General features: G+C 40.0%; 38 protein-coding genes (1 of these 38 only partly in view). 34 read left to right on the top strand and 4 right to left on the bottom strand.

The features are described 5' to 3' along the window. Positions 1–103: 103 nt before the first annotated feature. On the bottom strand, positions 104–679 hold the full coding sequence (locus ACIQAA_RS17975; protein ID WP_402621982.1) for a GNAT family N-acetyltransferase: 576 nt from the start codon (positions 677–679) through the stop codon (positions 104–106). A 129-nt stretch (positions 680–808) separates the two neighbouring features. On the opposite strand from ACIQAA_RS17975, the gene ACIQAA_RS17970 reads away from it, so the two are divergent. Beyond that, a complete protein-coding gene (locus ACIQAA_RS17970; RefSeq protein ID WP_402621981.1) occupies positions 809–1,459 on the top strand; it encodes a protein kinase family protein in 651 nt (216 codons plus the stop codon). 27 nt (positions 1,460–1,486) lie between these two features. On the opposite strand, the gene serC is transcribed toward ACIQAA_RS17970, so the two are convergent. Next, positions 1,487–2,584, bottom strand: coding sequence for a 3-phosphoserine/phosphohydroxythreonine transaminase (serC, locus tag ACIQAA_RS17965; RefSeq protein WP_402621979.1), 1,098 nt, complete (start codon positions 2,582–2,584; stop codon positions 1,487–1,489). 508 nt (positions 2,585–3,092) lie between these two features. On the opposite strand from serC, the gene ACIQAA_RS17960 reads away from it, so the two are divergent. The 27 genes from ACIQAA_RS17960 (at position 3,093) to ACIQAA_RS17830 (ending at position 32,831) form a co-directional block, all read left to right on the top strand. After that, positions 3,093–4,283 (top strand): MFS transporter, encoded by a 1,191-nt coding sequence (locus tag ACIQAA_RS17960; RefSeq protein ID WP_402621977.1) that lies wholly within the window; start codon positions 3,093–3,095, stop codon positions 4,281–4,283. A gap of 161 nt (positions 4,284–4,444) precedes the next feature. After that, positions 4,445–6,736, top strand: a complete 2,292-nt coding sequence (locus ACIQAA_RS17955) for a sulfatase family protein (RefSeq protein WP_402621975.1) — start codon at positions 4,445–4,447, stop codon at positions 6,734–6,736. A gap of 93 nt (positions 6,737–6,829) precedes the next feature. Then, positions 6,830–8,086 carry an anaerobic sulfatase maturase gene (locus ACIQAA_RS17950; RefSeq protein ID WP_402621974.1) on the top strand — a complete coding sequence of 419 codons (1,257 nt, stop codon included), beginning with the start codon at positions 6,830–6,832 and terminating at the stop codon, positions 8,084–8,086. A gap of 216 nt (positions 8,087–8,302) precedes the next feature. Next, positions 8,303–9,151, top strand: a complete 849-nt coding sequence (locus tag ACIQAA_RS17945; RefSeq protein WP_402621972.1) for an alpha/beta fold hydrolase — start codon at positions 8,303–8,305, stop codon at positions 9,149–9,151. A 133-nt stretch (positions 9,152–9,284) separates the two neighbouring features. Beyond that, the gene (locus ACIQAA_RS17940; RefSeq protein ID WP_402621971.1) at positions 9,285–9,944 is read left to right on the top strand and encodes a GntR family transcriptional regulator; all 660 of its coding nucleotides are present in this window, start codon (positions 9,285–9,287) and stop codon (positions 9,942–9,944) included. Positions 9,945–9,979: 35 nt separating this feature from the next. Continuing rightward, positions 9,980–11,173, top strand: coding sequence for an acyl-CoA dehydrogenase family protein (locus ACIQAA_RS17935; RefSeq protein ID WP_402621969.1), 1,194 nt, complete (start codon positions 9,980–9,982; stop codon positions 11,171–11,173). 65 nt (positions 11,174–11,238) lie between these two features. Then, the gene (locus tag ACIQAA_RS17930) at positions 11,239–12,192 is read left to right on the top strand and encodes a VOC family protein (RefSeq protein WP_402621968.1); all 954 of its coding nucleotides are present in this window, start codon (positions 11,239–11,241) and stop codon (positions 12,190–12,192) included. A gap of 42 nt (positions 12,193–12,234) precedes the next feature. After that, positions 12,235–12,708: a flavin reductase family protein gene (locus tag ACIQAA_RS17925; RefSeq protein WP_402621966.1), complete on the top strand. Its 474-nt coding sequence runs from the start codon at positions 12,235–12,237 to the stop codon at positions 12,706–12,708. A 31-nt stretch (positions 12,709–12,739) separates the two neighbouring features. Further along, complete coding sequence (locus tag ACIQAA_RS17920) at positions 12,740–13,516, top strand: 2-keto-4-pentenoate hydratase (protein ID WP_402621965.1); 777 nt, start codon at positions 12,740–12,742, stop codon at positions 13,514–13,516. Between the two features lie 123 nt (positions 13,517–13,639). After that, a complete protein-coding gene (locus ACIQAA_RS17915) occupies positions 13,640–15,493 on the top strand; it encodes a V4R domain-containing protein (RefSeq protein ID WP_402621963.1) in 1,854 nt (617 codons plus the stop codon). 199 nt (positions 15,494–15,692) lie between these two features. Then, the gene (locus ACIQAA_RS17910) at positions 15,693–17,015 is read left to right on the top strand and encodes an MFS transporter (protein WP_402621961.1); all 1,323 of its coding nucleotides are present in this window, start codon (positions 15,693–15,695) and stop codon (positions 17,013–17,015) included. Between the two features lie 305 nt (positions 17,016–17,320). Further along, positions 17,321–18,160 (top strand): alpha/beta fold hydrolase, encoded by an 840-nt coding sequence (locus tag ACIQAA_RS17905; RefSeq protein WP_402621959.1) that lies wholly within the window; start codon positions 17,321–17,323, stop codon positions 18,158–18,160. Between the two features lie 22 nt (positions 18,161–18,182). Then, positions 18,183–19,136, top strand: coding sequence for a VOC family protein (locus ACIQAA_RS17900; protein ID WP_402621957.1), 954 nt, complete (start codon positions 18,183–18,185; stop codon positions 19,134–19,136). A gap of 23 nt (positions 19,137–19,159) precedes the next feature. After that, the gene (gene tcuA, locus ACIQAA_RS17895) at positions 19,160–20,710 is read left to right on the top strand and encodes an FAD-dependent tricarballylate dehydrogenase TcuA (RefSeq protein WP_402622004.1); all 1,551 of its coding nucleotides are present in this window, start codon (positions 19,160–19,162) and stop codon (positions 20,708–20,710) included. 188 nt (positions 20,711–20,898) lie between these two features. Further along, positions 20,899–22,095, top strand: a complete 1,197-nt coding sequence (locus tag ACIQAA_RS17890) for an acyl-CoA dehydrogenase family protein (RefSeq protein ID WP_402621955.1) — start codon at positions 20,899–20,901, stop codon at positions 22,093–22,095. 49 nt (positions 22,096–22,144) lie between these two features. Beyond that, positions 22,145–22,981: an adenylyltransferase/cytidyltransferase family protein gene (locus tag ACIQAA_RS17885; protein ID WP_402621953.1), complete on the top strand. Its 837-nt coding sequence runs from the start codon at positions 22,145–22,147 to the stop codon at positions 22,979–22,981. Beyond that, positions 22,978–23,850, top strand: a complete 873-nt coding sequence (locus tag ACIQAA_RS17880) for an isocitrate lyase/PEP mutase family protein (protein ID WP_402621951.1) — start codon at positions 22,978–22,980, stop codon at positions 23,848–23,850. The genes ACIQAA_RS17885 and ACIQAA_RS17880 overlap by 4 nt, the downstream gene beginning before the upstream one ends. Positions 23,851–23,868: 18 nt before the next feature. Next, complete coding sequence (locus tag ACIQAA_RS17875) at positions 23,869–25,290, top strand: FAD-binding protein (protein WP_402621949.1); 1,422 nt, start codon at positions 23,869–23,871, stop codon at positions 25,288–25,290. Positions 25,291–25,307: 17 nt separating this feature from the next. Beyond that, on the top strand, positions 25,308–26,036 hold the full coding sequence (locus ACIQAA_RS17870; protein WP_402621947.1) for an SDR family NAD(P)-dependent oxidoreductase: 729 nt from the start codon (positions 25,308–25,310) through the stop codon (positions 26,034–26,036). Positions 26,037–26,076: 40 nt separating this feature from the next. Continuing rightward, positions 26,077–26,523, top strand: a complete 447-nt coding sequence (locus ACIQAA_RS17865) for a GlcG/HbpS family heme-binding protein (RefSeq protein ID WP_402621945.1) — start codon at positions 26,077–26,079, stop codon at positions 26,521–26,523. A 5-nt stretch (positions 26,524–26,528) separates the two neighbouring features. Beyond that, the gene (locus ACIQAA_RS17860; RefSeq protein ID WP_402621944.1) at positions 26,529–27,905 is read left to right on the top strand and encodes an FAD-dependent oxidoreductase; all 1,377 of its coding nucleotides are present in this window, start codon (positions 26,529–26,531) and stop codon (positions 27,903–27,905) included. Between the two features lie 105 nt (positions 27,906–28,010). Then, positions 28,011–28,856 (top strand): aspartate/glutamate racemase family protein, encoded by an 846-nt coding sequence (locus ACIQAA_RS17855; protein ID WP_402621942.1) that lies wholly within the window; start codon positions 28,011–28,013, stop codon positions 28,854–28,856. A gap of 30 nt (positions 28,857–28,886) precedes the next feature. Further along, complete coding sequence (locus ACIQAA_RS17850) at positions 28,887–29,687, top strand: electron transfer flavoprotein subunit beta/FixA family protein (protein WP_402621940.1); 801 nt, start codon at positions 28,887–28,889, stop codon at positions 29,685–29,687. A gap of 13 nt (positions 29,688–29,700) precedes the next feature. Beyond that, positions 29,701–30,681: an electron transfer flavoprotein subunit alpha/FixB family protein gene (locus tag ACIQAA_RS17845; protein WP_402621939.1), complete on the top strand. Its 981-nt coding sequence runs from the start codon at positions 29,701–29,703 to the stop codon at positions 30,679–30,681. A 125-nt stretch (positions 30,682–30,806) separates the two neighbouring features. Continuing rightward, complete coding sequence (locus ACIQAA_RS17840) at positions 30,807–31,040, top strand: ATP-binding cassette domain-containing protein (RefSeq protein ID WP_402621937.1); 234 nt, start codon at positions 30,807–30,809, stop codon at positions 31,038–31,040. Positions 31,041–31,193: 153 nt separating this feature from the next. Then, positions 31,194–32,063 carry a fumarylacetoacetate hydrolase family protein gene (locus tag ACIQAA_RS17835; RefSeq protein ID WP_402621935.1) on the top strand — a complete coding sequence of 290 codons (870 nt, stop codon included), beginning with the start codon at positions 31,194–31,196 and terminating at the stop codon, positions 32,061–32,063. Between the two features lie 150 nt (positions 32,064–32,213). Continuing rightward, positions 32,214–32,831, top strand: a complete 618-nt coding sequence (locus tag ACIQAA_RS17830; RefSeq protein WP_402621933.1) for an NUDIX hydrolase — start codon at positions 32,214–32,216, stop codon at positions 32,829–32,831. 72 nt (positions 32,832–32,903) lie between these two features. Here ACIQAA_RS17830 and ACIQAA_RS17825 read toward each other — a convergent pair whose 3' ends face one another. Both ACIQAA_RS17825 and ACIQAA_RS17820 read right to left on the bottom strand, forming a co-directional pair. Beyond that, complete coding sequence (locus ACIQAA_RS17825; protein ID WP_402621932.1) at positions 32,904–33,290, bottom strand: DUF1398 family protein; 387 nt, start codon at positions 33,288–33,290, stop codon at positions 32,904–32,906. Positions 33,291–33,438: 148 nt separating this feature from the next. Then, positions 33,439–36,018, bottom strand: coding sequence for a rhamnogalacturonan lyase (locus tag ACIQAA_RS17820; RefSeq protein ID WP_402622002.1), 2,580 nt, complete (start codon positions 36,016–36,018; stop codon positions 33,439–33,441). A gap of 370 nt (positions 36,019–36,388) precedes the next feature. Here ACIQAA_RS17820 and bglB point away from each other — a divergent pair, with 370 nt between their 5' ends. From bglB to ACIQAA_RS17790, 6 genes are all read left to right on the top strand, one after another. Next, complete coding sequence (gene bglB, locus ACIQAA_RS17815) at positions 36,389–37,474, top strand: beta-galactosidase BglB (RefSeq protein ID WP_402621931.1); 1,086 nt, start codon at positions 36,389–36,391, stop codon at positions 37,472–37,474. Between the two features lie 47 nt (positions 37,475–37,521). Beyond that, positions 37,522–38,835: a Gfo/Idh/MocA family protein gene (locus tag ACIQAA_RS17810; RefSeq protein WP_402621930.1), complete on the top strand. Its 1,314-nt coding sequence runs from the start codon at positions 37,522–37,524 to the stop codon at positions 38,833–38,835. A 186-nt stretch (positions 38,836–39,021) separates the two neighbouring features. Further along, positions 39,022–40,053: a glycoside hydrolase family 88/105 protein gene (locus tag ACIQAA_RS17805; protein WP_402621928.1), complete on the top strand. Its 1,032-nt coding sequence runs from the start codon at positions 39,022–39,024 to the stop codon at positions 40,051–40,053. A gap of 87 nt (positions 40,054–40,140) precedes the next feature. After that, on the top strand, positions 40,141–42,228 hold the full coding sequence (locus ACIQAA_RS17800; RefSeq protein WP_402621926.1) for a glycosyl hydrolase 115 family protein: 2,088 nt from the start codon (positions 40,141–40,143) through the stop codon (positions 42,226–42,228). Then, on the top strand, positions 42,225–42,911 hold the full coding sequence (locus tag ACIQAA_RS17795; protein ID WP_402621924.1) for a rhamnogalacturonan acetylesterase: 687 nt from the start codon (positions 42,225–42,227) through the stop codon (positions 42,909–42,911). Before ACIQAA_RS17800 ends, ACIQAA_RS17795 begins: the two co-directional genes overlap by 4 nt. Before the next feature lie 27 nt (positions 42,912–42,938). Then, positions 42,939–43,527 carry the 5' end (the start) of a beta-galactosidase gene (locus tag ACIQAA_RS17790; protein ID WP_402621922.1) on the top strand. It continues 1,406 nt past the right edge of the window, so only the first 589 of its 1,995 coding nucleotides appear in the window; the start codon lies at positions 42,939–42,941; its stop codon lies off the right edge, out of view.

Raw genomic sequence — 43,527 nt, 5'->3', positions numbered from 1 at the left:
CAATGAACTACATCCCCAAAGGGGATAAAGTGGAGGAGCCGTATGCGATGACCCGCACGTACGGATCTGTGAGAGGCGCATGAAATATTTTCATGCGCCTACTCTATTTGACCCGAAAACCTAAAGATTCCGCTGCTAGCAGTTCCCATTCACGCTTAAGTAAAGAAAACATACTGGTGGTATGATATGAGTTGTTTTGAAACAAATAATCACGCAATTCCCCTTCTTTTTTAAAACCTAACTTTTCAAGAAGATTACTTGAAGCCTCGTTTTCTAAGTAAACAACGGCCCCTATGCGGTTTAATCCCAATTCTAGATAGCTATACCGCAAAACCTCTTTGATTGCTTCTGAAGTATAGCCTTCCCTCCAATAGGAGGGATGTATTTCATAGCCAATTTCAGCTTTTTTATTTTTTAGCTGTAATCCATTTAGACCTAATGTACCGATAAATTTGTTATTTTCCTTGAGGACGATTCCCCAGCGCATGGAACGTTTTTCGTAAAAATTCTTCCGAAACATGTCAATTAACTTTTTTGCTTCTTCGATTGAGGTGAAAGTATCTGTCCCGTAATATCTGGTTACCTCATCTAATGATAAAATTTCAAATAAACTTAAAGCATGAATAGGAGTAATTTCAATTAGTTTTAATCGTTCTGTTTCTAAGGTTGGAAATAACACAGTAACACCTCGTTATAAATAGGTAATAAACTTTTTGTAAAAAAAGAGGATAATTTATCTATTCTAAGTGTATATGAGATGTATACTAAAAGGAAAGAAATATTATCTAGTTTGTTTTGAGGTGTACAAATGAAAATTGAGAAATATACAAAATTAATTGGAAATGAATTATTGCCCAATATCCAATTATCAACCGAAGGTCCATTTGATCCAATTATTGTAAAAAATTTCTCGAATACCTGGCAAACAATTGGGAGCGGGAATTATGCAGGGGTATTTTTACATCGGTCGAACCCCAATTGGGTTGTAAAGGTGTATGGAAGAAACCCTGAGGACTTAAAAAAAGAAGTTGAAGTATATAAGAAGCTAGGGAATCATCCATCCTTTTCTTCATTAATTGACTATGGAGATAATTATTTAATTTTAAGAAGGATTGATGGCGTTAATTTGTTCAATGCAGTAGTGAAAGGAATCCGAATCCCTGAGTCTGTTATTCACGATGTAGATGAGGGGATTGGGTATGCAAGGTCGGTTGGACTAAATCCCTTTGATGTACACGGAAAAAATGTTGTGATGAGTAATGGGAGAGGGTATATAGTAGATGTATCAGATTTTTATAAGCAGGGTAAATGCCGAAAGTGGGATGACCTAAAAAATGCTTATTACAAAATTTATCTGCCTTTTATTTATAAATATAATATTCCTATACCTTTCTTTATCGTTAACAGTGTCAGAAAAGGGTATCGTTTGTTTAGAAAAATAAAAAAGGGAAGTATATAAAATTATATATTTCCCTTTTTAGTTTACTTATTGATTTTCATTTTGAAATTTTACCATGAATTCACTAAACGCTTTACATGTTTCATATGGGACAGCGTTGTAGGTAGAGGCGCGGCAGCCTCCAACAGAGCGGTGGCCATTTACACCGATAAATCCTTCATTCTTTGCTTCAGCTAAGAATTTCTTCTCTAATTCTTCATCCTTCACTCGGAAAGTAATATTCATAAGTGAGCGGCTTTCGACTTCGGCATGACCAATATAGAATCCATTGCTTTGATCGATTGCGTCATAAATGAGTTTTGCTTTTTCTTCGTTTCGTTTGGTTAATTCATTAATTCCGCCTGTTTCTTTTATCCAGTTCAAAACTTCGCCAAGCATATAAATTCCGAATGTTGGCGGTGTGTTATATAAAGAGTTGTTTTTTGAATGGGTGCTATACTTTAGCATAGTCGGAATGTTAGGATTCGCTTTTTCAAGCAGATCCTTGCGAATGATTGCTACTGTAACACCAGAAGGACCAAGATTCTTTTGGGCGCCGGCATAAATTAATGAAAATTTGCTGACATCAATAGGCTTGGATAAGATATCACTGGACATATCCGCAATCAATGGTACATCACCTGTATCTGGGAAGTCCTTCCATTGTGTCCCGTATATCGTATTATTTGATGTGAGATGAATATAGGCATCTGTCGGATTGTATTTCAACTCGTCAAATTGAGGGACACGGCGATATTGTCCTTCTTTCGTAGAGGCAGCATGATAAGCCTCCCCAAATAGTTTTGCTTCAGAATATGCTTTTTCAGACCATGACCCGGACATGATATATCCTGCTTTTTCTCCTGGTTTCAAAAAGTTCATGGGAACCATTGAAAATTGGAGACTTCCTCCTCCTTGGAGAAACAGGACCTCGTAATTTTCCGGAATAGATAACAATTCTTTTAGAAGTGCAATGGCGTTGTTATGTACTTCTTCATAGGCTGCACTACGATGGCTTAGCTCCATGACTGACATACCTGTGCCACGAAAATCGATAAGTTCCTTTTGAGCTTTCTCAAGAACTGCTAACGGAAGGGCAGATGGACCTGCATTAAAGTTATAGGCACGCTGGACAAGTGTATTCATTTTTTCACTCCCATTTTTCATTTATTAGAATATAACATATTTTCTTACATTTTAAATCAACTAAATCTAAGTGAAGACGTTTACATTTAAAAAAATTTAAAATATATATAATTTTAGCTGCAATCCCTGTTAAAAAATATAAATAGAGTTCAGATTTTCACAAAGAATTTAGCTAAAAAACAGTAGAAAATGTGTGTTTTTTAAATTTTAATAGAGAAATTGAGTAAGTAATTATTCGGAAAATAAAAAACATTATGAATATATTGACAAGTATTTTGTGCGACTGTAGAATTACAGTTAGTTAAAGGGAGTGCTTTTTTTCATGATTTTTACCGGTAAAATCGTGAAAAATAGAAATGTAAAATTTTAGTTTACGTAAAAACTGAAATTTTAGCTGTTGCTGCTTGCGGGCCACAAGCAGAGCAGAGGAATTTTTCTTTAATTTAATGAAAACGATTACAAAAAAGTTTTTTGGAAACTGAAAAAACAAATACAAGGGGGATAAAAAATGGCAAAAAATATCAGTAGAAATATGCTCAAATTTTTGGTCGTCATTCTAGCTTTCCAAGATGTTGCAGCAGGAGTAGCAGGATCGATTATGGCCGACATTATTAAGGCATTTCCAGATTATGATCCCACCATTGTCATGTTGGTAGCTACTTTCCCAGGTCTCATACAAATCGTTCCTGCACTTTTTTATGGAAAACTAACAAAAGTGTTTAAAAAGAAAACATTGCTATTTATCGGGTTAACTTTATTTATTGTCGGTGGGACACTGCCAACATTTATCGATAATCTGCCATTGATTATAGCAATGAGAGGCCTTTTAGGACTTGGTGTTGGTATTACAATGCCGTTGTCTATTGATGTAATAACTGATTTCTTTGACGGCAGGGAAAGAGATTTCTTAATTGGTTTTGGGACTTCCACGATTGCATGTATTGGAGCGATTTTCTTCCAATTAGGCGGAGGAATTTTAGCAGATGCCTTTGGCTGGCAATATGGATTCCTTACTTACCTTTTCCCAATATGGATACTGGCTTTGACCATGTTATATCTTCCTGAACCTGAGAAGAAACAGGTATTAGAAGCAACTGGCTCAAAGGCTAAGGTCAAGCTTCCTAAGGCAATCTATTGGGTATGTTTAGGACAGGTAATGTTTTCTGCATTAATTTTTGGTTATGTAACAAACATTTCTGTTGTTATTCAAGGTGATAAATTAGGCAGTGCAACGGAGGCTGGTTTGGCAATCTCAATATTTACTTTCGGGACACTGCTAGCTGGGTTTGTTTTTGGAAAAGTAAAACATACACTTCCAAACTTCTACCTTCCAGTTGGGGTTTTTGTGACGGGGTTAGGGATGGTCATTTGTTATTTTTCTCCCAACTTAACAATGATTTTTATCGGCAGTGTCATCGGCGGTGCTGGGATGGGAATAGGACTTCCTGGAGTATTTACCAAAGTCTCAGAACTTACTCCTGTTGGTGCTCCTCCTCAAGTAGGGTTAGTCGTAGTGGGCCAAGGATTAGGCGGTATCTTAGGACCATTTGGATTTCAAGTGATCCTAAATATTTTTAATCAAGATATTGGCCGTTTCCCAATAGCAATTAGTTCTGTTGGATTAATTCTTTTAGCTCTAATTTGGGCGGTAACCGTTATGAAACCGAAAAAGGATTTAGAGGTTACCGTAAATTCATAAAGTTCCTTATTAAATTGAAGACACCTCATTCTTTTGGCTGGCTGAATGGTTACATTCACTACAACATAGAAAGGGGTGTCTCCTGTTATGAAGGAAACATATAGTTATAGATGGCGCACTATGACTGGTGCCAGACTCACGGAATAGAGGGGGGAAATACGTTGGATACTCGTTTAAAAGTAATAAGAAAATCACCATTCCAGAAGTTAACCGTATTTGCTTCGGCCTTAGCATTATTATCAGGATGTTCATATAAAAACTTTATGGAGCAGGAAGTAAAAGCAGAAACTAACAAGACCACTGTAAAGAATGAAAACGGGAAGCAAAAAGAGGGAGAAGACTCTCCAAAACCAAATATCGTGTATATTGTTTTAGATGATTCAGGGTATTCAGACCTCGGAAGCTATGGATCAGAAATCCAAACACCAAACTTAGATATGTTAGCGGAGAACGGGCTTCGCTACAACAATTCTCATGTTACACCAGTTTGTTCTCCAACACGTGCTGCGTTGCTGACGGGGCGTAACCCTCATGATATTGGAATGGCAACGGTAGCCAATTTTGATATGGGACCAGAATATCCGAATAAACGGGGACGGATCAATCCTGAAGCGGGCACAATCGCGGAGGTACTAAAGGAAGAAGGATATAATAGCTATGCATTGGGGAAATGGCATTTATCTCCATCCCACCAGGCAACTCCTGCGGGTCCGTATGAAAATTGGCCGCTCGGTAAGGGCTTTGACCGTTTTTACGGAATCTTGGAAGATTCCAGTGATCAGTATAAGCCAGAGCTTGTTCAAGATAATAGTTTTATTGATGTGCCGGAAAAGGAAAACTATCATTTTTCAGAGGACATTGTAGATAAAGCCAATCAGTATGTTACTGACCAAGCCTCTATTAGTCCAGAAAAGCCTTTCTTCCTGTATCTAGCCTTCGGCGCTCAACACCAGCCGGTTCAGGTTCCTCAGGAATACATCGATAAGTACAAAGGAGTCTACGACAAAGGCTGGGATAAAATCCGTGAAGAAAGGTTCAACAAGCAAACGGAACTAGGCATTATACCAAATAATTCAGTCTTAGCGCCGCTTAACCCAGGGGTAAAACCTTGGGACCAGCTTACAGATGATGAGAAAAGAGCTTTTGCTCGTCTGCAAGAAACGTATGCAGGTTTTTTAACACATACTGATGAGCAAATTGGCCGTTTTATTGAAAATTTAGAATTTGTCGGTGAACTAGATAATACTATGATAGTCTTTTTATCCGATAACGGTGCGAGTGCTATGGGGAAAGCCACTGGTTCAATCAATCATACACTAGCATACAACGATTTGCCGGAAACTATAAACGATATCGTCGAAAATATTGATAATTTTGGTACTGACAAAACAAAAGCCGAATTCCCGGCTGGCTGGGCACAGGTTAGTAACACTCCGTTTAAATTATATAAATCAACGATGTATGAAGCAGGAACGAAAACCCCAATGATTGTCTATTACCCGAAAGCAATCAAAGAGAAAGGGGCTATCCGCGATCAGTATGTACATGTTAGTGATATCACACCTACTGTTTACGATTTAGCGGGAATCGAGCTGCCAAAAGAAATAAAGGGAGTAAAGCAAATTCCGCTTCACGGTGAGAGTTTTTCGGATACATTAAGCAATAGTCAAGCTGCAGGAAAAGATACACAATATTACGAGAACAACGGACAGCGGGCCATTTACCATGACGGCTGGAAAGCGATTGCTCTTCATACAAAGGGACAGCCATATGAAAATGACGTTTGGCAGATCTACCATTTAGCAGAAGATCCTACGGAATCAAACAACCTAGCTGCAAAGTATCCAGAAAAGTTAAAAGAACTTCAGAAGTTATGGGACCACGAAGCAAAGAAATATGATGTTCTCCCAATGACAGACATCATGGGGGATGGATTCTTAGTAATGCCTAGTGATTCTAATCGCAACCGTAACACCTTTACCTTCTATCCAGGCATGTCATTGCTGCCAGAAGGTGCTTCACCATTTATCATAAACCGTCACTATTCGATTACAGTTCCGATTAATCGGGAAGAATCGGATGAAGGTGTCCTGCTAGCATTAGGAAACTATGAGAGCGGCTATACACTTTATATTAAAGATAATAAACTAGTTTATGAGTATAACGTTGGGACAAATGTTTATCGGATTGAATCAGAAGCTCCTATTGGCCAATCCACGATCAAGTATGAGTTTAAACCTGCTGCTACCCCTCATAAAGGTATTGGCAGTCTCTTTATTAATGGGAAAGAGGCGGGAAGTGTAACAATCGATCAAACTCATAAATTTAAAATAAGTTTTGAAGGATTGGACATCGGCAGAGATACTCATTATCCAGTGAGTCCGGTCTATGAAAATGAAGGGAATTTTGAGTTTTCAGGCGAGCTTGAAAAAGTAGTTTACGAACTAAAATAGAATAGAAACATGATCCATTGGAAGTAAATAAAGGAGCCAGTAACAATACATCAACGTTACTGGCTTTTATTTTAAAGAAAAGAGGAAGATAAGATGGAGAATACAAAAACAGCGACTAAAGCATTTCATATATTGGCTAAACCATCAGGTCCTATTTGTAACCTAGATTGTCATTACTGTTTTTATACGGAAAAGGAAGCGCTATTTTCAGGGAAAAGTCGTTTCCGAATGTCTGATGAAACGCTAGAGGAATTTATCAGCCAATACATAAAAGCTCAAAATGTTGATGAAATCCCGTTCGTATGGCAGGGCGGAGAACCTACCTTAATGGGCCTTGATTTTTACAAGCGAGTAATTGAATTGCAAAAGAAATATGGGAAGGGAAAACGAATCACCAATTCGCTTCAGACAAATGGAACGTTGTTAACGGAAGAATGGTGCAAGTTTTTGGCTGATCATAACTTTCTAGTAGGCTTGAGTCTAGATGGACCAGAATCTATCCATGACCGCTATAGAGTTGACCGCGGTGGAAAACCCGCGTTCCATAGGGTTCTAAATGCACTCCATTTACTAAAAAAATATAAGGTTTCGTTTAATGTACTCGTATGTGTAACAAAGAATTCTTCCATGTATCCGCTAGAAATATATAACTTTTTTAAGAATGAGGGAGTAGAGTTCATACAGTTTATTCCAATAGTGGAAAGAATGCCAGATACCGAAGCGATAAAACTTGGCCTTCGTCATGCCACACCACCTTCTGTAAAACAGGAAGAAGCCCAGAAGGCTGTCTCTGCCTGGACAGTAGAATCAGAAAAATATGGAGATTTTCTAATTACCATTTTCGATGAGTGGGTAAGAAAGGATGTCGGTAAAATTCATGTAATGAACTTTGAGCACGCACTTACCTCATGGTTAGGACTTCCAGCGACAACATGCTTTTTTGCCGAAACATGTGGAAGGGCAGGAATTGTTGAACACAATGGTGATGTGTATTCGTGTGATCACTTTATGTATCCTGAATACAAACTAGGGAATATCTTTGATGACACATTTAGTGAAATGATAGATTCTAATAAGCAGCGGGCGTTTGGGGAAAATAAAAAATCCTCACTGCCAAGGTACTGTCAAAGCTGCGAGGTTCGTTTTGCCTGCAACGGAGAATGCCCAAAACAACGCTTCCTTTTAACCCCCGATGGTGAACCGGGGTTAAACTATTTGTGCGCAGGCTATAAAAAATACTTCCATCATATTCACAAATATATGAAAGTAATGGTCCAGCTAATTGAAAATGGTTTGCCAGCCGCTGAAGTTATGGAGGTCATCAAAAGACCGCTTATTGTTAAAAGGTGACCCTAATTCAAATTAAAAGCGGCAGATAAATTTGAATTAAATAAATTTTTAGAATTGATTGACAGAATAAAAATCACTAGGTAAAATTATAGTTAGTTAATGAAAGCGCTTTTTAATCAATTTTACACTACATAGATGATGTTTAACACAAGAACTAAAATTTTAGTTAAAAGAATCGTCGTTTGAATTTAATTTGTAAAGTGAGGGAAATAAAAAATGGCTGAAGTAATGAAACGGAAGATCCAAACCGGAAACTATCAAACTTTTATTAATGAAGGTGGCGATAATAAGTCATCTGAGACCATTATATTCCTGCACGGCAGCGGACCAGGTGCAAGCGGGGAGTCGAATTGGAAGGAAATTCTACCTCGTTTTCAAGATAAATTCCACGTTGTGGCACCAGATTTCTATGGCTTCGGTAATACAGATCATCCTGAGGAATATCCTCAAAATGGAGCAGAGTGGATGCAGATTAGGGTTAACCAAGTACTTTCACTAATGGATACTTTAAAGGTTGAAAAAGCCCATTTGGTTGGAAATTCCTTGGGCGGTGTTGTTGCGCTTCACCTTCTTATGTACGCTCCAGAGAAGTTTGACCGTGTAGTTTTAATGGGAGCAGGAGGCGGTTTGAAAGAACCTACCCCAGAGCTTGCAAAATTAGCAAACTTCCATAAAGATCCAAACCCTGTTGCATTTAAAAATCTATTAAGCTGGTTCTTATACGATAAGAGTATTCTAGAGGATAAACTGGAGCAAATTGTTTCAGAACGGTTAGAGCTGTTTTTAAGACCGGATGTACGCAAATCCTATGAGGAAAATTTCACAAAATCACATCTGTCTGACATGCTTGTTCCTCCTTCAGCACTAAAACAAATGGAGAATGAAATGTTACTCATTCATGGACACCAAGACCGATTTGTACCTCTTGAAAGCAGCCTTTACGTCATGGATTACTTGCCAAACGCGCAGCTCCATATCTTCAAGCGCTGTGGACACTGGGCGCAAGTAGAACAAAAGGAAAGATTTATTAAACTAACTTCGGATTTTTTCAACGGTGAAATATAGAAATAGTGTTGATTTAATTACTAATACACCGTTGATACCTGCCTCCTATCAGTAGTAAAAGTGATAGACTCTCAGAGTAATTACTAATATTATAGGGGTAACGACAACAAATGAGAATTGAAGGTGTATTGAGATGAAAATAGATCAGGCTTATCGCTATATTAAAACACAAATTATTGATGGAGTCTGGGTACCTGATACAGCGATTAATGTTAATGAAGTTTCTGAGCATTTAAATATCAGCCGCACACCTATACACAAGGCTATGACAAAACTTTCAGAGGAAGGATTTTTGTCAATCATTCCCCAAGTAGGTGTCTTTGTAAAAAGACCTGAGAGGGAAGAAGTAATGGAGCGATTATTGGTCTGTGCAACCCTGGATGCATTAATGACGGAGCATGCGGTAAAAAATTTAAATGATCAAGAACTTTCTCAAATGTTTAATACCTTGACTACTATGGATAATCCAGAAATCTCTGAAGAAGAGTATTCTCTCCTCAATATTGAGTTTCACCGAATCATTTATCAAGCGGCTAAGTTACCTTATACTTTTACTCTTGCCAATCAGTTATGGGATTACTTGAATTATGTTGGTAATCCAGCAATGTTATTTTCACAGGATCGAAGAAAGCAATCGCAGGCGGAGCATTGGATGATTTATTATAGTTTAAAAGAGAGAGACTCTAAACTAGCAAAAAAGCTAATGGAAAGACATTTAACCCGTATTGCAGAAAGCGTTAGCGAGAAATATCAGAAAATGGGTATTGCTCAGGAAGTGGTTAACGAGATTTAAAAGTGGTATAAAACAATATTACGGGAGGTTTTCATATGAACCAAAGCGTGTTGGAAACGAAAAATGTATTAGTGGACAGAGCGCGGGCTCTTATTCCTAAACTGCGAGAGTTTAGCCAGGATATTGATAAAAATAGTAGAATTCCAGAAGAGATTGTTGATGATTTGAAAAATGAGGGACTCTTAAAGGTACTACGGCCGCATATGTTTGGTGGTTATCAGACAAATATGAGAGCGTTCACAGAAGTTGTAACAGAGATTTCCCGTGGTAACGGTTCAGCCGGTTGGTTCGTATGCCTAAGTAATATTCGTGATTATATGATTTCCTACACATTTGGTGAAAAAGCCTTAAATGAGATTTATTCAGTGGGGAAAGATGTTGTGTTAGCAGGTAACTTTAAACCTATTAAGTGTAATATCAAAAAGGTCGAAGGCGGATATTTTGTGGAAGAAGCCCAGTGGCCATTTGTTTCAGGAAGTCCACATGCCGATTGGTGCTACTTCGGATTCCCATTAACAGATGAAAATGGCGGAATGGAAATGGCCATAATGGTGGTACCGCGTGAGGAAATAGAGATTCTTGACGACTGGAATGTTATGGGATTAAAGGGTTCCGGCAGCAATAGCTGTAGAATTCAAAATGTTATTGTTCCAGAACACCGTGTATCATTGGATCGCTTAGCTAGCAAAGGTCATTACTTAATTGATCCGCTTAAAGACGTTTCATTATATAGATCTTCTTTTGTACCATCTCTTACATTATCGATTGTAGGACCGGCATTAGGGCTAGCACAGGCAGCCATGGACCTCTATATGGAAAGACTTCCGAAAGCTGGAATTGGAAACACCTTCTATCATAAACAAAATGAAGCACCAATAACACATCATCAGGTTGCCCAAGCACAATTAAAAATTGATACTGCCGAAATGTTTTTATACCGTGCTGTGGATAAAATTGATAGCTATGCTGAACGCGGAGAGGTAATGGACACGGCTGAAATTGTGAAAGTGAAAGCAGATTTCGGTTATGTAAATCAACTATGTAAGGAAGCAATCGATCTTCTAGTTGCTGGAGTCGGTTCCATGTTCACTTACCATAGCAATCCTTTACAATTAGTCTATCGCGATTTTTTTGCCATGCATTTACATGGTTTCATTACACCATCAAGTTTAATCGAAACATATGGAAGAGTTCTTTGCGGCCAAGAACCGAATACCTATTTTGTCTAATCCAAAATGAAAAGGCTTACTGTTTTCTGAAGATTCAAATATAAAATTAATTGGAGGAAAAAAACATGAGTTTACCAGAAATCGCAAAGTTAGGACACGTAGCATTAGTTTCATCAGATCTTGAAAAATCACTTTGGTTCTTTAAGGAATTGATTGGATTAGAAGAAACAGAAGAGGTAAATGGCACGCATTATTTACGCGCATGGGGAGACTTTGAACATCACACATTATCAATAACAGCTGGCGAAAAGTCATATGTTGATCATATCGCATGGAGAACAAAGCGTCCGGAAGATGTAGAGCAATTTGCACATTTGCTTGAAGAAGCTGGTACGGAAGTAAACTGGATTGAAGCAGGAGTGGAAGCAGGGCAAGGAAGAGCCATTCGTTTTAAATTGCCGAGTGAACACCGTTTCGAAATTTATTATGATATGGAAAAAACACTAGCTGAGCCATCTAAACGTTCAGTGTTAAAGAACCAGACCTATAAAGCATGGGCAAAAGGCGTTTCACCACGCAGAATTGACCATGTTAATATCCTAACATCCTTAAAGGCAAATGAGATTTCAGATTATTTAATGGAAAAATTAGGATTTAAAATGCGAGAATGCGTTCAGGCTCCAGATGACTCATTAATTGCTGCTTGGTTAAGCGTAACCCCTTTGGTTCATGATATCGCTGTAAGCCATGATCCATTTGCACCATCAACACATCAAATTCACCATTTGTCTTACTGGCTGGATAATGCTCAAGATTTGCTGCGTGCAGCAGACATCTTAACAGAACATGGACTCAAGTTTAAAGGACCGGGTAAGCATGGTATTTCACAAGCAATGTATTTATATGTGGTCGATCCAGGAAGTGGAGTACGCTTGGAATTGTTCACTAATGGCTATTTGATTTTTGAACCAGACTGGGAGCCAATTGTATGGACGTTAGATGAGATGGATGTAGGTTTTACCTTCTGGGGTGATCAAACAGACACGATACCAGAAAACAATCCGACAATTGATGCTTAAGAGTATAGTAGATTAATTTTATAGAAGAGAGAGGTTAGTAAAATGGATGATCGTCAATTTCGAACAGCGATGGGGAAATTTGCAACAGGAGTAACCGTAATTGCTACTGATGTGGACGGAGATGTGCATGGCATGACAGCCAATGCCTTCATGTCTGTGTCGCTTGACCCTAAACTAGTAGTAATCTCAATTGGTGAAAAGGCAAGGATTCTTGAGAAAATTAAACAAAGTAAAACATTTTCTGTAAATATATTAGCAGCTGATCAACAGGAACTTTCGATGATTTTTGCGGGACAGTTGAAAGAACACCGCGAAGTGGAATTTGACCGGCTTGATGGGAAGCCCGTACTAAACGGGGCGGTTGCACAAATTGCCTGTGAGGTATCTGCTGAACATCTTGAAGGAGATCACACGCTATTCATTGGAAGAGTAACAGATATTCATTTAGAAGATGCTGAACCACTTGTTTTTTATAGTGGAAAGTACCGTGCTTTAGCTGAAACTGTAACAGTATAATGAACACTTTAAAGAAAAGGGGACTGCTTTAATGGATATTCAAAAAGCGGCCACTGCTTTAATGGAAGCAGAAAATCAGAAGGAACCGATTGCCCCATTCACATCCTCAACAGAAGAACTATCTGTTGAGGATGCTTACAACATCCAGCTTTTCCAAATTCGCCAAAAGGTAGCAAAAGGTGCTGTCGTCGTTGGAAAAAAGATTGGACTGACGAGTAAAGCAATGCAGGAAATGCTTAATGTTACCGAACCTGATTATGGACATCTTCTTGATGACATGATGTATGGAGAGGGAGAGACAATTAGTCTTCATAAGTTTATTCAGCCGAGGATTGAATTTGAAATGGCGTTTGTTTTGAATAAGGATTTAAAAGGTCCGGGTGTAACGATGAACGATGTGATTGAAGCTACGGACTATGTGGTTCCAGCTCTAGAGATTATTGATAGCCGAATAAAAGATTGGCAGATCAAATTTGAGGATACAGTTGCAGACAATGGTTCATCCGCTGGTGCAATTATAGGAAGTACAACGGCTAAACTAGATGGTTTAGATTTAGCATCCGTAAAAATGACTGTAACAAGAAATGGTGAGTTTTTGGACGCAGCAGCTGGTTCAGCAGTAATGGGGCACCCTGCTCAAGCAGTGGCATGGTTAGCCAATGCACTTGGAAGCTACGGAATTTCTCTCCATGCCGGGGAAGTTATTCTTTCTGGAGCCCTTTCAAAAGCAATACCAATTGAAGATGGAGATACCTTCACTGCTGAATTTGAACATATTGGAGCAGTAACTGCCTCCTTCAAGAAATAAAAACACGCTATAAAGAGTAAGACTCCTTGTATGAAAAATGTAAGGAGTCTTTATTTTAAGCTTTGGTACTAGTTCGAATCAAACCAGTTTAATACTTAATCTTTAGAGGGAAAAGGTGAGATTATGAAGGTTAACTCAGGCAATCTGCTGGAACCAAACTACATAGAAGAAGGAAATAAGAAAATTCTTACCACTGCAGGAGCCTTTGGTTTATTGCGTAAGGGCATAATCGAGAATTTAGGATTAAAGCGAGCTAAGGGTTTTTTGCTTCGTTACGGTTGGAGTTTGGGTGTCAGTAATGCGGAAGAAGCCATGTTAACGAGTACCTCGATTGACTATCTAATTAAACAAGCTGCCGTGCTCCATTTGGGTACAGGTCATATAGGAGATGTCCAGTCTGAAAGATTTATTGAATGGGTTGATTCGGAAAATATTAAAACAATCAGTGGCAAAGGAAAGTGGATTCATTCATTTGAAGCACAGGAGCATCTTAAACATCATGGAAAATCAGATATGCCTGTATGCCATATTTTAACGGGGTATGCAAGCGGCTATATGTCTACGATTTGTAAAAAGAGTTTGATTGTTAAGGAAATTAGCTGTGTAGCCAAAGGTGACCCTGAATGCTGCTTCGAGATGAAGCTCCAGGAGGATTGGGGACCTGAGATTCAGGATGAGCTAAAATTCTATCATGAAATCAATATTATTGAAGAATTAGAGTACACCTATGAGCAATTGTTAGAGCAGCGAAATTATATCGATAAGGTTTCGAAATTTCATAAAAAATTAACGGAAAGTATTTCAAACGGAAGCAATTTGCAGGATATCGCCGATTCGACTTTTGGGCTATTAAAAATACCGATTTCAATCGAGGATTTAAGCTTTCAAAAAATTGTTTATGCAGGAATGGAAGAAGACGAATATAGCAGTTTGAGTAAAGAACTGAAAGAGAGTTTAATTCGAAAGAATAGAAAAAATAATAAACCGCTTCCGCTATTTAAAGAAACAACAAGACTAAAAACAGAAAACCAAGAGCGGCTCATTACTCCCATCATTGTACAAAAAAAAGTAATTGGATATTGTACATTTCTTTATTTAAAAGAAACAGAGAAAAGCTCCGAAAATAATATTATGTTTATCGAGCGGGTAGCAAATGCCGCCTCTCTATACCTTTTAAATGAGAAGACAAGCTTTGAAGCACTTGAAAAGATGAAAGGCTATTTTTTAGAACAAATTTTAAAGGGACAGTATTCCTCTAGAGAAGAAATTATCAATCGCGGCCGTTATATGGGGGTAGACCTTGAAACGCCATTCTATATTGCTGCAATTGACTATAAAGAGAATGGCAAGACAGCAAAAGATAGCAATGACTATGAACAAATTTTAGAATCAATTGCTAAGTACTTAGACATTCAGGGATATAAAGCACTCATCGGTCAATATGAAGGTAAAATCATTATGCTGATACCTGTATCTTCAAATATACTGCCAAATATGGAAAAAATCTTAAAACACATTGAAACGACTCATTCATTCTATAACTACAAAATTGGCATTAGTGATAAAGCTGAGGAAATTGAACATGTTTTGGAGTATTTGGATGAATCACTAATTAGCCTGAGAATGTCAACGGAGAAGAAAATTATTCATTTTAAAGATTTGGGGATCGTTGGAATTTTAATTAATTCAAAAAATGTAAGCGGAATTAAGAAAATTGCTAAACAAGAATTAGGGCCGCTTTATAAATTGGGAGAGGGCAAACAAAAGGAATTATTGAAAACACTTTATGTTTTTTTATCAAATGGCGGCAAACTTCAACAAACGATGGATGATTTATCATTATCGATGAGTGGACTTATGTATCGAATTAACAAGATTGAAAATCTAATTAATAAAGATCTGCGAGACTCATCACAAAGCTATCAGTTACTATTGATTTTAGATTCACTGTTAGCTTTAGGGGAGCTAGAAATATAAGAATAGTGAGTTAAGTTACCCGGGCATTCATGTGTGATTGCTCTTTTTTTCTAGGTGAAGTATCAAAAAACCAATATAAACTAGTTGAAAATGGTAGAAAATTCAATGAATTTTACTCTAGTTTATATACTAACAATTTTCTAATATTTAGAAATGTAAGGGTTTTCTTTTTTGATACAAGAATCTGGGAGGGATTTATTTGAATCAAGCTACAGCTATTAATACCGTTGAAAGAAGTACTTTAAAGAAAACAATGAGAAGATTACTGCCGTTTATTTTAATTCTTTATGTCATTGCATTTTTGGATCGGGTAAATATGGGCTATGCAGCTTTAGAGATGAATGCAGATTTAGCATTAACGGCTGAAGCATTTGGATTATTGTCTGGTTTATTCTTTATCAGTTATTTCCTTTTTGAAGTCCCAAGTAACCTTATTTTGAACAAAGTTGGTGCACGGCTTTGGATTGCCCGTATTATGATTACATGGGGTATTGTGGTCGTATTAACTGGGTTTATCCAATCTACCGCCCACTTATATATTTTACGCTTTTTATTGGGTGCTGCAGAAGCAGGGTTTGTCCCAGGAATCATTCTTTACTTAACGTATTGGTTTAGAGCCCGTGAAAGAGGCAAGGCAACAGCTCTCTTTTTTGTTGCCTTGCCATTAAGTGCATTAATTGGTGCGCCTCTTTCTACCTGGATCATGGATACCGTGACTTGGGGAGGATTAGCAGGCTGGCGGTGGATGTTTATTTTAGAGGGCATACCTGCAGTTCTATTAGGTATTGTGGTTTTATTTTACTTGACAGACCGTCCTGTTAACGCCAAGTGGTTAACAGAACAGGAAAAAACTTGGCTTGAAGAGGAGCTTATTAAAGAAAGAAAACTAAGTGCAAAATTAAATAAATCATCACATCTTGGTATGTTAATGGAATCGAAAGTATGGAAATTAGCTTTATTTAATATTGCTGGATTTGTTGCGGTCAATGCACTATCTTACTGGATGCCTACGATTATTAAATCACTTTCTTCTTCTGAAACAACTAATTTGCAAATTGGATGGCTGGCAATGATTCCTTCTATTATCGCGATTCCATCCATTCTATTTACAGGTTGGAATGCAGATAGAACGGGCAGGCATAAATTGCATTTAGGTGCATGTGTGTCAATTGCCATGATTGGGTTCATTGGATGTGCATACGTTTCAAGCGTGCCCCTGATGGTTTTAATGCTATCGATTACTTCAGCAGGGTTATATGGGATATCCGGAACTTTCTATGCCTATATCACCTTCTTCTTTTCTGAATCAACCGCACCAGCTGGCATTGCATTAGTTAGCACATTATCATCACTTGGTGGTTTCGTAGGCCCAATGTTAATGGGCATTTTCGATTTTAAACAAGCAATGTTTATCATTGCTGGATGCCTGCTTGTCAGCCTGATTACTCTATTTACCTTAAGATTAGCGAAGAATGACCAGAAAGACTTAGTCGATACAGGAGCAGTAGAGATCCCTAATTGATTTGAACGAAGTAAAAAATCGAATCTCCATAATTATTTGAGCCCTCTTTGGGCTTTTTTTATGGAAACAACACTCAATTAGCTAATATTTTTTGTTAAATCTTTCAATAATCCAACAAAAATCTACTAAAAAATGATTAATAATCAAATAGTTTTTATTCTAGAAATAAAGTAGTAAATTTTCTAAAATTTCAGTTATAGATAAACTTTACTATGTTTAAATGTCAAATTTAAAAATGTAAGGGATTTCATCCATGGGTGATTTTCTAAAAAAACCGATATTTTTTCAAGGAGGAGAATGGTAAATTGACAAACATTACTCAACAATTAATTAAGACTGCTAACTATGAAACATACCTAAATCGTGCAGGTGAAGGCAATTCAGAAGTGATTTTATTTTTACATGGCTCCGGACCAGGTGTTACATCGTTTGCGAACTGGCGTTATGCCCTGAAAGACTGCTCTGAGACGTATGACTGTCTTGCTCCAGATCTATTGGGTTTTGGCAATAGCAGTCATCCAGATACACTACCTAAGAATAGGCAAGGGTGGATGGATTTATGGGTAAATCAACTTATGGAGCTTCTAGATGATTTGGGTGTTCAAAAGGCCCATTTAGTCGGCAATTCGTTGGGATGTTCCATTGCACTTGAGCTCTTATTAGAACACCCAGAACGATTTGACCGAGTGGTGTTAATGGGACCAGGAGGAACACCAAATACCAAGCTAAGCCCGGAATTAGCTCGTGCGAAAGGATTTTATGACAATCCGTCACCAAAGAAGCTTCGTCAAATTATGAGCTGGTTTGTATACGACGCAGAGGCAATGGAGCCAATCATCGACGCTATCACAGATTACCGATTTGAAACAGCGATGAAGCCAGAAGTCCGTATCTCCAATGATTCTATTTTCGCAACAGCGGCTGTACCAGTTCCTACTACAGCATTAAGAAGAATTAAGAACCCTGTTCTACTTGTACATGGTCGGGATGACATGGTTTGCTCCGTAGAATCCAGCTATTACTTACTCTCCCACCTGCCGAACTCCCAGCTGCATGTATACGGGAAATGTGGTCATTGGACGCAAATTGAAAAGCAGGAAAGCTTTAATTACCTAATCCAGAACTATTTTGCTGATAGAATCTAATAATATTTAGGAGGAATAAAAGATGACTTTACCTGAAATTGCAAAGTTAGGACATGTCGCACTCGTTACACCAGACCTTGAAAAATCACTATGGTTTTTCCGAGATGTTATCGGGTTAGAAGTAACGGAAGAGGTAAATGGTACGTATTATTTACGGGCATGGGGCGATTTTGAACACCACTCCCTTTCTTTAACTGCAGGAGATAGAGGATACGTAGATCATATCGGCTGGAGAACGAAACGTCCGGAAGATGTGGAAGGTTTTGCCCAGTTGCTTGAAAAAGCTGGAACAGAAGTAAAATGGATTGAAGCAGGCGAAGAAACAGGTCAAGGGCGTGCGATTCGTTTTAAACTGCCAAGTCAGCATTCCTTTGAAATCTATTATGATGTAGAAAAGCCTAAAGCGGACGAAAAAAGGCGCTCTGTCTTGAAAAATCAAACTTACAAGTCTTGGGCCCGTGGCTGCTCACCTAGAAGATTTGACCATGTAAACATTGCTACATCCATGGATGTCCAAGAAATCCTAGATTACTTAGGAGCTCAATTAGGATTTAAGCTTCGTGAATATGTAAGATATAACAACGAAACAACCATGGCCGGCTGGATGAGTGTAACGCCTCTCGTTCACGACATTGCGGTAATTTCAAGACCGCAGGCAGCAACGCCAAACCAGCTCCACCACATTTCGTATTGGCTGGATAACGCGCAGGATGTCTTACGGGCTGCAGACATTTTGAGTGAAGAAGGTATTAAGTTCATCGGCCCTGGTAAACACGGTGTTTCTCAAGCACTATACTTATATGTCCTTGACCCAGGCAGCGGCTGTCGTGTTGAGCTATTTAGTAATTCCTATTTAATTCTTGAACCTGATTGGGAGCCAGTTGAATGGACGGAGGAAGATCATTCAATCGGTAACACCTATTGGGGTGAATCCGTCAGCGATAAAGAAATGAACAAACCTACTATAGAGGCTTAAATTAGAAAGCTGACTCAAAAGTAATTGAGTCAGCTTTTTTCAAAGACAATTTTGCGAAAGTGAGGCAGTTAGTGATGAGTGAAATGAAAATTTATGAAACCGATGTCGTTGTAGTTGGTGCAGGCAATGCTGCTATGTGCGCAGCCATCTCAGCAAGGGAAAATGGCGCAAATGTCCTGGTACTTGAAAAAGCACCCGAAGCTGAAAAAGGCGGAAACAGTACCTATACACATGGTTCCATCCGGTTTGCTTATGATGGTGTCGAAGATTTAAAGGAGATCATGCCTGACCTTGCACCAGAAGATATTGAGTCTTCAGATTTTGGCGTCTATTCTGAGGAAGAATTCTATGAAGATATGTGCCGTGTCACCAATTACCGTACTGACCCGGAACTAGCATCAATTTTAACAGGAAAAAGTTTTGAAACGATGAAATGGCTCACCTCCCATAAGGTACGCTGGGTGCCTATATATGGTCGTCAAGCCTTTAAGGTAGACGGTAAATTTAAGTTCTGGGGCGGAATGATTGTTGAATCGGTAGGCGGGGGACCTGGATTAGTAGAAGCCCTGCATAAAGAAGCCTCTTCTTCAGGAGTGCAAATTCTATTTAATGCCATGGCGACTGAACTGATCCATGATGACGAAGGCGCGCATGGAGTGATCTTTAAGCACAATGGCAAAACAGCAAAGGTATATGCTAAAGCCGTGGTATTGGCCTCTGGAGGCTTTCACGCAAACCCCGAAATGCGCACGCGTTATTTAGGACCGAAATGGGACTTGACCCATGCAAGAGGCAGCCGTTTTAATACGGGAGAAGGCATTCAAATGGCATTAAATATTGGTGCCCTTGCCACTGGAAATTGGTCAGGCTGTCATTCTGTCGGCGGGGATCGATATCTCCCGGATTTTACAGAAGGTTTTCAAAAGCTTAGCTATCCTTTTGGAATTATGGTAAACGCGGAAGGAAAGCGCTTTGTGGACGAAGGTGCGGATTTCCGCAATTACACTTATGCCAAATATGGCCGGTTAATTCTTGAACAGCCAGGACAATTTGCATGGCAAATTTTTGACCAAAAGGTATCTCGGCTATTACGAGAAGAATACAAGGGCAGGCAGGTAACAAAAGTAAAAGCCAATACGCTAGAGGAACTAGCGGAAAAACTTGAAGATGTTGACTCCGAAGTTTTTTTACAAAGTGTGAAAGAGTACAATGCGTCGATTCGGAAAGATATCCCGTTTAATCCAAATATCAAGGACGGCCGGTGTACAGAAGGATTAGCGGTACGAAAATCAAATTGGGCAAACACATTGGAGGACGGTCCATTTGAAGCCTATGCCGTTACTTGCGGTATTACCTTTACCTTTGGGGGCTTGAAAATTAACCCAGCGACAGAAGTACAAGATGTACTATCCAAGTCTATCCCAGGATTGTATGCGGCCGGTGAATTAGTAGGAGGATTATTTTACTTTAACTACCCAGGCGGAGCAGGACTAATGGCAGGATCTGTGTTTGGGAAAATTGCAGGTGAGAATGCAGCTAAGTTTATCAAAACGAAAGAAATTATTAATTCGTAAAAATTCTATTCAATTTACTAGTCATGTGGACAAAACTTCAAAGTTATCACTCAAAAACCAATAAAAATTAGCTGAAAATGTTTGAAAGTTGAAAGGTTTTTACCCTTTAAATTGATTTTGTAATTTTCTAAAATTTAGTTAAGAACTTAAACGAAAAAGTGAAATAAAGTTGAAAAGGAGATAGTACCATGACAAACGTTACCTATAGTGACACGTATCTTGTAGATAAAGCAAAAGCCCTCGTTCCGAAGCTTAGAGAAAGAGCAAAAGAGACGGAAGAAATTCGCCGGATACCAGAAGCAACGATGAACGACTTAAAAGAAGCAGGATTATTCAAGTTACTTCGGCCAAGGATTTATGGCGGCTATCAAACTAGCATGAGAACCTATTCTGATTGTATTGTCGAAATCTCCCGCGGATGTGCTTCTACAGGCTGGATTTTATCACTGTGTGCCATTCGGGAACTCATGGTAGCGGAATCATTTTCGGAAAAAACACACCAAGAAATCTTCGGAGAGAATGAAGATAATGTCCTGTTTGCTGGAGTATATGAACCTAGAAAATGTATTGCTAGAAAAGTCGAAGGTGGTTATTTAATCGAAGAAGGTTTCTGGATGTTCTGCTCCGGATCGCTTCATGCCACATGGGGATACTTCGGAATGGCAATCAGGGACGATGATGAAAACCTCGTAGATCAAGCGCTGATGACACTTCCTTTTGAAGAGTTAGAGATTATGGATGACTGGCATGTTATGGGGCTCAAAGGCACTGGCAGTAACAGTGTAAAAATGACCAACGTATTTATCCCGGATCACCGAGTCGTTTCTTTTCCGGAAGTGTTGAACGGAACATTTAAATCAGACCATTTAAGAGATATCCCATTATATAGTACGGCACTTTTTCCATCCCTAGCTCTGTCTTTAGCATTGCCGGGCTTAGGATTGGTAAAGGCCGCGTTAGAATTTTTCCAAGACACACTCCCAAATCGAAAAGCTGCACATATCGGAGTTGAATATTTACGTGATTCACCTACCCTGCACTCGTTACTAGCTGACGCCGCGCTGAAAATTGATACCGCTTCCATGCATTACTACCGTGTGGCAGATGAGCTTGATGCATGGGCTGCCAGCGGAGAATTTATGGATCGTCAAGCACGAGTAAAGGCTTTAGCGGATATCGGATATGCGAACCAAGTTAGTAAGGAAGCACTCGATATTCTAATTCTCGCAAGCGGATCAGGTTATGTTTATGAAGGTCATCCATTGCAAAGAATTTTCCGGGATTTTTGGACGCTTTATTCACACAGAACACTTTCACCGTTAATCACAAAAGAAAACTATGGACGTGTACTTTCTGGGTTAGAGTCGAATGCCCTAAGATATTAGAACGCTCCTAATCTATTAAACAATCTCGATCAAGAAGAAGGGAGACTGTATGGAAACAATCTATATAAACCGTGATAATTTGGCAGATTGGCAGGGAAAAGCAGATGCATGTGTAATAGCACTTGGTTTTTTTGATGGTCTCCATTACGGACATCGTGAAGTAATCAAAACAGCTTTACGGAAAGCACAAGAAAAGGGTGTGCAGCTCTCTGTAATGAGTTTCTTTCCACATCCAAAGTCTGTCCTATCTAATGGGGAAAAACAAATTGACTATTTAATGCCCCTTTCTGGTAAGGAGAAAATTCTTCGGGGGCTTGGTGTTGATACGTTTTATATTGTTGAATTCACTAGGGAATTTGCCGCTCTTTCACCTGAACAATATGTTAATGATTATCTGGTTAATCTAGGGGTTATTCATGCAGTTGCTGGTTTTGATTTTACTTATGGTTCCAGGGGAATCGGAAATTTAGATCGTTTGCAGGGTGACAGTGGTGGAAGCATAGAGGTGACAAAGGTGGAAAAAGTGGCATGCCGTGGCGAGAAAATCAGCTCTACCAGCATACGAGAAAGATTAGCTGCAGGCAATGTAGAGGAACTGCCAGATTTTCTCGGCTGCTTCTATGAAATAGCAGGAATGTGGGATGGTCAATCATTCAAGCTGAATCCATACTATACTCTGCCTGCACCCGGAAAATATGCGGTAACAATTAATATAAGAAATTTATCAAAACGTACTGAAGTAATTGTGGAAGAAAACTCTCTCAAACCGGTTTCAGAACTGCCGCTATATTTATTTGGGGAGCTATCGATTGTTTGGCATAAACGTATCTCCGAGGATGCTTCCTCTTCTCGTCCTATTTTAAAAGTTGGAGGATTAACTCTATGAATAAATGCAAAGACTTTCAAAAACTGCTTCAAGAACCCGGTTCCTTTATCCTGCCCGGCGCCTATGATGCGATGTCTGCAAAGTTAATAGAAGAAACTGGCTTTAAGGCGATTTACGCAACGGGTGCTGGTATATCCAATGCACAGCTTGGCTGGGCTGACGTGGGACTTACTTCTCTAAAGGAAGTGGTTGATATTGTTGCAAGAATGGCCGACGTTACCAATATTCCAATCGTAGTAGATGGCGATACTGGGTTCGGAAATGCGATCAATGTCATTCGGACTGTAAAAGAGTTTGAACGTGCAGGTGTGGCTGCCATTCAAATGGAGGACCAGGTATCACCAAAGAAATGCGGTCATTTTAACGGTAAAGAAGTTATTTCTAAGGAAGAAATGGTCGGGAAAATCAAGGCTGCCTTAGATGCTAGAAAAGATGAAAATCTCGCGATTATGGCACGCACTGATGCAATAGCCGTTAATGGTGTGGAAGACGCTATTGACAGGGCTTTTGCCTATTACGAAGCGGGTGCCGATATTATTTTTGTCGAAGCACCAAATACAGTTCAACAATTACGGCAAATTACAAGTTCACTAAAAGGAATTCCGCAGGTTATTAACTTAGTAGAAGGCGGCAAAACACCGCTTATTTCCTTAAAAGAAGCAGAAGAAATTGGGTTTAAAATCATGCTGTGTGCAAATACAGCGCTTCGCTCGGCCATTAAAGGAATCACTGAATCTTTAAGAATTCTTAAAGAAGAAGGCTCTCAGGAAAATCTATTACCTTTGATTTGTACCTGGGAGGAAAGACAATCTCTTTTCAAACTTAATCAAATCAAAGATTGGGAAAAGAAGTATTTATATAATAATTAATACTAGGAGGTTACGAAAGTGGAGAGAGAATTGGATTATGACATTGTGGTAATTGGCTGTGGTGTGGCAGGAACAGCAGCAGCTTTGTCCGCTGCGGAAAGTGCCAAGCAGGCAGGAAGGAATTTACGAATAGCGATCCTAGAACGCACGGATTACGATCATCGCGGCGGAAACTCAAGGTGGACAGCCTCTTACATGCGAATGAAGAATATTGACGAAATAGCAGACAACTTTGTAGAAGATATGATGGCGTTCTCAGATCATTTCTCTGATAGGGAGTACATAGAAACTCTCGCGGAAAACGCAGGCAGTACACTGCGCTGGGTAGAGGAAAAGGGTGTAGAATTCGACTACCTGCCAACCATGTTCCTAACTGCTTCAAGGCCGCGGTTACTTCCAGTTGGCGGCGGCAGGGCTATCATTGATACATTATCACGCCGGGCAGGAGGTCTGGGAGTTGAAATTATTTATGAGGCGACAGCTTGGAAATTGTTGCTTGATGACGAGGGTGCGATAAATGGACTTATGGTTCGGGTTAAGGGTGGAAACTCGCTGCAGCTGAAAGTCGGTGCCGTTGTCCTTGCAGCTGGCGGATTCCAGGGAAATCAGGAGATGATGGCACAGTATGTTGGCAGGGATGCACATAAAATTCGTACTGTAGCAGAAGGCGGCCTTTACAACAAAGGGGAAGGTATCCGGATGGCAATGGCAATTGGTGCAAAAGGAGCCGGTCAGTTCGATTCCTTTCATGCAGAACCAGTGGACCCTAGAAGTAAGCGGGAAGAAGCAGCTGTCATGACTTACCCTTATGCGATTTTGGTCGATAAAAATGGCAGCCGTTTTGTCGATGAAGGAATTTCCACAGTAGACGAACAATATGAAGCGGTAGCCCGCAAAATTTTCTACGATCTCCCTGACCATATAGCTTATATGATCAGTGACCAAAAAATGTTCGATATTCCGAATTATGAGAGAGCGATAGAAACAGATAAACCGGCGATTGAGGCAGACACCCTTGAGGAGTTAGCAGTGAAAATTGGGGTGCCAGCAGATCAGTTGACTGCAACGGTCAAAGCCTTTAATGCCGCTGTACAGCCTGGGGAATTCCACTGGGATAAGAAGGACGGAAAACAGGCTGTAGGGATTACACCGCCAAAATCAAATTGGGCGATTACGATCGATAAGGCGCCATACATTGCCTATCCAATTGTCTGCTCCAATGTTTTCACGAATGGAGGCTTAGCATCTGATACAAATGGGCGGGTTTTGTCGCAGGATGATGATGTAATTCCAGGATTGTACGTCGCAGGTGAAACAGCTGGTCTTTACTATGGCAAATATCCTGGCGGCACATCCGTGCTTCGCGGACTCGTGTTTGGTAAACGTGCTGGTGAGCATGCAGCGTCTTACGTTAGCGATTTTAAAAAACTTGGGGTGTAAAGAAGGGGTGTTGACCTTTGGAATTAAAAAATAAAGTTGCATTTGTAACTGGCGGCGGCAGAGGGATTGGCCGGGAAACCTGCCTGCTTTTAGCAAAGCAGGGGGCAAAAGTAGCTGTTTTTTCTCGAAGTCTATCAGAAACTACGGAGGTGGCCGCTTATATAAGGGAGGAGCTTGGAGGCGAAGCTATCGCTCTTGCTGGTGATGTACGCTCTGAGGATGATGTGAACAAAGCTGTTCAGAAAACGGTAGAAAAACTTGGAAATATTGATATTTTAATCAATAATGCCGGTGTCATGCTGCTAAAGCCATTCGATGAAACGACGGTTGAAGAGTGGGACTTTGTCCAAGAAATCAATACCCGCGGTGTATTTTTATGTGCGAAAGCAGTAGTACCGCAAATGAAAGAGAAAAGAAATGGTGTCATTATCAATGTATCATCCATTTGGGGAACAAAAGGCGGTCCGGACAGAAGTGCCTATATTACCTCTAAATTTGCCGTAATTGGATTTACAAAAGCATTAGGTGAAGAGTTAAAACCATTTAATGTTAGGGTAAATGCTGTCTGCCCAGGCCCAGTTGACACAAAGATGATGGAAGATATTGCTCCGGATGCGAACAAAGATAATTGGCTTCATCCAATTGACATGGCAACTGTAATTGTTGATTTGTGTCTGCCAAAAATGAAAGCCGTTTCGGCGACTGTGATTGAAGCCTTCGGCAATGGAAGGCCAGTTAATTTATAAAAATAATAAACTATTCTGTTGATAGAAAAGGGGAACGTATATGGAAAACTTTACAACAGCAATTGAATCAAAAAATATTAGTCTAGCATTAGCAAATAAAATGCTTGTGGCCGCATTAGAAAAGGGAAAAGAGCTTGGTATTCCGTTCAGTATTGCCATTGTTGATAAGCCAGGTAATTTAAAAGCATTTAATGCGATGGATGGTGCTCCCGTCTTAAGTCTTGAAATCGCTCAAAATAAGGCATTTTCTGCCGCGGCATACAATCGTGCAACACATGAATGGTATGACAGACTAAAGGATGATCCACCATTATTTCACGGTATTGTTCACACACCAAGATTAGTTATTTTTGGCGGCGGATACCCAATTAAAATTAATAACGAACTTATTGGTGGAATCGGAGTGAGCGGCGGACATTATTCACATGATATGCAAGTATGCCAAGCGGCTCTAGAAGTATTAAAAGCCTTTGAATCTGGGGAGTGAAAATAATGGATCGCTATGATTTGGTCATTCTTGGCGGGGGACTTGCAGGTATGTGCGCCGCGGTGGAGGCAGGGGAGCAGGGCGCGAACGTCCTGCTCCTTGAAAAGCAGGATGAACTTGGCGGCAGCACGGTCCTCAGTTCAGGGTATATGGCATTTGCCGGTACGGATATGCAGGAGCAGACAGGAATCATGGATTCAACCGAATCCCTAGTGGCTGACATGGTGGAGGTTGGCGGCGGAGTAAATGATCAAACACTCGTTGCTGCCTATGGCAAACACCAGCTAGAAACCTATCAATGGCTGGTTGACCACGGTGTCGAGTTCAGAGCGTTGGAAGCAGTAAGCGGGCATAGTGTTCCACGCGGACATATTATTGATCCTCATCAAGCAATCCAGTCCCTGCACCGAAGGGTTAAGCAATTACCAAACGTGACGATTTGTTTCAATGCTCCAGCAAGAAGATTACTTAAGAATGCTGAAGGACGGATTGATACGGTAGTATACGAGGTCGATGGCAAAGAGAAAAAAGCACTTGCTGCTAGAGGGGTATTGATTGCCTCTGGAGGTTTTGCTAAAAGTGAAGAGCTGTTGAATCATTTTGCACCTCAATTAAAGGGAGCATTAAGAATTGGCGGTGCTGGAAATCACGGAGACGGAATTCGGATGGCATGGGAACATGGTGCATGGGTCCAGGATCTTCCGTATTTAAATGGAACATATGGATTCCATCCAACTGCAGCAGGACCGGTAAAGTCGCAGGGATTGGCTTTTTATAAAGGTGCTATTATGGTTAACCAACAGGGCAAGCGGTTCGTAAATGAATCTATTTCTTACAAACTACTAGGAAAAGCAGCGTTCGAACAGCCTGAGCAGATTAGTTATCAGGTTTGGGATCAGACTGTGATGGATAAGAGTGTTTTTGATGACCCGCTATATGATTTTGAATTGCTAAAGAGGCGTCGACTACTTTACAAGGCTGATACCTTGGAGGAATTAGCAGACTGTATTGATGTACCACTGGAAGTCTTGGAAGATACCATTTCTAGATATAATCAAGGCGTTCTAAACGGAGAAGATTCTGATTTCGGCAGAACTTCTTTGACACATAACTATGGTAAACCAACACCAATTGAAAAAGCACCGTTCTATGCATTCGAATCAACGGTCGCTATGCTTGCCACCTATGCAGGGGTGTCTGTCAATGCTGCAGCCAAGGTAGTAAATCCTTTTGGTGAGCACATTCCAGGATTGTATGCTGCGGGAGAAGTAACGGGCGGATTCCATGGAGCTGGGTACATGACGGGAAGTTCGTTAGGGAAGGCAGCCGTCTTTGGAAGAATAGCAGTTCGAGAGGCGTTATCTGAGAAAGCCGTAGTTTGATTTTTTTGGATTGGGCGCAACGCCGATATATTCCGAGGAACGCTGATATATATTAAAAATTCAACTTTATTTATATACAAATCGATGAAAAAGGAGGTCTTCGATATGAAAATCTGGCATCAAAGTCTTACAACGATTGACCGGGTGCCGCATTATCGGGATGCAATCATCAAACATGTAAGCAGGATTGCCCGCCCTGATGTAGAGGTTGTTTTACATGGTATGTCGGAAGAGACATATCCTTCTCATTACCCGGGAATCTTTATTACCCATTCCTACCTGCAAAATCTCCACCGGGAACAGTTCGTACGAGCTGCGCTAACAGCTGAAAAAGCCGGTTACGACGCAATGTTCATCGCAACCATCCCGGATGTTGGCCTTTTAGTAGCACGTACGCTGGTAGATATTCCAGTAGTGGGGTATGGTCAAGCCTCCTTCCATATGGCCTCCATGCTTGGGGACCGTATAGGAGTGGTAAATTTCCTGGCTCCATTAGCGGAACAGCTCCGTCACAATGCTGACAAGTACGGTTTAGGAGGTAAACTTGGACCAATCGTTCAGACCGAAGTGGGCTTTGAGGATATTATGGCTGGATTTAATGACCCAGAGCCAATCATTGAATCCTTCAAAAAGGCAGCTCAGTCAGCGATTGCAGATGGAGCGGATGTAATCATTCCTGGAGAGGGTCCAATGAATGTCTTTTTAGCTACCCATGGAATTTCTAGAATTGGAGATGTACCAGTGGTTGACTCCTTTGCAGCCGCAATTAAGATGTGCGAGTCACTCGTAGATTTGCAAAAAAACTCAGGTGTTTATATGACACGCAGAGGATTCTACAATGCAAAGCCGCCTGTTGAAGCAGTGGAAAGACTACGAGAAATGTATGGACTCATACCTTCTCCTAATCCTAAAGACGATAAAGGACTTTCTGTTAAAGGGATAGGAGTTTAAAACACAAATATTAACAAATTAAGAGGTGAAATGAATATGCACATCGTTGTCTGCCTTAAACAGGTTCTAGATCCAGAAATTACACCGAAATATTTTAAAATAGACCCTGACACGAATCGTCCTGAAAATAGTGACACTGATTTGGTAATCGACTCATTTGCTGAGAATGCCCTTGAACTCGCTGTTCAACTTCGTGACAAGGTTCCAGGAGCAACCGTTACCGCACTTTGTCTCGGAGATGAGGAATCGGAGGAGGTACTGCGCAGGGCACTAGCTTTTACCGCGAATGCAGCAGTAAGGGTGTGGGATGAAGAATGGGAGAATCTAGACGGACAGGCTGTTGGCCATATTCTAGCACAAACCATTAAATCCTTAGGTGGAGCCCAACTTGTGCTTACAGGTTACCAAGCAAGTGATATCGAGGAAGGTCTCGTTGGACCTGTTATGGCTGAGGAACTAGGAATTCCTTGCGTGACACTTGTTTCAGAGCTTGAGGTGGAAGAGAATAATGCAAAGGTTACTGTTGAAGTTGAAGGTGGATATGCCGTTGTCAGTGTTCCAACTCCTTCTGTATTTACCATTATCAGCTCTGAGACAAACGTTCCAAGACTTCCAAAGGTTAAGGATATTAGACTGGCGAGAAGTAAACCTATTACGCTATTAGAATCAGAAGATCTTAATCTTGATCGTGAGCGCTGTCAATCAGGTGTTAAGCTCGAGCGGGCATACGTCCTGAATAGGGAGGTAGTTTGTGAGGTCTTGCCTGGTGATGATGGTGCAGAACTTGCTGGCAAATTAGCTGACCGGCTCTTGGCTCTCAAGATCTTATAGGAGGAATTCAACTATGACGAGAATTCTTGTATTTGCAAACCAACAGGGGGATGGCCTGAGTTCAGAGGCCAAGGAAGCACTTGCCTTTGGCAGCCGCTTGGCTAGTTCAACGGGAGGTGAAGTTCGTTCTGTCACTCTTGGACCTTACGCTGAGGCTGGCGCTAGGGAAGCAATTGCCAGTGGGGCAAGTATCGCATATACCATTTCTAACCCTCTGTTAGCAGAATATGATGTTGAACTGTTTGTTAGTAGCATCCACACTGTTTTTCAACAGTCTGGAGCCGACATGCTTATCCTCTCCTTTGACAAGATTGGTAAGGATTTAGTAGGAAGACTAGCTGCGCGTATTGGTGCCTCCGCTATTACCGAAGTAGTCGATTACACTGCTAACAGTGAAAAATTAAGTTGGATTCGTCCCATTTATGGTGATAAGGCGTTCGGAGAATACTCCACTACTCGTCAGAAGGTAGTAGTTGGTATTCGTCAAAAGAGCCAGGATGTGAATGTGCCGGATGAAACTAGTAAAGGTGAGATTATTGAAGTGGATTATGCCCCTTCAGAAGAGATGATCGTTACAAAGCTGGTTGTAAAAATTCAAGCTGCATTATCGGATATTCGTCTGGAGGATGCTCGAATCATCATCTCAGGAGGCCGTGGCCTAGGTGGTCCAGAAGGCTTTACTGAACTGCAGGTTCTTGCAAATTTACTTGGAGGTACAGTCGGTGCTTCGCGAGCGGCATGTGATGCCGGTTGGGTTCCCTCAAACCTTCAGGTAGGTCAGACGGGTGCCGTCGTTGCTCCTGATCTTTATATTGCAGTCGGAATATCTGGTGCCAGTCAGCATCTTGCTGGAATTACAAACGCCAAGACAGTTGTTGCGATTAACACAGATCCGGAAGCTCCTATCTTTAAACGAGCCAATATTGGTGTCGTTGCTGACTACAAAAATGTTATTCAAGCACTAACTGAAAAACTAAAAAAGGTACTTGTTTAAGCATTTCAGCATGAAATAATAAAGACATCCTCAATCGAAATACGTTGGGGATTTTCTTTTTTAAAGGTGGGATAAAGGATATGGTAGTAAAGCTTGAAGATGTAAACTTACGCTGAGAAGGCAGATTGATTTTAGAAAATGTTAACTGGCAAATTGATAAGCGTGAGACCCATCGTGTAGAAGAAATAGTACCTGTCTTCAATAAAACCTTATTCCTAAAAGAGGGACAGGTGTTTGCCGCTGGAAATACAAGTGAAATGATTTCAAATGAAAAGCTTACCCAATTTTTCGAACTTCCTGTTCAAGTTCATTGGGAAAACAATCGGCCGTTTGTATCAAGAGTACAGGTGCAGGTTTAGAATAAACGAACAGAGCGTCAATCCTTTTCATTCGACAGCTTTTCAATACAAGTTATTGGAAAATTTCTAAAAAATAGATAGATTTATTCTAGAAAGACAGTGAAAAAGTTTCTATTATATAGATATATAAAAGTTAATGGGATGGTGAATGAGATGAAGGTACTTTCTTACTATGAGAATCAACGTGTAAAACTAGGTGTTAAAATAGAAGATGGAATTATTGATGTCCAAGCTGTTTCTGAGAGAACAGGAATTGCTGCCCCAAAAACGGTTTTAGAGGTTATTGAGGGCGGGAATGAAGCATTACAAGCATTAACGGAAATAATTGCAAGTTCCGATAAGAAATTGAATGAAGAAACTATTCAATACGCACCAGCAATTCCAAATGCGGGAAAGGTGATATGTGTTGGAGCTAATTACCGTAAACATGCTATAGAGTCCGGTCTTGCTATCCCTGAAGAACCTATTTATTTTGCTAAATATGCCAATAGTCTTTCTGGGCATCGTGAGGAAATACCGGTACCAAAAATGGCTAAACAAGTGGATTACGAAGTCGAATTAGTAGCGGTAATTGGAAAACCGGCGAGAAATGTTTCTGTTGAAAATGCTTTAGATTATGTGTTTGGATATGCGGTTGGCAATGATCTTTCCGTACGTGAGCTTCAATTCCGCAGTCATCAATGGCTCTATGGAAAAGCGATCGACGGATTTGCTCCCCTTGGACCTTATATCGTAACAGCAGATGAGGTACCTAATCCAAAAAACTTGAACTTAAAGTGCTGGGTGAATGGTGAACTGCGCCAAAATTCAAACACGGAAGATATGATTTTCACTACAGCTCAGCTTATTAGTGATTTGTCGCAAATTATGACACTTCAGCCAGGTGACGTTATTTATACGGGTACACCAGAGGGCGTTATTATGGGAATGGAGGAAAAAAACTGGTTAAAACCAGGTGATGAGATAGTTTGTGAGATTGATGGCCTTGGAAGCCTAATGAATAAATTGAAAAAAGAAGACTAACCTAGAAATGGTGTGTACTCTGTACCAATGACTTGTGAATCCCACAGGTCATTTTCTTTTCCTATAGCTGGTCTATATACATAGTGATACAATGTAGTCGTTATCGGTAATAGTCGATACTGGACGTGTAAGGTAAAGGGGGAAGAGTGTATGGAAACGGAACAATTAAAAATTTTTGATGAAAACAGGAATCCGATAGGCGTTGTTTCTCGTGAGGATGTACATAGACTGGGTTATTGGCACGAAACTTTCCATTGTTGGTTTATTAGGAAAGAACAGGAAAAGAATTATCTCTATTTACAACTCCGCAGTAAAACAAAAAAGGACTACCCAAATCTTTTGGATATTACGGCAGCGGGACATCTACTAGCTGACGAATCCGTTGAGGATGGTGTAAGGGAGATTAAGGAAGAGGTAGGGATTGATATCCACATCAGGGATTTAATCCCATTAGGAATCATTGACTATTGTGTTATAGAAAAAGATTTTATTGATAAAGAATTAGCACATACTTTTTTGTATAAAAGTGAAAAATCCTTTGATGACTTTATTCTTCAAGATGAAGTGGCTTGTATTGTAAAAGTTGAGTTGAATGAATTTGCTGAGCTTTGGTTTGGCAAAAGGGAAATAATTAAGATAACAGGATTTACAGTAACAGAAGACGGAAATAAAATTTATTTTGAAGAGCATGTAGGAAAGGAAAAATTCGTACCTCATCAAAATAAATTTTACAGAACCGTTCTCGAAAAAATAAAAGAACATATATAACAATTTTCTATAATGTATCAAGGGGCGTTAATATAAAAAGATTAACGCTTTTTATGTACTCTACGCTAAGAACTATGATAGCTGCAGCGGTTCTACTATTTGGTCACCATTGATACCAAGGTACGTAGCCTGTTTCTCGATAATATTTACGTTATAGGTTGTAACTCCTGCGGCAGCCAGCTCTCTTAGAAAGTCTAAAAAGGGAAGTGCAATGCTGGCGATTGCTTGTAATGCCTGGTTTCTATTAAAATCATTTGAAATGACAAATTGAACTTGAGGATCTGTTTTTACCTCTGAGTGCTCGCCCTTGTAAGTGGCTTGGCCCGTAGCAACATTAATATCGTATTGAATAACCCCAATTTGAGATAAATCCTCCAAAAATTCACCGAAGTTTGTTTTTCCTGTACTTCTTCTTTCAATAATCTTATGTAACTCTTTTTCCGTTAGATTATCATACATGTTGGTTCCTCCATCTAAAGTTTCTTCATCATTTTAACCGAAAAGCGAACTGTTATGCCTACTGGAGTGCCATGGGGACGGTTCTTCTGGTTTTATTAACTCCTCCCAAAAAAAGCCAACAGAACCGTCCCGCATGTCACATTTGTAATTAATTATTCATTCTTTCCCACATACCGATTAATAATTCAGCCTTATGCGACAGGTTTAATTTTGCATTTTCAGAAATGTCACCTGCGTTTCGGCTATGATTAATTTCAGATTTGTATTTCTCAATAAATTTCAAAGCCTGGTCTACAGATCCTTTTTCCAAGTGGTGTGCTGCTTGTCTAAGTGAATTTTCTAATTTGGCAGCTAACGGTCCAGTCAATTCACCATTAGCTTGATAATCAGACATTTCCCCTTCTAATACTGATAACACGCCAGGTGTAGAAAAGCTTGGAACCGGGACATTCGCCCAATCAGTATCCGAGCCAAAGTAGAAGCTTGTATAGGATGGCTGATTATAGGTTGTACTTTGTCTTGCTACTTCAGCACGATATTGAGCGTCGTGCATCAAGGTATACAATTTGTGGTTTGTCACCTCAGTACTAGTATAAATACGAATGGCTGAACTATCTGCAGTTCTTACTAAAAGTTCTTCTCTCCAGTCTCCAAAAATATCTGCTACTAAACTTGGGTTACCCTTTGTACCATTATTGGTTCTAGTATCTGTAGCGGTAAGGACTCTGCCTTTTTTCCAATCGTCTATGGCAGTCGTACCATTGCCCGAACCATCCACAATTTGAGTGGTCATATCTGCGGCCCATTTAATATTCATGTTTGTACCTGGAGCGGAGGAAGAAATTTTTTCCCCTGCTGCTGTCCATAATCCGACCCCTGTATTAGCCCACGTTTCTAAACCAGGCTTGGATAGATCTATATCACCAACCATACCGCGGCCAGTATCCCTACCCGTATAGCCTCCATAAATTATCTCACCTGTTTTTGCATCCCGTAATGAATAACCATATGGTGCCCATGCTCCACCTTCGTGCACCATAAAGATTTCCATTCCAGGCCTGTTCGGATCAATATCTGTTACATGCAAGGCATCACCATGCCCAAGTCTAGCTGTGGTGCCAGGTGCTGCACTTTCTCCAGGCATTGTATCCATTGAACTGTATAATAGTGAGCCGTCATCATCAATCGTCGCACTGCCGTAAACAATTTCTTGTTTGCCGTCGCCATCAACATCTGCAGCACTTAGGGAGTGTGCACCTTGGGTGGTGAGAGTGCCATATTCCGGATCAGTTCCGTCTCTGCCATGAGGACCATCATTAAATGGATTGGTCATGGGTGTCCAGCCGCTGTCAATGGCCCAGTTTTCCTTAAGATTTTCCCCATCCCAGCTATATGTAACGAGATTGGATCTTGTATAATAGCCGCGTGCAAACACGGCGTATGGTTTATCACCATCAAGGTAGGCGACATTTGCAAGGAAACGGTCGACACGGTTGCCAGGCTCAATTCTAGCCATTGCATAGTCACCCCACATAAGACCATCGTCATGCCGCCCTGGCTTGTAATCAATCGTATCCATTTCTTCGCCTGTTTCACCATTAAAAACAGTCAAATATTCTGGCCCTTCTAAAATAAAGCCCTCAAATTCTCTTAATTTGTTGTTTCCACTTCTTTTAGGTGCGTAAACATCCATAAAGTAATTGGTTAAGCTTACGGCATCTTCTTTAGATAGGGGATAGGAATATTGTTTATCGATACCAAATGCTTCCTCAAGGGTACTTGGCCAGTTTCCTTTGACTACTTCTTGATGCTTATCCCAACCCATAAACATTTTCACAACATGATTATAATAATCTTCTCGGCTCATCCGGTAATCATCTTCATTACTATATCCAGCGTCGATGTCCTTTTGAGGCATAGTAATAAATTTTTCGGAGGTGATATTTCCAGCTTTATCAAATTTAATCACCTTAGTACCAGGCGCGGTTTTGAACATAATTTCGGATTTTCCGTCACCATCAAAATCATAAACTAAGAATTGGGTATAGTGAGCTCCTGAACGGATATTAACACCTAGGTCAATTCGATATAATAGAGTTCCATCAAATTTGTAGCAGTCAATATACGTGTTACCAGTGTAGCCTTTTTGTGAAACGTCCTTAGAATTGGAAGGATCCCACTTAACAAAATACTCATATTGCCCGTCTCCATCAACATCCCCAACACTCATATCATTGGCAGAATAGGTATAATTCTCACCAGCTGGAGTTACTCCATCTGCAGGCTTTTGCAGCTGTAAATCAACATATGATTGCTTCCAAGGTGATATGGAAGCACTTTGATCCAGCTCTTTTCCATTTAAGACGGAGCGCACATAATAACGGGAATCAGATTTCCCGTCTAGATCGACAAAGTTGGTACTATCCTCTACGCTTCCAATCAATTTGCCATCACGGTAAACATTGAAGTTGACGCCAGTTAATCCCGTTTCAGAGTAACCTGACACTTCATTCGCTAATAATCTCCAGCTTAGGAATACACCCTGAGATGTGGGAGCAGCAACTAAACCGCGGTCAAGAAACTCTAATTGGATTCCTGGGAGATTACTAGTGACATTGTTTTTCTGACTTTCGCCAGCAGATACACCCGAAACACCTGTTAAGAGTAAGGGCAGAGCGAGTGCAGTAGAAAGGACCTTCTTAGTAAATTTTTTCTTCAAATTTGATATCCTCCTTCAAATTTTGCTTGGTCATTTTTATTAGAATGAACACGCTTACAAAGAATTCTATTTTAAATATTCTGAACAATAAATTTAATAATCAGTTCTCTTTAATAAAAAAACAGTGCTATCTAGGTACAAAATTCGCTGATTAAGCCTATTTTCACAGGCTAAATGACCTATTACGCTGCTATCTGGATGGTGCAGCTAAAATATCAAAGAAATACAGACTGTATAGAAATCACTGTTTTTTAATAAATAAAAACTGAATTTTAAATTAAATACGAAAAATAGTTGAAATATAATGAAACAGTATATACTAGGAATCTTTTAAAAAATGCTGCTCAACCATTCATTACACTAGAGGAGGAAATCATAGGTGCATAGAAAAGAAATCGAACAGAAAATTGAGCTCCTAATTGATAACTTAATTAACCTAAATGATCCTGACGGGAAATATGCAATACCCCTTGCCGATGGAAGAAAAATTGATAATAAGAGTTTTAACTATTGGGAATGGACAGCAGGTGTCGGCCTTTATGGAATGATGAAATATTATAAATTAACCAAAAAAGAAGAGGTATTAAACATTATTGTAAAGTGGTTTGAAGATCAGTTTAAAGAACCTCCTGTCGAAAAAAATGTTAACACGATGGTACAAATGTTAACGCTTGCATATTTGTATGAAGAAACAGGAAATCCAAGCTACCTTCCATATTTAGAAACCTGGGGTGATTGGCTGTACCACGATATGCCAAGAACAAAGGATGGCGGAATCCAACACGTTGTTTTTGGCAATGAAAATTACCAGCAATTATGGGACGACACCCTAATGATGAGTGTTTTGCCTTTAACGAAAATTGGTTTATTGCTAAATAAGCCGGAATATGTGGAAGAGGCAAAAAAGCAATTCTTAATACATATTAAATATTTATTTGATAAGAAAACTGGTTTGTGGTTTCATGGGTGGACGTTTGAAGGAAATCACAACTTTGCTGAAGCCTTGTGGGGGCGTGGGAACTCATGGGTCACGATTGCCATTCCTGAATTTTTAGATTTAGTAGAACTCCCAGAGAATGACCCGGTACGACAGGTGTTAATTGATACTCTCGAAAGACAATTAGAAGCATTAGAAACCTGCCAAAATGAAAACGGTTTATGGCATACCCTGTTGCTCGATCCAACTTCGTATGTTGAGGCATCCTGTACTGCAGGTTTTGCATTTGGAACACTAAGAGCCGTCCGTAAACGCTATGTGGAAAAGAAATACATGGATATGGGATTAAAGGCGATAAAGGCTGTTATTGAAAACATTGATGAAACCGGTGAATTGCAGCATGTCTCAGCTGGAACAGCAATGGGGGAAACACAAGAATTCTACAAACAAATTCCTGTCACCGCTATGCCGTACGGACAATCAATGGCGATACTCTCATTAGTCGAGTACCTATATCACAGAATATAAAACTAAAATCTTATCGAAATTTTAATAAGGTAATGGGAGGGTAAGACATGAATAAAATAGTCGTTTGTGGATTAAGTAATCGAGCTTTAGGAATGTTTATTCATTCTATTCTTAATCAATTTGGTTCAAAAAACCAAATTGTAGGAGTCCTAGACAGCGACCCAAGAAGAATAGAAATTTGCAAGGATAGTTTCGAAGAATTAAAGTCTATTCCCTCTTATCGTCCAGACCAGTTCCAACAAATGATTGACGAGACAAATCCTGACACCGTGATTGTAACGAGCCGTGATGATACTCATATCGATTATATTTTACTTGGCTTAGAGAATGATTTGACTGTTATAACAGAAAAACCAATGGTGACAAAAGCAGCAGACGCTAGAAGAGTAGTAGAAGCAGAAAAGACTAGCAGGGGAAAGGTAATCGTCGCCTTCAATTATCGTTATAATCCGTTTCACCGAAAAATAAAAGAACTGATTCTAGAAGGGAAAATCGGCAGAGTCACTTCTGTTGATTTAAATTGGTATATTGATACCTATCATGGAGCCAGTTACTTTAAACGATGGAACCGAAATCGAAATTTTTCAGGCGGATTATCGATTCATAAGTCGACACACCATTTTGACCTAGTCAATTGGTGGCTGGATCAAAATCCTGAAGAAGTGTTTGCCTATGGAGCCTTAAATTACTTTGGTAAAAACGGAGAATTTAATCCAAGCCCAACTGACAATCGTTATTGCAGTACATGCGATGAGAAACTTTCGTGTGCATACTATATGCGTTGGTCAAACCGGCGAAATAATTTGGCCGTTAAAGACGACCATATCAAAGCGGACAGCATAGAAAAATCGGCTCAAAATTATACCCATTATCGTCCTGATTCTTGTATCTTTGATCATGAAATTGAAATCGAAGATACGTATGTAGCCACTGTTAAATATGACAAGGGTGCATTCTTAAGCTATTCGGTGAATTTTTCGCTTCCATATGAAGGCTACCGTTTAGCCATTAACGGAACGAAAGGAAGAATTGAAACCACTGAATTTCACGAACTAAGCCGGATTCCATTTTCTGTTCCAGAACAAACCATTGAGTTCTTTCCATTGTTTGGCGGGGCAAAAGAGACGATTCAAGTTCTTCAAACGGGAGGGGGACACGGTGGTGGAGACCCTGTATTGTTAGAGGACCTTTTCATGGGAGTCGATCAGACCCGCCCTTACTCCATTTTAGCGGGTGCCGAGGCAGGCGCATACTCCATCGCAGTTGGTGAGGGTGTATGGCGTTCTGTGAAAGAAAATAAGCCAATGAAGGTTAAGGAATTATTGAAAAGCAACGTAGATTTTTCAAAGGCTGTTTTATAGTGCTTCTGGTTACCGTGGAAGCAGGAAAATCAAGATAAAGGGAATCAAAGAGGCGTTTTGGTTACCGTGGAAGCAGGAAAATCGAGATAGAGGGAATCAAAGAGACGTTTTGGTTACCGTTGATGCAGGAAAATCGAGATAGAGGGAATCAAACGAGCTTTTGGTTCCTCATAAAGGAGGATAAACATGCCACAATTAGTACTTGAGGAAACCAAGATTTCACAGGCAATTGACCGGGTTGTTGAGCGAACCTTTAACATGGATTTCAGCTGGGATTGGCCAGGAGGGGTTGCCTTTTTTGGTGTAGCTGAAGCCTATGAAGCAACCTGTGAAGAAAAATATCTACAAGCCATAAAGCTTTGGGTCGATTCAGAATTAGAAGATGGGCTGCCAAGATTAACAGTAAATGCATCTTCGATCGGTCACGTACTATTAACTCTATACAAAGCGACGAATGAAGAAAAATATATAGATACAGCTGTAAAAATGGCTGATTATCTGCTCCATGACGCCGAGCGCTTTGCCGATGGTGTTCTGCAGCATACAGTAAACGGAGACAAATACCAATTCCCTGAGCAGGCATGGGTCGATACCATGTTTATGGCAGGATACTTCCTATTGAGAATCGGTCACATGTTAGAAAGGGACGATTATTTTAACTTTGGATTAAAGCAGTACCACGGCCATGAAAATTTTCTTCAGGATGATATGACTAACCTTTATTATCATGGCTGGGATAATATTGCACAAAACCACATGTCAGGAATTTTTTGGGCAAGAGGAAACAGCTGGGCGGCGTACACCATGGCACGGGCACTTGAACTTATTGAGGTGCAGCACCCTTCGTTTATGATTATTCAAGGTTCCTTACGTGACCAATTAAGTGCTTTAGTTCGACTACAATCAGAGACCGGACTATGGCATACAATCCTAGATGACCCTGATTCTTATCTTGAAACCTCGGGTTCCGCTGGGATTGCCGCTGCACTGTTAACAACAGGGAAATTATATAACAAATATATACAAAGATCCGTCGAAGGAATCCTTACTCAAATAAGAGAAGACGGTTCGGTCATGGGAGTATCAGCAGGAACAGCAGTCATGTTTGACGCCGACGGTTATAAAGAAGTTCCTTATAAACGAGTTCAGGGCTGGGGACAAGGGCTTGTCTTAGCCTTCTTATCACAGCTTTTAAAAAGAGAAAATAAGAATTTGTAAAAACAATAACCTGTGGAATGCGGCAAACTTCCACAGGTTATTTTGAATAATAGATTTATTATTTACTAAGATAAAAGGAGGTTTAAAATGAATTCTTCCTATGTAGTCATTGATGGTCATTCTATTATTTCCGTACCAGAAAATGTACCAACTCAAGTCAAGCATGCAGTGGATATGATTACGAGAGATCATACCAAGGTATTCGGAAAACCGCCAATACTTGTAACATCTTTTTCTGAAAAAGCCGATTTGGTTATTAGATATGCTGCAACAGACAAAGACTGTCCAGCAAGACCTGAAGCATACAGTTATCGTTTTATAGAAAATAACGGAAAAATGTCATTCCATATTATCGGTTTTGATGATCTAGGAATTATTTACGGTCTGCTAGAGTACAGCCGTCAATATTTGGGGGTTGATCCTTTTTGGTATTGGGGTGATATTCCCGTTAAACCAAAGACTAAGATACATATTCCAACAAATGATTACCTTTCACTTGAAAAATCGGTAAAGTACCGAGGCTGGTTTGTTAATGATGAGGTTTGTCTCATTGGGTGGAAGGAAGAATACCCGCCAACGAAAGAAATATGGTTTCCTGTCTTCGAAGCTTTATTAAGATGTGGGGGGAATATGGTCATCCCTGGCACAGACCTTCCGAAGCACGGGATCCATGCAGATTTAGCATCTGAAATGGGATTATGGGTAACCCATCATCACGCTGAACCGTTAGGTGCCGAAATGTTTTTAAGAGCATTCCCTGGAAAAACACCAAGCTATAAGGAACATCCAGAGTTATTTGAGTCCTTATGGGAAGAAGCCATTCAGAAGCAAAAAAATCAAAAAATAGTGTGGGTCCTTTCGTTCCGCGGCCAGGGGGATGCTCCATTCTGGCATTATGATCACCAATTTGATACGCCGGAAAAAAGAGGTGCCATGATTTCCAAGGTCGTGCACAGACAATATGAAATGATAAGCAAATCAGTAGAAAATCCTGTCTGCTCCATGGCTTTATATGGAGAAATTTCCGAACTATACAAAGCAGGGCATATCAAGGTACCGGAAGAGGTTATAAAGATTTGGGCGGATAACGGTTATGGCAAGATGGTGTCCAGGAGACAGGGAAATGAAAACTACCGGATTCCTTCTCTTCCATCACCTGATGATGGAGGGGAACACGGAATTTATTATCATATTACTTTCCATGACCTCCAGGCTTCTAATCATTTGACCATGTTTCCATCTGCGCCGGAGTTTCTAAAAGAGGAGCTAGAAAAGGCGTTTGGTGCGGGTGCTTTATCCTACTTACTGCTTAATAGCGGCAATATCCGCATGCATCTTTACCCGCTCGATATTGTCAGTCAATTATGGAATAACGGTACGATTAATGTAGAAGAACACTTAATGACTTTTATTGAGCGTCTATATAAAACGAACACGAAGGAAATTGCCAAGCTCTATAGAAGCTATTTTGAAAAGACGATTCCCTATGGTCCTAATCTAGATGATAAAGCTGGAGACGAATTTTATCACCATCCTGCAAGGAAGATTTTGGGCCATTGGCTGCAGGGAAAAACGGATATCCCGATGGAAAAATTGTATTGGGCTACAGGTGAAGTTCCTTTTACTGATCAAGTAAACTGGTTTATGGAAAAATGTGAGATCGGTTTAACACGCTGGGAAGAGTTTTTAAAGCAATGCAGGGACCTCTCTTTACAGCTGCCAGAAGAAGACCGACAGCGTTTTGCAGATCAGCTGCTTCTACAGGCTGAATTACATGCCTCTGGTTGTAAAGGGTTTGTTTCCCTTTGCAGCGCCTATCTTTCTTATACCAAAAAAAATTATCCACTAGCTTTTGTCCATGCCTCTAAATCCATTGATTATTACAAGGAATCGAAGCAAGCTTTAAAACGGGCAGAACATGGGAAGTGGGAACATTTTTATCGGGGCGATTGGTTAACGAACATAAATAGTACCATTTATTCGTTAGAAGCACTGCGTAAGTTTCTAAGGATGCAGGGAGACTGTCCTGATTTCTTCCTATGGTACAAAGAATACCTCATGCCGGAAACGGAAAAATACATTTATTTGGAGAATACTCACCGAAATCCGTTGTCAGATGATGAATTAGCCAAAAGGCTGGCAGAAAAATTCTTCAAAAAGGAGGGAAACAGGTGAAAAATAATGAAATTAAACCTATCCATATTTTCTTAGCAGGAGATTCAACGGTAGCGAGCTGTCCGCGTAATGAGACACCGATGGCCGGCTGGGGACAAATGTTCCAATCTTTTTTTACAGAGGGAGTTAAAATTATTAATTTTGCCAAGGGTGGAGCAAGTACCAATACCTTTATTGAAATAGGCTATTTAGATACCATTCTTGAATTTATTCAGCCCAATGATTATCTGTTTATTCAATTTGGACATAACGATCAAAAATCATTCGGTACCGAGCCCTTTACAACCTATCAGTCCTATTTGACTGAATATATAAACGGGGCACGAGCGAAAGGGGCAATTCCCATCTTAGTGACTTCTGTACATCGGAGAAATTTTGATAATCAGGGCCAATTAATCAATACTCTTGGGGACTATCCAATATCAATGATACAGTTAGCCGAAAAATTAGATGTCCAGATTATTAATCTATGGGAAAAAACAGAAAAACTTTATCAAACCCTAGGAGTTGAGGGCTCAAAGCAATTGTTCACGCAGTTCGCCCCCAATGAACATCCTAATTACCCTGATGGTATTGAAGATAACACACACTTTTGTGAACACGGTGCAAAGGAAGTTGGAAAGCTAGTAATCGAAGGAATACAAGAGCTGCAGCTGCCGATTGTGCCTTTTATTAAACGGTAGATTGATAGTCTTACGAGGTGATTAACTATGGGAAAAAAATTATATCATGGAGCGGCCTTTTATCCAGAGCTTTGGGACGAAAAGGTGATGGAAGAAGATATTGAGTTAATGAAGCAAGCAGGCATTAATGTGGTTAGAATCGGAGAATTTGCTTGGCACACGATGGAGCCGGAAGAGGGTAAGTTTGATCTTAGTTTTTTTGTTAACACTATCGAAAAGCTTTATGAAAATGGCATAGAAACTGTCATGTGTACGCCGACGCCAACCCCTCCTATCTGGTTCACTGATGGACATCCAGAGCGTATGTATGTCGATCGTGATGGAAAGGTAATGGGGCATGGTTCCAGGCAGCATGCTTGTACGAATAATAACTATTTTAGAGAAAGAGCAGCGCTGATTACCGAAAATCTAGCCAGAGCAGTTGGAAGCTTGCCAGGAGTGATCGGCTGGCAGATTGATAATGAGTTCAAATGCCATGTCAGCGAATGTATGTGTAATTCCTGTAAAGAACAATGGCATCAGTGGTTGCGGAATCGTTATGAAACGGTAGAAAACTTAAATGATGCTTGGGGTACGAAAATATGGAGTGAATTTTATCATCGATTTGAACAGGTTC

It is taken from the genome of Neobacillus sp. NPDC093182 (genome assembly GCF_044754045.1).
Note: the sequence above shows the minus strand (reverse complement) of the source record. Positions and strands in the feature narration are given on the sequence as shown.

Excerpts from the sequence above, each read along its gene's own strand:
- ACIQAA_RS17860 (WP_402621944.1), top strand. The coding sequence starts at position 26,529 with ATGGATCGCTATGATTTGGTCATTCTTGGCGGGGGACTTGCAGGTATG.
- ACIQAA_RS17935 (WP_402621969.1), top strand. The coding sequence starts at position 9,980 with ATGAACCAAAGCGTGTTGGAAACGAAAAATGTATTAGTGGACAGAGCG.
- ACIQAA_RS17940 (WP_402621971.1), top strand. The coding sequence starts at position 9,285 with ATGAAAATAGATCAGGCTTATCGCTATATTAAAACACAAATTATTGAT.
- ACIQAA_RS17950 (WP_402621974.1), top strand. The coding sequence starts at position 6,830 with ATGGAGAATACAAAAACAGCGACTAAAGCATTTCATATATTGGCTAAA.
- ACIQAA_RS17845 (WP_402621939.1), top strand. The coding sequence starts at position 29,701 with ATGACGAGAATTCTTGTATTTGCAAACCAACAGGGGGATGGCCTGAGT.
- ACIQAA_RS17835 (WP_402621935.1), top strand. The coding sequence starts at position 31,194 with ATGAAGGTACTTTCTTACTATGAGAATCAACGTGTAAAACTAGGTGTT.
- ACIQAA_RS17800 (WP_402621926.1), top strand. The coding sequence starts at position 40,141 with ATGAATTCTTCCTATGTAGTCATTGATGGTCATTCTATTATTTCCGTA.
- ACIQAA_RS17915 (WP_402621963.1), top strand. The coding sequence starts at position 13,640 with ATGAAGGTTAACTCAGGCAATCTGCTGGAACCAAACTACATAGAAGAA.
- ACIQAA_RS17855 (WP_402621942.1), top strand. The coding sequence starts at position 28,011 with ATGAAAATCTGGCATCAAAGTCTTACAACGATTGACCGGGTGCCGCAT.
- ACIQAA_RS17925 (WP_402621966.1), top strand. The coding sequence starts at position 12,235 with ATGGATGATCGTCAATTTCGAACAGCGATGGGGAAATTTGCAACAGGA.
- ACIQAA_RS17970 (WP_402621981.1), top strand. The coding sequence starts at position 809 with ATGAAAATTGAGAAATATACAAAATTAATTGGAAATGAATTATTGCCC.
- ACIQAA_RS17880 (WP_402621951.1), top strand. The coding sequence starts at position 22,978 with ATGAATAAATGCAAAGACTTTCAAAAACTGCTTCAAGAACCCGGTTCC.
- ACIQAA_RS17810 (WP_402621930.1), top strand. The coding sequence starts at position 37,522 with ATGAATAAAATAGTCGTTTGTGGATTAAGTAATCGAGCTTTAGGAATG.
- ACIQAA_RS17960 (WP_402621977.1), top strand. The coding sequence starts at position 3,093 with ATGGCAAAAAATATCAGTAGAAATATGCTCAAATTTTTGGTCGTCATT.
- ACIQAA_RS17885 (WP_402621953.1), top strand. The coding sequence starts at position 22,145 with ATGGAAACAATCTATATAAACCGTGATAATTTGGCAGATTGGCAGGGA.
- ACIQAA_RS17920 (WP_402621965.1), top strand. The coding sequence starts at position 12,740 with ATGGATATTCAAAAAGCGGCCACTGCTTTAATGGAAGCAGAAAATCAG.
- ACIQAA_RS17890 (WP_402621955.1), top strand. The coding sequence starts at position 20,899 with ATGACAAACGTTACCTATAGTGACACGTATCTTGTAGATAAAGCAAAA.
- ACIQAA_RS17805 (WP_402621928.1), top strand. The coding sequence starts at position 39,022 with ATGCCACAATTAGTACTTGAGGAAACCAAGATTTCACAGGCAATTGAC.
- ACIQAA_RS17825 (WP_402621932.1), bottom strand. The coding sequence starts at position 33,290 with ATGTATGATAATCTAACGGAAAAAGAGTTACATAAGATTATTGAAAGA.
- ACIQAA_RS17900 (WP_402621957.1), top strand. The coding sequence starts at position 18,183 with ATGACTTTACCTGAAATTGCAAAGTTAGGACATGTCGCACTCGTTACA.
- ACIQAA_RS17930 (WP_402621968.1), top strand. The coding sequence starts at position 11,239 with ATGAGTTTACCAGAAATCGCAAAGTTAGGACACGTAGCATTAGTTTCA.
- ACIQAA_RS17830 (WP_402621933.1), top strand. The coding sequence starts at position 32,214 with ATGGAAACGGAACAATTAAAAATTTTTGATGAAAACAGGAATCCGATA.
- serC (WP_402621979.1), bottom strand. The coding sequence starts at position 2,584 with ATGAATACACTTGTCCAGCGTGCCTATAACTTTAATGCAGGTCCATCT.
- ACIQAA_RS17865 (WP_402621945.1), top strand. The coding sequence starts at position 26,077 with ATGGAAAACTTTACAACAGCAATTGAATCAAAAAATATTAGTCTAGCA.
- ACIQAA_RS17945 (WP_402621972.1), top strand. The coding sequence starts at position 8,303 with ATGGCTGAAGTAATGAAACGGAAGATCCAAACCGGAAACTATCAAACT.
- ACIQAA_RS17850 (WP_402621940.1), top strand. The coding sequence starts at position 28,887 with ATGAATATGCACATCGTTGTCTGCCTTAAACAGGTTCTAGATCCAGAA.